This window comes from Klebsiella sp. WP4-W18-ESBL-05, assembly GCF_014169075.1.
Lineage (GTDB): Bacteria > Pseudomonadota > Gammaproteobacteria > Enterobacterales > Enterobacteriaceae > Kluyvera > Kluyvera ascorbata_B.
Genome location: NZ_AP022057.1, coordinates 1 through 57671 on the forward strand (window position 1 = coordinate 1; position 57671 = coordinate 57671).

Genomic DNA, 57671 nt, shown 5'->3' on the forward strand with positions numbered 1-57671 from the left:
CGTCACCCGCTTGCATCGGGTCTTTTCGACGTGTGCCAAAAATCACGAATTTTTAATCTTATACACAGCATCGTTCGGGCTGCATTTGCGCAGCGGCTGAATGAATCCCCGCCAGCATTCTGTTTTTCTGGTGGCAGGATCGTCAGAGGGTCGCCTACAGGCTTGCCTGAGGATGATGTGTATCGACTTTTTTCGAGTGGAGTCCGCCGTGTCACTTTCGCTTTGGCAGCAATGTCTTGCCCGATTGCAGGATGAGTTACCAGCCACAGAATTCAGCATGTGGATCCGCCCGTTGCAGGCGGAACTGAGCGATAACACGCTGGCCCTGTATGCGCCAAATCGTTTTGTGCTTGATTGGGTGAGAGATAAATACCTCAATAACATCAACGGCCTGTTGAATGATTTCTGCGGTGCGGATGCCCCGCAGCTGCGTTTTGAGGTGGGCACCAAGCCGGTAACCCAAACGCTAAGAGAAACGGCGAACGTCAGCGCCCCGGCGCAAACGGCACAGGTGCACGCCCCGCGCGTTGCGCCAGCCCCGCGCGCCGGCTGGGACAACGTTCCGGCACCCGCTGAGCCTTCTTACCGATCCAACGTCAACGTTAAACATACCTTTGACAACTTCGTCGAAGGTAAATCGAACCAGCTTGCCCGCGCAGCGGCACGCCAGGTGGCGGATAACCCAGGCGGTGCCTACAACCCGCTGTTCCTGTACGGCGGTACGGGTTTAGGTAAAACGCACCTGCTGCACGCGGTGGGTAACGGCATTATCGCCCGCAAACCGAACGCCAAAGTGGTGTATATGCACTCCGAGCGCTTTGTCCAGGACATGGTAAAAGCCCTGCAAAACAATGCGATCGAAGAGTTTAAACGCTATTACCGTTCCGTTGATGCGCTGCTGATCGATGACATCCAATTCTTTGCCAATAAAGAGCGTTCGCAGGAAGAGTTTTTCCACACCTTCAACGCCCTGCTGGAAGGTAATCAACAGATTATCCTCACCTCGGATCGCTATCCGAAAGAGATCAACGGCGTTGAAGATCGTCTGAAATCCCGCTTTGGCTGGGGTCTGACGGTCGCCATCGAGCCGCCTGAGCTTGAGACCCGCGTCGCTATCCTGATGAAAAAAGCTGACGAAAACGACATTCGTCTGCCCGGTGAGGTGGCGTTCTTTATCGCCAAGCGTCTACGCTCTAACGTGCGTGAGCTGGAAGGCGCACTGAACCGCGTTATCGCCAACGCCAACTTTACCGGCCGGGCGATCACCATCGATTTCGTGCGTGAAGCGCTGCGCGATCTGCTGGCGTTGCAGGAAAAGCTGGTCACCATCGACAATATTCAGAAGACGGTGGCGGAGTATTACAAGATTAAAGTGGCGGATCTGCTCTCCAAGCGACGCTCTCGCTCGGTAGCACGTCCGCGTCAGATGGCGATGGCGTTGGCGAAAGAGCTCACCAACCACAGTCTGCCGGAGATTGGCGATGCGTTTGGTGGCCGTGACCATACCACCGTGCTGCACGCCTGCCGTAAGATTGAGCAGCTGCGTGAAGAAAGCCACGATATCAAAGAAGATTTTTCCAATTTAATCAGAACACTGTCGTCGTGATCCTATGAAATTTACCGTAGAACGTGAACATTTATTAAAACCGTTACAACAGGTGAGTGGCCCGTTAGGCGGGCGTCCGACATTGCCGATTCTGGGTAACCTGCTGCTGCAGGTGGCGGACGGCACGCTGTCGCTGACCGGTACCGATTTGGAAATGGAAATGGTAGCGCGCGTGGCGCTGCTGCAGGCGCATGAACCGGGCGCGACTACCGTCCCGGCGCGTAAATTCTTCGACATCTGCCGTGGCCTGCCGGAAGGCGCGGAAATCGCCGTACAGCTGGAAGGTGACCGCATGCTGGTGCGCTCCGGCCGTAGCCGTTTCTCGCTGTCTACGCTGCCTGCCGCCGATTTCCCGAATCTCGACGACTGGCAGAGTGACGTCGAGTTCACGCTGCCGCAGGCGACGATGAAACGTCTGATTGAAGCCACCCAGTTCTCGATGGCGCATCAGGACGTCCGTTATTACTTAAACGGCATGCTGTTTGAAACCGAAGGTGAAGAGCTGCGTACCGTCGCGACCGACGGTCACCGCCTGGCGGTGTGCTCAATGCCGGTTGGGCAGTCGCTGCCGAGCCATTCGGTGATCGTACCGCGTAAAGGCGTGATTGAACTGATGCGTATGCTCGACGGCGGCGATACGCCGCTGCGCGTGCAGATCGGCAGTAACAATATCCGCGCACACGTTGGCGACTTTATCTTTACTTCCAAGCTGGTTGATGGTCGTTTCCCGGATTATCGCCGCGTATTGCCGAAGAACCCGGATAAACATCTGGAAGCCGGCTGCGATATTCTCAAGCAGGCGTTTGCTCGCGCGGCGATTCTCTCCAACGAGAAATTCCGCGGCGTGCGTCTGTACGTCAGCGAAAACCAGCTGAAAATTACCGCGAATAACCCGGAACAGGAAGAAGCGGAAGAGATCCTCGACGTGACCTACGGCGGTACGGAGATGGAAATCGGCTTTAACGTGAGCTATGTGCTGGATGTGCTGAACGCGCTGAAGTGCGAAAACGTCCGTATTCTGCTGACCGACTCCGTCTCCAGCGTACAAATTGAAGATGCGGCGTCTCAGAGTGCTGCCTATGTTGTTATGCCAATGAGACTGTAATGTCGCTCTCCCGTCTGTTGATCCGCGATTTTCGCAATATCGAAAACGCGGATCTTGCCTTATCCCCCGGCTTTAACTTCCTGGTTGGTGCCAACGGCAGCGGCAAAACCAGCGTGCTGGAGGCCATCTATACGCTCGGTCACGGCCGGGCGTTTCGCAGCTTGCAGATTGGGCGCGTCATTCGCCATGAGCAGGACGCTTTCGTGCTGCACGGCCGTTTACAGGGCGCCGAGCGTGAAACGTCCATCGGTTTGACCAAAGACAAACTGGGCGACAGCAAAGTGCGTATTGACGGCACCGACGGCCATAAGGTTGCCGAGCTGGCGCTGCTGATGCCGATGCAGCTGATTACGCCCGAGGGGTTTACTTTACTCAACGGCGGCCCCAAATACAGAAGAGCATTCCTTGATTGGGGATGCTTCCACAATGAAGCCGGATTCTTCACCGCCTGGAGTAATCTCAAGCGTTTGCTCAAGCAGCGCAACGCCGCGCTACGCCAGGTGAGCCGCTACGCGCAGCTGCGGCCGTGGGATCAGGAACTTATCCCGCTAGCCGAGCAAATCAGCCGCTGGCGGGCGGAATACAGTACCGGTATCGCTGAGGATATGGCTGATACCTGTAAACAATTTCTCCCGGAATTCTCTCTCACCTTCTCCTTCCAGCGCGGCTGGGAGAAAGAAACCGATTATGCAGAGGTGCTGGAGAGAAATTTCGAGCGCGACCGTATGCTGACCTACACGGCACACGGCCCGCACAAGGCGGACTTCCGCATTCGCGCCGACGGCGCGCCGGTGGAAGACACCTTATCGCGCGGGCAGCTAAAGCTGCTGATGTGCGCGTTACGCCTGGCGCAGGGTGAGTTTCTGACCCGCGAAAGCGGTAGACGCTGCCTGTACCTGATAGATGATTTTGCCTCGGAGCTTGATGACGCGCGGCGCGGCCTGCTGGCCAGTCGTTTAAAAGCCACGCAGTCACAGGTTTTCGTCAGCGCGATTAGCGCTGAACACGTTCTGGACATGTCCGATGAAAATTCGAAGATGTTTACCGTGGAAAAGGGTAAAATAACGGATTAACCCAAGATTAAATGAGCGAGAAACGTTGATGTCGAATTCTTATGACTCCTCCAGTATCAAAGTCCTGAAAGGGCTGGATGCGGTGCGTAAGCGCCCGGGTATGTATATCGGCGACACGGATGACGGCACCGGTCTGCACCACATGGTATTTGAGGTTGTGGATAACGCTATCGACGAAGCGCTCGCTGGTTACTGCAAAGATATCGTTGTCACCATCCACAGCGACAACTCCGTCTCCGTACAGGATGATGGCCGCGGCATCCCAACCGGTATTCACCCGGAAGAGGGCGTCTCTGCGGCGGAAGTTATCATGACCGTCCTGCACGCCGGCGGTAAATTCGATGATAACTCCTATAAAGTGTCCGGCGGTCTGCACGGCGTAGGCGTCTCCGTAGTTAACGCCCTGTCGCAGAAACTGGAGCTGGTTATCCAGCGCGATAACAAAATTCATCGTCAGATCTACGCTCACGGCGTGCCGCAGGCGCCGCTGGCCGTCACCGGTGATACCGACAAAACCGGGACGATGGTGCGTTTCTGGCCGAGCTATGAAACCTTCACCAACGTCACTGAATTTGAATACGACATTCTGGCAAAACGTCTGCGCGAGCTGTCATTCCTGAACTCCGGCGTCTCTATCCGCCTGAAAGACAAGCGCGACGGCAAAGAAGACCATTTCCACTACGAAGGCGGCATCAAGGCGTTTGTTGAGTATCTCAACAAGAACAAAACGCCGATCCACCCGAATATCTTCTACTTCTCCACCGAAAAAGACGGTATCGGCGTTGAAGTGGCGCTGCAGTGGAACGATGGCTTCCAGGAAAACATCTACTGCTTCACCAACAACATTCCGCAGCGCGATGGCGGTACCCACCTGGCGGGCTTCCGTGCGGCGATGACCCGTACCCTGAACGCCTACATGGACAAAGAAGGCTACAGCAAAAAAGCCAAAGTCAGTGCCACCGGTGACGATGCCCGTGAAGGTCTGATTGCTGTAGTGTCCGTGAAGGTGCCGGATCCGAAATTCTCCTCCCAGACCAAAGACAAGCTGGTCTCTTCTGAGGTGAAATCAGCGGTTGAACAGCAGATGAACGAACTGCTGGCCGAGTACCTGCTGGAAAACCCGTCCGACGCGAAAATCGTCGTCGGCAAGATTATCGACGCGGCGCGTGCGCGTGAAGCGGCACGTAAAGCCCGTGAAATGACCCGCCGTAAAGGCGCGCTGGACTTAGCAGGCCTGCCGGGCAAACTGGCCGACTGCCAGGAACGCGACCCGGCGCTGTCCGAACTGTACCTGGTGGAAGGGGACTCCGCGGGCGGCTCTGCGAAGCAGGGGCGTAACCGTAAGAACCAGGCGATTCTGCCGCTGAAGGGTAAAATCCTCAACGTTGAGAAAGCGCGCTTCGACAAGATGCTCTCTTCTCAGGAAGTCGCAACGCTGATTACCGCGCTGGGCTGCGGCATTGGTCGTGACGAGTACAACCCGGACAAATTGCGTTATCACAGCATCATCATCATGACCGATGCGGACGTCGACGGCTCGCACATCCGTACGCTGCTGTTGACCTTCTTCTACCGTCAGATGCCGGAAATCGTTGAACGTGGCCATGTCTATATTGCTCAGCCGCCGCTGTACAAAGTGAAAAAAGGCAAGCAGGAACAGTACATTAAAGACGACGAAGCGATGGACCAGTATCAGATCTCCATCGCCCTCGACGGCGCGACCCTGCACACCAACGCCAGTGCTCCGGCCCTGGCTGGCGAACCGCTGGAACGCCTGGTGGCCGAGTTCAACGGCACGCAGAAAATGATTAACCGCATGGAGCGTCGCTTCCCGAAAGCGCTGCTGAAAGAACTCATCTATCAGCCAACGCTGGTGGAAGCGGACCTGTCCGACGAGCAGAAAGTCACTCGCTGGGTGAACGCGCTGGTGACCGAGCTGAACGAAAAAGAGCAGCACGGCAGCCAGTGGAAGTTTGATATTCAGCACAATGCTGAACAACAGCATTTCGAGCCGATTATTCGCGTGCGTACCCACGGCGTGGATACCGACTATGTGCTGGACAGCGAGTTCGTTAACGGTGGCGAATACCGTCGTATCTTCACGCTGGGCGAGAAGCTGCGTGGCCTGGTGGAAGAAGACGCGTTCATCGAACGTGGCGAACGCCGTCAGCCGGTGACCAGCTTCGAGCAGGCGCTGGATTGGCTGGTGAAAGAGTCTCGTCGTGGCCTCGCGATTCAGCGTTATAAAGGTCTGGGCGAGATGAACCCGGATCAGCTGTGGGAAACCACCATGGACCCGGATAGCCGCCGCATGCTGCGCGTGACCGTGAAGGATGCGATTGCTGCCGACCAGCTGTTCACCACGCTGATGGGTGATGCCGTTGAACCGCGTCGTGCGTTTATCGAAGAGAACGCCCTGAAAGCGGCGAACATCGATATCTAATCACCTTATGTATGTTGCAAACGGGCGGACCGATCTCCGCCCGTTTTTTTTGCCTAATAAAACGTGACGCCCTGTTCTTTCATATGCTGATGCAGTTGCTTTGGTGGAATATTACCGACCGGACACTCTGTCTCCACCGCCAGTGCGGCGGCCACCCCAGCGGCTTGCCCCAGAGCAAAACAGGTAGGCATAACGCGGGCGGAAGAGAGTGCAACATGGCTTGCCGAGAGGATTCTTCCCGCGACCAGCAGCCGGTCGACGCCTTGTGGCACGAGGCAGCGATAGGGAATATCGTAACCATTGATTTTTCGTTCATCACAGACCTTTTCTCCCTGCGGGCTGTGAATATCAATCTCATAATTCGTTTGCGCCACCACGTCGGGAAAGCGGCGAGCATGCAGCAGGTCGTCCTCGGTAAGGGTGTAGCGCCCGCAAATACGGTGACTTTCGCGAACGCCGGTTTCAGCGGCAATATGGGAAAGAATATAGTTTTCGAAGCCGTTACGCTGGAGATAGTTAGCGACGGAGAAGACTTGTTTTATCCCTTCGGTTTCAGCATAGCTACTGTCGGCAATGGTGGCGCCGTTGCCCTTGATCCGGGTCATATTGACGATGAGCGTACCGTCGGGTTGGAGCTCCCACAGCAGACGTCGCCCCTGCGGTAGATCGGCAACTGTTTCATAGTGGTAGCAACCTTCTGGTAATATCTGCTGCACCGGTTGACCGGTATTTTGCATCTGAAACATCAGCGTCATGGGCTGAGTCAGACCATCGGATACTCTTCCCGTTTCATAAGGTACACCGGCAGAAATAGCCAGCTCCGCATTACCGGTGCAGTCGATAAACTGAGAACCTTGAATCACTTTCACACCTTCGCGTGTTTTGACCACGACGGCGGTCACTGCGCCATGGCTCACAATCGGCGTAATGAAATCGGTATGTAGCATGAGCTGGATATTTTCGCTTTCTACCATGCGATGAAGATGGTAACGCAGCAGCAGCGGGTTAAACTGAATTTTGAGTTTCTCCGGCTGGGTGTGTTGTGCCAGAAAATCGGGTCGTATGGCGGCGATAATCTCTTTATAGATCCCCGTCAGGTTGCCAACGGTCATAAAAATACTCACGTTGCCAAGTGTTGCCATACCGCCGAGCTGCCCTGAACGTTCAATCAGGATGACGCGCGCGTGACTGCGCGCCGCCGCAATCGCTGCAGCGACCCCGGCTGGCCCTCCCCCCACAACCACAACATCTGCTGTCGCATAAACGGGGGCCTGAAGCGCTATTTGCATCATTTCATTCATTTTTTGCTTACTCCACTGATTCAACGGCGCGATCGAAAGCGTCACGATATTCCCCAACGCGCATGCCAAAAATAATATGGTATTCATCGGGGGCGGGTTGGGTGACGCCTAAGGCATCACTAATGGTCTTCATTCCGGCGGCATCAACGTGCTGCGGTGCATTAATCTTTATTCGCAGACGTGAGATACAATTATTGATTTCTTTAATATTCGCTTTGCCACCGAGTTTGCGAAGGATTTCTGCGGCAACGTCATCCGTTGATTTATTTTGCCGCAGCAGTCTGGACGAGAGAATTTCTGCCGCTTTAGTCTCATCGTTATCGGCAGTGCCTTCCCGGCCTGGGGTCAGAACGTTAAATTTTTCGATATACCATTTAAAGGTGATGAGGTAGATAAAGAACAGGGCAATACCTAATAAAACAATCGGTATCCACGTTGATTTGTGCCCCTGTAAAATACCGTTAAATAATATTTCAATCAGCGTGCTGCCGCCGAGATAAGAGGCATGGGTTGCGTCAAGAATGGCAAACGATAGGCCCTGAAGGGTGCAATCAATTAAAAATAGCGGCGGGGCAAGAAACAGATACATAAAGGTGAACGGTTCCACCACGCCCGCAAACATCGCCGCCACGGCGGCAGAGATTAAGACTGTTTTTACGCGATCGCGGTCTTTGGCCGCCAGATAAATACCCAGCAACGCGCCGGGAATACCAAAGACTTTGCCCGGCGTATCTCCCTGGCCCAACCACAACCGCGTAATCTGGTGAATATTGTCATTAAAGTCTGGCGTTGCCAGCGCCGCCATGGTGATGGCCTTTGTACCCACATAGGTCTGCCCGCTAATTTCTAACGTACCGCCGACCTGCGTGTAATGCACCAGAGAGTACCAGACGTGCTGTAGCCCGGTTGGTAGCAGCAGTTTCTCAATAAATCCGAACATAAATGAACCGAATATACCGGCTTTTGCCAGCGCCGACGCCGCATAGTAAAGCCCGCCGCCGATCCACGGCCAGATAAAGGGAACGATTAATCCAATGGTCAGGCCGGCAAGGCCGCTAAGGATCGGCGGAAGATGCCGGCCCTGGTAAAAACCGAAAATCAGCGGTAGTTTACGGGCGCTATTACGGTTGGTGATAACGGCCGATAGCGCACCGATAATGATGCCGCCCAGTACACCGGTATCAACGGTCTGAATGCCAAGCACCACGTTCTGCATCGCCTGGCGCATCGCAAGCGTCTGGGAAATTGCCAGAACGTTGCTTTGCGCGTTAATGCCGACGTCGGGTTTCAGCAGCATGCCTGAGGCGCTCAGCATCAAACCGGAAAAGACGAGCATAAAAATGTAGGCAATAAGTGCCGACAGCGCTGCCGTTTCTTTTTTACCTTTTTCTGCCATTCCGATAGCAATCGCCAGACAAAAAATAAGCGGCATATAAGCAATAATCACCATGCCTGTTTGGGTGAGTAAATTCGCCAGAAATACGACAGGAGTGGACTGCAGTGCCGGAATGTCGTTGATGAAATGTGGGTTTTTTAGAACAGCGCCAATCGAAAGGAGTAAAGCAAAACAGCTCATCACTGCGACGGCAGGAATAAACGAGCGGCCAAGAGAAGAGAAGTAATCCTGTATTTTAGCTCTCATGAATATATCCGTTATTAAAATTATGAATATTAATTGTGGTAATTATATTTATCTCTTATGTATTCTTTTCGTGAGTTTTGCGCAGGTGCTAATATTATTAGTGGAGAATAACAGCATCGGTTTAAATACAAATGGGAACGTTCCCCTTTTTCGTTCGTGATCACAATTTATATCGAATGGTTGAACCGCCATCGAAACCGCAGTAGAGCGGTATTCCTGCGGCGTATCTATACTTCAAACAGCGTTATGATTGATTGCTATGAGGAGTGAAAAATGGGGCTTTTTGATGATGTAGTCGGCTCGCTGCTTAGCGGTGATGCGGGGAAATACCAAGCAATCCTGAGTTGGGTAAATGAGCAGGGCGGCATTCAGGCGCTACTGGAGAAGCTGCAAAGCGGCGGGCTCAGTGACATTGTGTCATCCTGGATCAGTAACCAACAAAGTAACCAATCCATTAGCAGCGACCAGGTCGTCTCGGCGCTGGGCGCACCTGCGGTGTCGGATCTGGGGGAAAAGCTCGGGACCGATGCCAGCTCCGCTTCAACGATGCTGGCGGAATATTTGCCGAAAATTGTTGATGCACTTTCACCACAGGGTGAAGTTGACCCGCAGGCGCACAGCGACCTTCTGTCGGCCGGTATGAACCTGCTGAAGGGCGGCAAACTCTTTGGTTGAGCAGCTAACAAAAGGGGAGCATGCATAACGCGTTGTATCCCCCTTTTCGGCACCCTTTAGTGCTGTTTTTTGAGCTAAACCGAGTTAGCATGAGGACAGGCTCATTTTACCTGGGGATCTCATGGCTATTAAACTGATTGCAATCGACATGGACGGAACGTTGCTGTTGCCGGACCACACTATCTCTCCTGCGGTGAAAAACGCCCTCGCGGCGGCACGCGCAAAAGGGGTTAACGTGGTGCTGACCACCGGGCGTCCCTATGCCGGCGTGCACAGCTATCTGAAAGAGCTGGGCATGAACGAGCCGGGAGATTACTGCATTACCTATAACGGCGCGCTGGTGCAGAAAGCGGGCGACGGCAGTACGGTGGCGCAAACGGCGCTGAAGTATGAAGACTACCGCTTCCTGGAAGAACTTTCTCGCAAGGTCGGCTCCCACTTCCACGCGCTGGATCGCAACACGCTTTATACCGCTAACCGTGATATCAGCTACTACACCGTGCATGAATCCTTTGTCGCCACGATTCCGCTGGTGTTCTGCGAAGCCGAGAAGATGGACCCCTCGATTGAGTTCCTGAAGGTGATGATGATCGACGAACCGGCCATCCTCGACAAAGCGATTGCCCGTATTCCGGCGGAAGTGAAAGAAAAATACACGGTGCTGAAAAGCTCACCATACTTCCTCGAAATCCTCGATAAGCGCGTTAACAAAGGCACCGGCGTGAAGTCGCTGGCCGACGTGTTGGGCATCAAGCCAGAAGAAATTATGGCCATTGGCGACCAGGAGAACGACATCGCGATGATTGAGTTCGCCGGCGTCGGCGTGGCGATGGATAACGCTATTCCGGCGGTGAAAGAAGCGGCAAACTTTATCACCAAATCCAATCTGGAAGACGGCGTCGCCTGGGCGATAGAGAAATACGTGCTTAGCTAAGACTGCCCTCTTTAGCACTTCCGCTAAAGGCTTGTGGGATAAGCCTTTAGCGTGGTAAAACCAGGCGGTATCTTTCTATCCGGACACCGCCATGAAACAAGTCACCTTTGCGCCGCACCATCATCAGTTAACCAACACCCGTACGTGGACGCCAGACAGCCAGTGGCTGGTCTACGATGTGCGCCCGTCCGGAGCCTCGTTTACTGGTGAAACCATCGAGCGCGTGAACGTCCATAGCGGCGAGGTCGAGGTGATTTATCGGGCGAGTGCAGGCGCCCATGTTGGTGTCGTGACGGTACACCCCCGCGATGAACAATACGTCTTCATCCACGGCCCGGAAAACCCGGACGCCAACTGGCAATATGACTTCCACCATCGCCGCGGCGTGGTGGCGGCGCGCGGTGATACCCACAATCTCGATGCCATGGACATTACCGCGCCCTTCACGCCCGGCGCGCTGCGCGGCGGTAGTCACGTTCACGTCTATAGCCCCTGCGGGCAGTTCGTCAGCTTTACCTATAACGACCACGTGATGCACGAATACGATCCGGTACGTGATCAGCGCAACGTCGGCGTGGCCGTACCTTACGGCCCGGTCGCACCGCGCGGCCAGCACCCGCGCGAATACGGCGGTAGCCACTGGTGCGTGCTGGTCAGCCAGACCACCGTTGATCCACGGCCCGGTAGCGATGAGATTAACCGCGCCTATGAAGAGGGCTGGGTGGGTTCGCGAGCGCTGGCGTTTATTGGTGATACCGTCTCGCAAACCGGTGACAAAGTGCCGGAACTGTTCCTGGTTGAACTGCCGCACGACGAGCGTGGCTGGAAACAGGCCGGCGACAGACCATTGCAGGGCACGGCAACCACGCTTCCCGCGCCGCCTGCGGGCGTACGCCAACGGCGTTTAACCTTTACCCATCAGCGTGCATTTCCCGGGTTGGTGAACGTGCCGCGCCACTGGGTACGCAGTAACCCACAGGGCACGCAAATTGCCTTCCTGATGCGTGATGATAAAGGCATCGTGCAGCTGTGGCTGATATCGCCGCAAGGCGGAGCACCGCTGCAGCTCACGCACAACGCTTCAGATATTCAGTCGGCCTTTAACTGGCACCCATCTGGAAACGGACTCGGTGTGGTCCTGGACGGGCGTATTGCCTGGTGTGACGCCACGAGCGGTGACATGATTTTTTTAACCACAGGACACGCGAATCCGCCGTCAGCGGATGCGGTGGTCTTTTCGCCCGATGGGCGATGGATTGCCTGGATGGAAGATACGGCTGGCTTCCGCCAGCTGTGGGTCACCGAGATCGGCGACTAAGTTATTGAGCGGGCATCGGGGCCGGTGGGATCACCGAATTGGTGGCCAGCGTCTCTTGCTCGCTTTTTTCAACCCGTGAACGGACCGAGCTGTCCTTACGGAAGAAGTCCCACGGAAGCAGCACGGTATCCATGACCGCCGTAAACGGCATATCCAGGGCAACCAGCGATTTGGTGGCCCAGCCGTTTTCACCGTCGCTCAGCATTTCTGCGCTGGCGCGCGTACCGGGATAGGTACCGTCTTTGCCGCCGGTGTGCGACATGACGCTGGAACATCCTACTGACAAGAGGATCCCCCCAACCAGCGTCGTTTTAATCAGCAGATTTTTCATCATGAGCTCTTCATTGTTATGAGCATAAAAAAGCTCGTCCTCCGGGTTATAGCCATCCGTTGCCAAAATAGAAAGCCCAGGCTCACCGCTCTGTGGCGGCTGTCGCAATTTAGCCTTTCGTGCTATCACCCAGTGTAAGCCTTATCGGGGAAAGTGCAAAAAAAGTCGGCCAGAAGGTCTTGAAAAAGATCTTTCCCCCCTCATTTTATAGGTGTAGCCGAAGAGAACATGCCTGCGGGGTGTTCTGGCTTCATGGCCTGTCCACGATGGAAGGTCGATAATTTCTCGCTGATTTCCAGGAGCTATTTGATTATGCGTAACTTTGACTTATCCCCGTTATACCGTTCTGCCATTGGTTTTGACCGTCTGTTCAACCTGTTAGAAAACAATCAAACACAAAGCAACGGTGGCTATCCTCCGTACAACGTTGAGCTGGTTGATGAAAACCATTATCGCATCGCGATTGCCGTGGCGGGTTTTGCGGAAAGCGAGCTGGAAATTACCGCGCAGGACAACATGCTGGTGGTAAAAGGCGCGCATGCTGCGGAACAGAAAGAACGTACCTATCTCTACCAGGGCATTGCCGAGCGCAACTTTGAACGCAAATTCCAGTTAGCGGAAAACATCCACGTTCGCGGCGCCAACCTGGTTAACGGCCTGCTGTATATCGAACTGGAACGCGTGATTCCGGAAGCGAATAAACCGCGCCGTATCGAAATTAATTAATTCTGCCGGGCCGTGCCTGCGGCCCCGTTAATCACCCGGCTTGCCGTCAGGGAGCCAGATGCGAATCCTCAGGATTTGCAGGTACTTACTCGCTTCTTAGAAGGAGAAACACAATGCGTAACTACGATTTATCCCCTCTGCTGCGTCAATGGATCGGCTTTGACAAACTGGCGAACGCGCTGCAAACCAGCAGTGAAGGCCAGAGCTTCCCGCCGTATAACATCGAAAAAAGTGACGATAACCACTACCGCATTACGCTGGCGCTGGCGGGGTTCCGTCAGGAAGATCTGGACGTGCAGCTGGAAGGCACCCGCCTGACCGTGAAGGGCACGCCGCAGCCGCAGGAGAAAGAGACCAAATGGCTGCACCAGGGGCTGGTGACCCAGGCCTTTAGCCTGAGCTTTACGCTGGCCGAAAATATGGAAGTCTCCGGAGCAACCTTCACTAACGGCCTGCTGCATATTGATTTAACCCGCAATGAGCCGGAAGCCATTGCCCCACAGCGTATCGCAATTAGCGAGCGCCCTGCGCTGAATAGCTAACCCGATTTGCCCAATTAGCCCCGAGTCATCGGGGCTTTTTTTTATCCCGTTTCCCCGCGGTAATCCGCCTATTATTGTGCGCAGTCCTGCATACAACCCGCCCTCCTTCGGCCATAATCCTCATTGTTATTAATGTTATTCACAGGGAATAAGACGATGAGTGATATAGCATTGACGGTCAGCGTGTTGGCGCTGGTGGCGGTAGTCGGGCTGTGGATCGGCAATATCAAGATTCGCGGCATTGGTTTTGGTATCGGCGGGGTGCTGTTCGGCGGCATTATCGTCGGTCACTTTGTCGATCAGGCAGGGATTACCCTGAGCAGCCCGATGCTGCATTTCATTCAGGAGTTTGGCCTGATCCTGTTCGTTTATACCATTGGTATTCAGGTCGGGCCGGGCTTTTTTGCTTCGCTGCGCGTTTCGGGGCTACGGCTGAACCTGTTCGCTATTCTGATCGTTATCCTCGGCGGTCTGGTGACCACGCTGCTGCATAAAATCTTTGCTATTCCGCTACCGGTGGTGCTTGGTATCTTCTCCGGTGCCGTCACTAACACCCCTGCGCTGGGTGCTGGTCAGCAAATACTGCGCGATCTCGGCGAACCGTTCAGCGTTGTGGACCAGATGGGCATGAGCTACGCGATGGCTTATCCGTTTGGGATTTGCGGCATTTTGCTGACCATGTGGCTGGTGCGCCTGTTTTTCCGTATTAACGTTGAGAAAGAGGCCCAGCGGTTTGATGAGCAGGCCGGCTCCGGCCATTCGCACCTCAAGACCATCAACATTCGCGTGGAAAACCCGAACCTGAACCGCATGGCGATTCAGGATGTCCCGGTGATTAACAGCGATAAAATTATCTGCTCGCGCCTCAAACGCGGTGACACGCTGATGGTACCGTCGCCGACCACGGTGATTGAAACCGGCGATTTGCTGCATCTGGTGGGGGAAGCCGCCGATTTGCACAATGCGCAGTTAGTGATTGGTAAAGAGGTAGAAACCTCGCTCTCCACGCGTGGGACGGACCTGAAAGTTGAAAGGGTTGTCGTCACCAATGAGAAGGTGTTAGGAAAGAAAATCCGCGATTTGCACTATAAACAGCGCTATGACGTGGTGATCTCTCGTCTTAACCGCGCGGGGGTAGAGCTGGTGGCCAGCAGCAATGCCAGCCTGCAGTTCGGCGATATTCTCAATCTGGTTGGCCGCCCGGCGGCGATTGACGCGGTGGCGTCGGACCTCGGTAACGCACAGCAAAAATTGCAGCAGGTGCAAATGCTGCCGGTCTTTATCGGTATTGGTCTGGGCGTGCTGCTGGGCTCGGTCCCGCTGTTTATCCCGGGATTCCCGGTTGCGCTGAAGCTGGGTCTGGCGGGCGGGCCGCTTATCATGGCGCTGATCCTCGGGCGTATTGGCAGCATCGGTAAGCTGTACTGGTTTATGCCGCCCAGCGCTAACCTGGCACTGCGCGAGCTGGGGATCGTGCTGTTTCTGTCGGTGGTGGGGCTGAAGTCTGGCGGTGATTTTGTCGAGACGCTGGTTAACGGCGAGGGGCTCAGCTGGATTGGCTACGGCATCTTTATTACCGGGATTCCGCTGCTGACGGTGGGGATTCTGGCGCGAATTTTCGCCGGGATGAACTATCTGACGCTGTGCGGCATGCTGGCTGGCTCTATGACCGATCCGCCAGCGTTGGCCTTTGCCAACAACCTGCATGCCACCAGCGGCGCGGCGGCGTTGTCCTACGCGACGGTTTATCCGCTGGTGATGTTCCTGCGTATTATCACGCCGCAGCTGCTGGCTGTGCTCTTCTGGGGGATGGGCTAGGATGTCTGGACGCGCCTCAGGTGATAATCCACCTGGTATTCACTGGCGTTACGGAACATCACCGAGTAGTTAAGAAATTCGCCGCTGTCGCTGTAAGACAAGGAGGTAATACGCAGCAGCGGCGTTTGTTCCGGTACGTTCATCGACTGCGCCAGCTGCTTGTCTGCCAGCACCGGCGTCAGGCTTTCATAGTTACCGCTGATGGTTATACCGCACTCTTTTTCGATGTAATCGAATTTTGACCCTTCAAGGTGGACCAGCGACAGGTTGCGAAACAGTTTGACTGGCATATAGCTGTCTTCCAGCATCAACGGCTTACCGTCGACATAGCGCACGCGCCGGGAAAAATAGATCCGCTCATTAATCTGAATACGCAGCTGGCTGGCAATCGCGGGCGGCGCTGGCATCATTTCGAAGATTAATACTTTACTGACCACCTCTTTTCCCTGCTTGCGCAGCACTTCAGCCAGGCCGGTTAGGTTGGTTGTTTCATGATGAATATCTTTGTGGGCAACGTAGGTGCCGCTGCCGTGTCGCCGCACGACCAGCCCCCATTCAACCAGCAGGTCGATGGCTTTGCGGATGGTCATCCGCGCCACGCCAAACTCATCCGCCAGCTTTTTCTCCCCGGCAGCGGGCTACCGATGTTGAAATCGGAAGAGTTGAGCCGCAGACGCAGCCTTTCTGCAATAGATTTATAGATCACAAGTAGACCTCTATCGTCCGCATCTGGATGAATATTGAACCAGCGTTTCTTATTAAAAAGTAGCTTATTACATACAGCTAACGTGAATTCAAAGCACGAGGAAAAATTACGCTGATTAAGTTGTCTATTTTTATTAAAAAAATTAGACAACATTGCGTTAATTAAAACCATGAAAGCGATCACGAATCGTCGCGGCGTTGCATGTTGTTGGGCAAGCAAATTCCTATCCTCGTATCAGGCCAGAGATCAACATGAATAAGGCCACTTACCCTACGAGTTGTTATATGAGGATTCCCAAATGCTCAGTCAAATACAACGCTTTGGCGGCGCCATGTTCACCCCGGTTTTATTGTTTCCGTTTGCGGGGATTGTGGTGGGTATCGCCATTATGCTGCGCAACCCGCTGTTTGTTGGCGAAGCGCTGACCGCACCTGATAGCCTGTTTGCGCAGATTGTTCACATTATCGAAGAAGGCGGCTGGACGGTGTTCCGCAACATGCCGCTGATTTTTGCCGTCGGTTTGCCAATCGGTTTGGCAAAACAGGCGCAGGGGCGTGCGTGCCTTGCCGTTCTGGTGAGCTTCCTGACCTGGAACTACTTTATTAACGCCATGGGCATGACCTGGGGCCACTTCTTTGGCGTTGATTTCAGCGTCGATCCCACTGCCGGCAGCGGTTTAACGATGATAGCCGGTATTAAAACGCTCGATACCAGCATTATCGGGGCGATCGTGATTTCCGGCATCGTGACCGCGCTGCATAACCGCTACTTCGATAAACCGCTGCCGGTATTCCTCGGGATTTTCCAGGGATCGTCCTTTGTGGTGATTGTCGCGTTCCTGGTCATGATCCCCTGCGCATGGCTGACGCTGCTTGGCTGGCCTAAAGTCCAGATGGGTATTGAGTCGCTACAGGCCTTCCTGCGCGGCGCCGGGGCGCTGGGAGTATGGGTTTACACCTTCCTTGAACGCATCCTGATCCCAACGGGCTTACACCACTTCGTTTACGGTCCCTTTATTTTCGGCCCTGCGGCGGTAGAAGGGGGCATTCAGGTTTACTGGGCGGAGCATCTGCAGGCGTTTAGCCAGAGCACTGAGCCGCTGAAAGCGCTGTTCCCGGAAGGAGGCTTTGCGCTGCACGGTAACTCGAAAGTGTTTGGCTCTGTCGGTATCGCGCTGGCGCTGTACTTCACCGCTTCGCCGGAGAACCGTGTAAAAGTCGCTGGCCTGCTGATCCCGGCCACGCTTACGGCGATGCTGGTGGGGATTACCGAGCCGCTGGAATTCACCTTCCTGTTTATTTCCCCGCTGCTGTTCGCCATTCATGCGGTGCTGGCGGCCACCATGGCGACCGTGATGTATATCTGTGGCGTCGTCGGGAATTTCGGTGGCGGCCTGTTGGATCAGTTCCTGCCGCAGAACTGGATACCGATGTTCCATAACCATGCCGCAATGATGTTTACCCAAATCGGCATCGGCGTTTGCTTTACCGCCCTCTATTTCGTGGTGTTTCGCACGCTGATCCTGCGTTTTAACCTCAAAACGCCGGGTCGCGAAGATAGCGAAGTCAAACTCTACAGTAAGGCCGACTATCAGGCCGCACGCGGTAAAACCTCTGCCGCAGGGGCGCCAGCCGGTCAGCAGGGCCAGGCGGTCGGTATTCTCCAGGCGTTGGGCGGTACTGCCAATATCGAGAGCATCAATAACTGTGCTACCCGATTGCGCATTGCGCTGGTCGATATGGCGAAAACACAAAGCGACGACGTCTTTAAAGCACTTGGCGCACACGGCGTCGTGCGCCGCGGAAACGGTATTCAGGTGATTGTTGGCCTGCATGTCCCGCAGGTACGCGATCAGCTGGAACGCCTGATGAAAGATTCTCTACAGACCGAACATCCCACCATGACGGAGGCAGTATCATGAAAAAATTCTCAGTTGTTATCGCAGGCGGCGGCAGTACTTTTACACCCGGCATCGTGCTGATGCTGTTGGCAAACCAGGATCGTTTCCCGCTGCGGTCGCTGAAATTTTACGATAACGACGGCGCGCGTCAGGAGACAATCGCCGAAGCCTGTAAGGTTATCCTCAAAGAGCAGGCGCCGGAGATCGCGTTCAGCTACACCACTGACCCGAAGGAAGCCTTCACCGACGTGGATTTTGTGATGGCGCATATTCGCGTGGGTAAATACCCGATGCGTGAAAAAGACGAAAAAATCCCGCTGCGTCACGGGGTTCTGGGCCAGGAAACCTGCGGGCCGGGCGGAATTGCCTACGGTATGCGTTCTATCGGCGGCGTGCTGGAACTGGTGGATTACATGGAAAAATACTCGCCTGACGCCTGGATGCTGAACTACTCCAACCCGGCGGCAATCGTGGCGGAAGCCACCCGTCGCCTGCGTCCGAACGCGAAAATTCTCAACATCTGCGATATGCCGATTGGTATCGAAGGCCGGATGGCGCAGATCGTCGGCCTGAAGGACCGCAAGCAGATGCGCGTGCGCTACTACGGCCTGAACCACTTTGGCTGGTGGACATCGATTGAAGACCTTGAAGGGAACGATCTGATGCCAAAACTGCGCGAACATGTGGCGAAATACGGCTATGTTCCCCCTTCTAACGACCCGCATACTGAAGCAAGCTGGAACGACACCTTCGCGAAGGCGAAAGATGTGCAGGCGCTGGATCCGGACACCATGCCGAACACTTACCTGAAATACTATCTGTTCCCGGACTACGTTGTGGCGCACTCTAACCCGGAACGTACCCGCGCTAACGAGGTGATGGATCACCGCGAGAAGAACGTTTTCAGCGCCTGCCGGGCGATTATTGCCGCCGGAAAATCATCGGCTGGCGACCTCGAAATTGATGAGCACGCGTCCTACATTGTCGATCTGGCGACGGCCATTGCCTTCAACACGCAGGAACGAATGCTGCTGATTGTGCCGAACAACGGCGCGATTCATAACTTCGACGCCGATGCGATGGTGGAGATTCCCTGTCTGGTGGGCCATAACGGGCCGGAGCCGCTGACGGTGGGCGATATTCCGAACTTCCAGAAAGGGATGATGAGCCAGCAGGTGGCGGTGGAAAAACTGGTGGTGGATGCCTGGGAACATCGTTCTTACCATAAACTGTGGCAGGCCATTACGCTGTCGAAAACCGTGCCAAGCGCATCGGTAGCGAAGGCGATTCTGGATGATTTAATTGCGGCGAATAAGGATTATTGGCCTGAGCTGCATTGATAAAAATGCCCGCCGACTGGACATCGGCGGGCCTCATTCAGGCTAGATTCAAGCGGGTAAACTGCTCCTCCGGTGCCTGATTTTTTATCATCCAGCGCTTAATTTCAGCCGCGAATAGGACTTCCGTTTCCGGCGCATTCAGCGGATGGAGCTGCTGATAATCCTCCTGTAAATCAAACAACAGCGTACCTTCCAGCCCCTGTGATAATTGCGGTATTTTCAGTAATGGGCAGCCTTTCGCAAACGGGAAACTTTCGGTCGGCGGCACGAATGTGGCGGTGGCCAGCAGCGCCGGCGACATGCGGTAATTCATATAGCATGGCATCAGCGTGTACTCGTTGACCGTTTGTCCATTTTTCCCGCCGTGCATATAGACATAGCGGCCGTCGGTGACGTTGACCTCTTTGCCAAAGTAGCCAAAAATCAGCGAGTTGTGAACCGGGGTATCATTATCGATGACCGGCTGTAGATCTTTACCGTCCATATCGGCAGTGGGTTCAAGATTGAAGAATTTCAGCAGCGTTGGCGCCATATCAATCATTGATGCCAACCCCTGGCGGCTCTCATTTTTATGCTGGCCGCGCGGATCCCAGATAAACAGGGGCGTATGGGCCACTTCGCAGTAGCTTGGGGGCAGGTTCTTTGCCCACCACCCGTGCTCGCCGAACATAAAGCCGTGATCGGTATTCACAATCAGCATGGTGTCATCCCATAGATTGTGTTTATCCATCACATCCAGCAGGTGATTCAGATATTTATCGCACAGTGAAAACATGGCACGCGCACGATTTTTACAGTGTTCAACCATCTCCGGGCTCTCTTCAACCTGGCGGTAGAATGGCCAGTCAAAGTGCGGCCCATCGTAGTTTTCCGGATACAGCGCCTGACATTCTGGTGAGGAGAAGTACGGCTCATGCGGGTCGAAGGCTTCCAGATGTAAAAACCAGTTATCTTCGGCGTGGTGCTTTTCTAAAAACTCTTCAGCCAGCGAGAAAACCTGCGGCGTACACATTTTTTCTTCGCTATCCATATAGGAACGGTTAATGAAATCACGCTTCTCAAGATCTTTACGCCAGCCTGACAGCGACGGGTCGTAGTTATCGGGAAAGACCGGGTCGATAATCGCCGCTTTGTACTCGTCGACCTCCTGCCCGCGAACAAACTCCGCCGAGGCGTAGCGGTTGTGGTAAGTAGCGCCACCATCCTGCCAGTAGTGGTAGTGATCGGTAATTAAATGGCTATAAATACCGTTATTTTTCAGTATTTCCGGCAGTGAATCGTCGAACGGTTCAATCGGCCCCCAGGCCCGATGCAGAAAGTTATAGCGACCGGTGTGCAGATCGCGGCGAGCGGGCATACAGGGCATTGAGCCAATCCACGATTGGTCGAAGCGCAGGCTATGTTCCGCCAGACGCTGAAAACCCGGGGTCTGCACATCGGTCGCGCCGTAGGGCGACAGCATGCGGCGGCAGAGGGAATCAAACATAACCATGATGGCTTTCATACGGTCTTACCTCCGCTCCGGTTTTTTCAGCCCTAAGCGTTCGTATTGTTCCTCCGGCGCATCGTTCTCGGCCATCAGCCGGGTGATTTCTTTTTGCAACCGGGCGACGACTTCGGGATTATGCTGAGGCGTTGACTGGCGCGGATCGTCAGTTACGTTAAACAGTACGCTCTGCCAGTTATGTTCCAGCGGTACCATGCCGAGGCCAATATCAGCGATTTTCATCAGGCGACAGCCTTTGGTGAAACTAAAGGACTCCACAAGCTCCGTTTGCTGCAACTCCTGCAGCGTGAACGGGTGACGCATATGCGTTGGCATCAGCGTGTAGTGATTCAGCGGGCGGTTCGCTTTGGTTGGGGCGTGCGTATAAACCCAGGTGCCGTCGGTGCAGCTGACCTGCGCGCCATAGACGCCAAAGAGCGCGGTTTCTCGTACCGCGACATCATTAGCGATAGTCTCTTTCAGCGCTTTCCCCTGCATGTCCTGCGGGATCGAAAGATTAAAGTAATCCAGCAGCGTGGGGGCTAAATCGATGGTCTGTACTAAATAGCTGCGCGGAATAGTAGATCACTGAAAGGGAACTCAGCCCGGATTGTGCGATCTGATCAATCGCCAAACCAACCAAAATCACCAACCGGACTGAGCGATGCCGATCATAGTACCAATACCCCGTGGCGAACGACGCCTGATGCAGAAAGCTATTCATAAAACGCGTGATAAAAATCATGCCCGCAGACTCACGGCCATGCTGATGCTTCATCGGGGTGAACGGGTCAGCGATGTTGCCAGAACTCTCTGTTGTGCCCGTTCATCCGTTGGTCGCTGGATTAACTGGTTTACGCACTCAGGTATTGAAGGCCTGAAATCCTTACCCGCAGGGCGCTCCCGACGCTGGCCTTTTGAACATATCTGCACCCTGTTACGTGAGCTGATAAAGCATTCTCCCGGCGATTTTGGTTATCAACGTTCACGCTGGAGCACCGAATTACTGGCAATAAAAATCAATGAGATAACCGGTTGCCAGTTACATGCAGGAACCGTTCGCCGCTGGTTGCCATCTGCGGGGCTTGTATGGCGCAGGGCCGCGCCAACTCTGCGTATCCGTGACCCACATAAAGATGAAAAGATGGCGGTAATCCACAAAGCGCTGGATGAATGCAGCGCAGAGCATCCGGTATTTTATGAAGATGAAGTGGATATCCACCTTAATCCTAAAATCGGTGCGGACTGGCAGTTGCGCGGACAGCAGAAACGGGTAGTGACGCCGGGGCAGAACGAAAAATACTATCTGGCCGGCGCACTGCACAGTGGCACGGGTAAAGTCAGCTACGTGGGCGGCAACAGCAAAAGTTCAGCGCTGTTTATCGCTCTGCTGAAGCACCTGAAAGCCACTTACCGGCGGGCGAAAACAATCACGCTGATCGTTGATAACTACATTATCCATAAAAGCCGCGAAACACAGCGCTGGTTGAAAGCAAATCCCAAGTTCAGGGTAATTTACCAGCCGGTTTACTCGCCGTGGGTGAATCATGTGGAACGGCTATGGCAGGCACTTCATGACACGATAACCCGTAATCATCAGTGCCGCTCAATGTGGCAGTTACTGAAAAAGGTCCGCCATTTTATGGAAACCGCCAGCCCATTCCCCGGAGGAAAACATGGTCAGGCAAAAGTGTAGCGGTATTAGGCGCAGCTATTTAGCTGTTGGCTTCGGCCCGTTTTCTTACTGCGCGGATCGTAGATAAATAACGGCGTATGCGAGACTTCTTCATAGAAATTGGCATCGTTGGCTTTGGCCCACCAGTCGTGCTCACCCAGTAAATAACCGTGATCGGTATTAATAATCAGTAAGGTGTCTTCCCACAAATTGTATTTATCCATCATGTCGAGTACGCGGCCAATACCGACGTCGCACATATTTAATAGGCCACGATATTCTTCACGAAGATTATTTTTCCACGGGCGTTCTGCATCCGTAACCTGCGCATAATGAGGCCAGTCGAATTCCGGCCCAGCGATTTTTTCTTTCTGTCGTCGATGGAAAAAGGGTTCGTGTGGATCGAATGTTTCAATTTGCAAAAACCAGTTATCCTCAGCGTGGAATTTTTCGATAAATTTCATTCCCAGATCAAATGTTTTTTCGATGGGGAATTTATCCTGTTGAAGTATTTTTTCCCTGTTTGCCTGGTCTTGCGACATCATTTGTCCAAGGTGCGGTGGAAACTCGCGTTTTTTAATATTGGGTTCCCAGTGGTCACCTTCCTGACCGCGCACGATTTCCCACGATGCATAGCGATTATGGTAAGTACAGCCACCGTCCTCCCAATAATGATAATGGTCGCTGATGAGATGACTGTGTACGCCATTATTTTTCATGATCTCAAAGCAGGAGTCATCGAAAGGTTCCAGCGGGCCCCAGCTACGGTGCAGAAAGTTGTAGCGCCCGGTATGCAGCTCGCGCCTGGCGGGCATACAGGGCAGGCTTCCTACGTAGCTTTTGTCGAAAACCATGCAGTTGTTTGCCAGACGGGTAAAATTCGGCGTGTCGCTGCGGCTGGAATTATATGGCCCGAGGTAATGTCTGTTTAATGAATCATACATAACCATAATGGCTTTCATGATATCTCCTGATGATATTGTTATTTATGTGAAACTAATCGTTGTAATGGTTATTTGTATTAGAGAACGATCACAAATAAGAGTAATCATAAATGGCTTGTGGAAAATCGTAACTCGAACGGGAAGGGAATAGGGTACTGCGTTAATTGCTAATAATGTTGGGTTTGTGAAGAGTGCTGGATTTCATTTGAAGTGAGAGATTGTGTAATATCTTTCTGAGGGACGTTTTTGTTTCGCTGGAGATATATATTTTCTGAATAATAATAATATCAAATCCATGAATGCATTAGAAATATATGGGAGTGGCTTCACAAATAAAAATAAACATAACCAGCTAATTAAAAATCATAATAACGACATCAGAAATGCTATCTCTACTATGTCACCACTTTAATTCACAACACAGGAAGTGGTATGAGCGATAACACACTCTCTTTAAAAGAAAAAATAGGTTATAGCCTTGGCGATGCGGCAAGCCATATCGTCTTTGACAACGTCATGCTATATCTCATGTTTTTTTATACCGATATCGCGGGTTTACCTGCGGCCTTTGTTGGCACCATGTTTTTAGTCACCCGCATCCTGGATGCAATCTCCGATCCGTGTATGGGGCTGCTTGCCGACCGCACACGGTCACGCTGGGGGAAATTCCGCCCCTGGATCCTCTGGGCGGCTATTCCCTTTGGCATCAGCTGCTACTTTACCTATACCGTACCAGACCTGTCTCTTGGCGGAAAAATGGTCTATGCCACAGTGACTTATATTGTACTCACGCTGCTTTATACGATAGTGAACATTCCCTATTGCGCGCTCGGTGCGGTGATTACTAACGATCCGCAGCAGCGTATTTCCATGCAGTCATGGCGCTTTGTGCTGGCTACGGCTGGCGGCATGTTGTCTACAGCGCTGATGATGAAAATGGTGGAGTGGATTGGCGGGGACGATAAAGCTTATGGTTTTCAGATGAGTATCGCCATTCTGGCCGTGCTGGCGATCGTGATGTTTTTTATCTGTTTTGCGACAACGAAGGAGCGAGTCGTTGCGCCGCCAACCAGTGATGGCTTTAAAGGGATGCTCAGCGACCTGAAAGATATCTGGCAGAACAGCCAATGGCGCGTGGTGGGCTATTTAACGGTCTTCGCGATTATTGGGACTTCGGTGCGCGGCGGCGCGATGATGTATTACGTCACGTGGATTATGGAGTCGCCTAAGCTATTTTCTCTATTTCTGACGACTTACTGCGTCGGTAATATTATCGGCAGTGCGATAGCCAAACCGCTTACCGGTCACTTCTGCAAAGTGAAGGTGTTTATTAGCTGTAACGTGGCGCTGACGTTACTGAGTTTTTGTATGTTCTTTGCCCCGATGGATACCGTCACGTTGATGTTTTGCCTGATCTTTATCATCGGTGTTCTGCACCAGGTGATGACGCCGATCAAGTGGGTAATGATGGCGGATACCGTTGACTATGGCGAAGCCTGCAATGGCAAACGTCTGACCGGAATCAGCTTTGCGGGAACCCTGTTTGTGCTGAAAATGGGGCTAGCCGTTGGCGGGGCGGTTATCGGTTGGATGCTGGCGGCCGGGGGCTATCAGGCGGGGGCCACGTCGCAGTCTGCTGCGACGCTGACCACCATCACGCTGCTGTTTACCGTGGCACCGGGTATTTGCTATTTACTGTGCGCGGTAACGGCAAAAGCGTTCTATAAACTAGACAGCGAAGCGATGGTGCGCGTTAATGCCACTCTCAAAAGCAGAGCATAATCAGCTGAGATAAAGATACAAAAGGAGCCGTCATGAAAATTTCCCGCCTCGGAGAAGCGCCTGATTACCGTTTCTCACTGGCCAACGAGCGTACGTTTCTGGCCTGGATTCGCACGTCGCTGGGCTTTCTGGCGGCGGGAGTCGGGCTCGATCAGCTGGCGCCAGACTTCGCGACCCCGGCTATCCGCGAAGCGCTGGCGCTGCTGTTGTGCCTGTTTGCCGGCGGGCTGGCTATCTACGGCTACCTGCGCTGGTTGCGTAACGAAAAGGCGATGCGGCTGAAGGAAGATTTACCCTATACCCGCAGTCTGCTGGTGATAAGCCTCATGCTTACCTTCGTGGCGGCGGTGGTGATGCTGCTGGTGCTGTATGCCGGATAGTCGCAAAGCCCGGCGTCAGGCTGACCCGGGCTTGCAGCCTGAGCGCACGTCGCTGGCATGGTTGCGCACCCTGCTCGGCTATGGCGCGCTGATGGCGTTAGCGCTTAAACACAACTGGCATCAGGCGGGTATGCTGTTCTGGGTATCGCTTGGCGTGCTGGCGATTGTCGCCGTTATCCTGTGGCAATATACCCGCAACCGTAACGTGATGGATGTAACGCAGGATGATTTTGCGCAATCGCGCGCGGTACGTGACAAATTCTTGATCTCCCTCGCGGTGTTATCCCTCGCAATATTGTTTGCTATTACCCACATTCGCCAACTTATTATTTTTCTAAGGGATTTTACATGACAGGATGTCAGGTGATGGCCAAACCGGCCAGCTCTCGCTGTAACCTCAACTGCCGCTACTGCTTTTACCTCGAAAAACCCGAACAGCCGATGATGGATGAGGCCACGCTGGAGCGCTTTGTCAGCCAACACATTGCGGCGCAGCCTGGGCCAGAAGTCACTTTTGCCTGGCAGGGCGGGGAGCCAACGCTGTGCGGGCTGGCGTTTTTCCAGCGCGCGCTGGCGCTGCAAAAGCAGTACGCTAACGGCAAACAGATCCACAATGCCTTCCAGACCAACGGTCTGCTGCTCAATGACAGCTGGTGTCGCTTCTTTAGGGAGAACGGCTGGCTGGTCGGGATCTCACTGGACGGTCCGGCCGATCTCCACGATACCTATCGTGTTAACCGCAGCGGCAAGCCGAGCCACCACAAAGTGATGAAAGCCATTGAGATGCTCTCTCAACACGGCGTCGAATTTAATCTGCTGGTGGTGGTCAATCGTCTGAATAGCCAGCAGCCTCAACGTCTCTATCGTTACCTGCGCGGTCTCGGCACCGCCTTTTTACAGTTTATTCCGCTGGTTGAGCGCGATGAGCATGGCAAGCTCAGCGCGGAGTCGGTTACCGCCGATGCGTGGGGCGCATTCCTGACGGGCGTGTTTAACCAGTGGGTCCATGAAGATATTGGCCGTGTTTATATACAGCTGTTTGATTCAACATTAGGCGTCTGGAGCGGCCATCGGTCGCAGATGTGCGCGTTCAGCGAAACCTGCGGTCACGCTTTTGCGCTGGAGGCCAACGGCGATCTCTACCAGTGCGATCACTTCGTTTACCCCGAGTTTTATCTGGGAAACATCCATCAGCAGACGTTACAGGCGCTGAATGCTACGCCGCAAGCCGCCGCCTTCAGCCAGCAAAAACAGCGTGGGCTAACAGACGCGTGCCGCCAGTGCACCGTGCTGCCGTTCTGCCAGGGCGATTGCCCAAAGCACCGAAACGCCGATGGAAAAAGCGCACTGTGTGAGGGCTATCGCCAGTTCTTTACCCACAGCGCGCCGTATATGAAAGCGATGCGCGATCTCCTGAAACAACGCCGCTCACCGGTGGAATTAATGGTGATGTTAAATCAGAGCCGATAAGCTTTCTCTGTTTGCCAGCCGCCGAAGACGAATGGCAAACAGGTCAAGGCGAACGCCGTCTGTTCTGGTATCACTAGCGTACTGAGTGATAACCCGTCAGGAGTGTCTATGTCGCTTGTGCTGCCCCGTGATACCCATTTCCGCCACCCGCAGGAGAGCGTGGTGTTCCATTTCTGGCATCCGGAGAAAAGCATCAGCCATGAACATACGCACGAATACTGCGAGCTGTTCCTGGTCGGCAGCGGAAGCGGAATTCATGTTATCAATGAAAAGCCCTACCTGTTGAGCAGCGGTACGCTGTGCTATCTGAACCGGCAGGATTATCACCTGTTTGAAGAGATGAAGGATTTGCAGCAGGTGAACCTGCTGTATCTGGGGCGCGATAGCTTCAATTTTATCAAGCACATCGATTATCTGCTGCCGCAGGAAGGGGAGAGCAACGTCTGGCAGCTGGATGTCGGCATTATGCAGCGCATATTTGACCGTCTGGCGAGTCATCGCGAAGAAGAGTTTAGCGACCCTCTGCTGGCGGAAAGCCATAAGGAGATGATTTTCCTGGAAGTGTTACATACGCTGAACCTCTGGCGCTACAAAACGCAGGCGTTTCACTCCAGCGAAGACCGCATTAGCCAGGTGCTGATTCACCTGAACGGTCGCTGGCAGCAGCCGCTCGATCTCGACGGTTTATGTCAGATGTTTGCTATTTCACGGCGTACGCTTCAGCGTGGATTTAGCGACTACACCGGCGTTTCGCCGCAGCAGTATCTGGCCCGTGTGCGGCTGCTGCAGGCACGCTACCAGCTGCGTTTTACGCAAGATACGGTCAATGAAATAGCCATACGCTGCGGATTTGGCGACGTTAGCTACTTTTCGCGCGCGTTTCGCCGTCAGTTTGGCGTTTCGCCCAATCAGTGCCGCTAGCTATCAGGCTGGCGGGTGATTCGCTGCGCCACCGGTGTCAATCATTGCACGGGATGAGCAGGCCGGATAAGCGCAGCGCCATCCGGCATTTTGGTTTTGTTGTCGCCTTATATTTTCCTTTCAATCACTTCCAACTGCGTAGCGCCGGGCCTTTCTTCGTGCGGCACATCGCGGAAAATCGGCAGAGCCTCCCAGCGTAGCCAATAGCGGCTTTGCGGGCTGTAATCACTGTTCTGCGCGGCGACCAGCTGCACTTCGGCCCGTGGCGCAACGTTCTGCCGGGGCCGCCATTGTTCGGCTGGCAGCGGCGGTGTGGGCGTGCGGTGAGCGACAACGCTAAGCGTCCGGTCATCAATAATCCACTCACCGCTTCCGGCCCCGGCGGTGCTCCAGTCCACGGCCATTTGCCCGTTACCGATCGCGCGCGGCGCGCTGAGGGTGACGTCCGGTGGAATCGAGCCGCCGCCGCTGAAATCCCAGCGGAACGCCCACTGGCTAATCTGCGCCTTTTGCCAGCTTCCCTTACCGTCCGGGCGCGCCAGATAAGCCTGCGACAGCCCCCGATCATCATAACGATGGTAAATCAGCACCGGGCGCGCCTGATTATCAAAACCGACTTCCTGCACCATATTGATAAGCCCGCCGCCGATACCGGCGTCATCGACAATTTCACCCTGATGGCGGGCAATCGGCAGGGCGAGCGGCGTACCGTCTGATTTCTCCCAGCGCTGCAGGTCGCGGCTGCGGGCGTAGGAAAGATTATTGTTGGTCTCGCAGTGCGGCGTTTCGCGCCACATCCAGATCATATGCCAGTAACCGTCTGGCCCCAACAGCGGCTGGCGGGCATAGCCGTTGCGCGCGCCTTCTCCGTTGAGTAGCGGGGTCTCTAACAGGCGCGTCCAGCGCTGGCGGTCAACGTCGTAAATGTTATACAGATCGTCACCATTGCCGCTACAACCATCGCGATAGCGGAAGATCAGCCGCCCCTGCGCATCCTTAAAAAACACCGGGTAGGTTGCACGCGCTTCGCGTTTGCCGGTCATCGCCGGTATGCATTCCAGCGTGGTGATGTCCAGCGGCTGGCGGCTGCGGAAGTAAATAAGCGGATCAACATGCATATTGCCGGAAAGATGCAGGAATCCGCCGCTATCAACCGCCATCGTCAGATAATTGTGCGAATCAAACTCGGTGATATGCGAGTAGCGTTCGCGCTCTGGCAGCCAGAGCCCCTCTGGCTGAAACGTCTGCCATGGGCCGTCGGGCAATTCACGCTGGCCCACGGTGATGCGGTGCTCGGCGTCATACCAGGCGGCGAACTGGTGGTTGTCGTGATTAATCAGACAGTAAAGTACGGTGAAATCTGCGCAGGCGTGTGCCACGGGCGCAACAACGATATCGGTCATCAGACGGTCTCCGGACGAGAAACAAACGATTTTTTACGACGCAGGAAGAAGGCGGCCAGCACCAGCGCGCCGATGGGGTGCAGGGTCGCACCGGCATAAATCGGCATCGAATAACCAAAGTGGTCGATAATAGTGCCGACAAAGCCGTTAAAGATAATGGAGGTCACGCCGCCCAGCGCGCTCATCACGCCGATAGCGGTGGCGATGGCCACGCGCGGTGCCAGCCCGCCCATCATGATGGTGGCCATACTGAGCCAGGCGGTGCACATAAAGTTAATCACCGTCATGATCGCCACCGCCGCGTAGGCGTTGCTGATGGATGGCAGCAGAAAGACCAGCGGCGCCAGGCAGGTGACGGACCAGATAATGGTTAAGCGGGCGCGGGTGGCATCCATACCGCGCGCAACGAGGCGGTCGGAGGCCCAGCAGACTGCCAGCACGCCAAAGACGGCAACCAGCGGCGGCAGCCACATCAACTTGCCGACTTCCGCCAGCGTCAGGCCGATTTTTTCCTGCATAAAGCCGACCTGCCAGTACTGATAGAAAAACCAGAACGGGTCGGTGAGTAAGCGAGCAATCAGCAGCGCCCAGATAGGTTTTGAGGTCAGTACCATCTTGTAGCGCTCAACCAGCGGCACGCTGATGGCGCTCACCTGCGCCGTGTCGTCGGCCGCAGGCGGCGTTTTACGGCTGGAGAGATACCACATCACCCCGACCACCACGCCTGCCATTGCTGGAATAAAGAACGCCCAGCGCCAGCCGGTTGATATCGTCACCCAGGCGACAAACGGTGGCGCAAGAATCAGCCCTAATGACTGAATAATATTGGTAAGCTGGAAGGCAAAGGCGCGCTGCTCGGCGCGAAACCAGGTAAAGACCGCCAGCGTTAGCGCCGGTACGATCCCGGACTCCGCCAGCCCCAGCATCACGCGCCCGACAATAAGCCCGGTCATCGAGTGCGACAGGCCGGTAATCAGCGTAGCCAGCGACATCAGTATCATTAGCGCGCACAGCACGTAGCGGCTGCCGAATCGGTCAACGATACCGCCCACAAAGAAATACATGAAGGTATAGGGGATCATAAAGGCGCTGATCAGCACCGAATAATCGCTGTTATCGAGCCCCAGCTCCTGCATCAGCGTGGTTTTCAGGATGGAAACAATTTGTCGGTCGAGCGAGAAGAAAAACAGCACGCAGCCGAGAAGCAATAGCAGCACCCAGATGAGCAGGGTGAAGCCGCCCCGGCTGATATTTTTGTCAGCCTGTTGCATTGTGTTCTCCGGTTTATCGTAGAAATACGAGGTAATCCGGAGTATATCGGTGTGTTTTTTGTGCGGGAGAGAAGGGCTGACGGAGTGTGACGTAAGACAATACGCTTTGACTTCCCGCGCCAAAATGGCGCGGGATCTGGCATGAATGTCCCGCTTCTGCGGCGTGGAGTTAGCGGCCTTTGGCCAGGTACTGCGCCATTTCGGCTTCTGGCACCATGCCGCCGCCCGTCGCCCATACCAGATGGGTGGCGTGATTGAGCTGCTCTGCGCTGAAACCATGCATCTGCTGGTAAGCCCTGGAGGCACAAACGTGCTGAGGGCCAGCCATGCCTGCCAGCGCCGACGGCTCAAGACGAATGCCTTCTTCCTGCGCCAGCCAGCCCAGCATGTCGTACATTGTCTGATCGTCCAGGGTGTACAGACCGTCGAGCAGACGCTCCATCGCCCGGCCGACAAAGCCCGAGGCGCGACCGACCGCTAGCCCATCCGCCGCCGTCAGGTTATCGATGCCGATATCCTGCACAGAAAGGGTATCGTGTAGCCCGGTGTAAATCCCCAGCAGCATGCACGGTGAATGAGTCGGTTCAGCGAAGAAGCAGTGAACATTATCGCCAAACGCCAGCTTAAGGCCAAACGCCACGCCGCCAGGGCCGCCACCGACGCCGCAAGGCAGGTAGACAAACAGAGGATGATCGGCATCCACCACGCGCCCCTGCTGGGCAAACTGCGCTTTCAGACGCTGACCGGCGACCGCATAGCCTAAGAACAGCGTGCGGGAATTTTCATCATCGATAAAGAAGCAGTTCGGATCGGACTCTGCCGCCTTACGACCTTGTTCAACCGCCACGCCATAATCTTCTTCGTACTCCACCACCGTCACGCCGTGGCTGCGCAGCTTGGCTTTTTTCCACGCGCGGGCGTCTGCAGACATATGCACCGTAACGTTAAAGCCGATGCGGGCACTCATGATACCAATCGACATGCCGAGGTTGCCGGTGGAGCCAACCGCGATGCTGTACTGACTGAAGAACTGTTTAAATTCAGGTGAAAGCAAAACGCGGTAATCGTCTTTGGTGGTCAGCAGACCGGCTTCCAGCGCCAGTTTTTCCGCATGGGTCAGTACTTCATAAATGCCACCGCGGGCTTTAATCGAGCCTGAAATAGGCAAATGACTGTCTTTCTTCAGCAGGAGTTCGCCGTTAATGTGCTGCCCGAACGCTTTTTCCAGCCGTTTTTGCATGGCCGGGATTGCGGCCAGCTCAGATTCGATAATGCCCCCGGTGGCGGCGGTTTCCGGGAAGGCCTGCGCCAGATACGGTGCGAAGCGCGTCAGACGCGCGTGGGCGTCCTCAACATCGTGTGCTGTCAGGCCAACATAGGGTAAACCTTCCGCAAGAGAGGTGGTGCCAGGGTTAAACCAGGTTGTCTCTTTCAGAGCCACCAGATCTTCCACTAAAGGATGCTGGGCGATAAGTGTTTGAATGTTTTCCATAGTCAGTCTCTTCGCGCTTAGATAATAAAGGAAAGCAGGAATGTGCACGCCAGTGCAATCACCGACGCGATAAATGTCGCAGTCGTATAGTATTTGAACGTCTCATTCAGGGTGGCGCCACAGTACTGCTTCACCAGCCAGAACAGGGAATCGGTGACGATCGTGCAGCCAATAGCGCCAGAACCGATGGCAATAGCGATGATCTCCGGGCTTACGTTAGGGTAGAGTGGCAGCATCGGTGCCACGATTGCCGTCGCGCCCATCATCGCCACCGTGGCAGAACCTACCGCCGCGTGCAGAATCAGCGCAACCAGCCAGGCCAGCAGAATCGGGTGCATATGCATGTTCGAGAGGATCAGCGCGAGGGTATCCGCCAGCCCGCTGCTCTTGAGGATAGCGTTGAATGCGCCGCCTGCGCCGATAATCAGCAAAATGTTAGCAATGGAGCCAAAACCGTTTTCGGTATGGGTCAGCAGCGCACCCATGCCGATGTGCTGGCGCAGGCCGAGAACGTAATAGGCCACGAAAACGGCGATAAACATCGCGGTGATCGGGTTACCAATAAACTCCAGCAGCGTATACACCGTGCTGCCTTTCGCCATGTTCAGTTCCGCGACGGTTTTCACCAGCATCAGGCCAATTGGCAGCAGTACGGTAAACAGCGTCGCGCCCAGCGATGGCAGCGTGCTTTCATCACGCACTTTCAGGTCGGAAAACTCAGCCGGTACTGGCTTAAACGGCAGACGATTACCGAGAAACTTCAGGTACAGCGGCCCGCCGATTAGCGATGCCATTAAGCCCACCAGTAAACCGTAGACAATCACGGTGCCAATGTCTGCGCCCAGCTTGTTGGCCACGAACAGCGCCGCCGGATGCGGTGGTACGACGCAGTGCACCGCCATCAGCGCGGTACACAGCGGGATCGCCAGCTTTAGCAGCGAAGTATTGGTCTTTTTGGCAATTGAGAATGCCAGTGGAATTAATAGCACCACGCCCACTTCAACGAACAGCGTGATCCCGCAAATCAGCCCGACCAGCACCATAATGACGTCGGCGGAAAGCCAGCGGCAGCGCTGTAGCGTCAGGCCGATGCGTTCGGCCGCGCCGGAGACTTCCATCATTTTTCCAAGGATAGTCCCAAGGCCAATAACCGCCGCGAGGAAGCCCAGCGTACTGCCGATGCCGTTCTCGATGGCATTGACCATATCCAGCGGCCCCATACCCATCATCGTCCCCACGAAGAAACTGGCTAACAGCAGCGCCAGAAACGGGTGGAATTTGAACTTCACGATGGTCAAAACGATTAACACGATGCTTATCAGCAGCGTGCTCACAACCCAGATCTGAGAGTGCATAGCTCACCTTGCCCTGTGATTAATATGGGTTTATTGGACAAAAATAAGGCACCCGCTGACAAACGATATAAATCGCCCTTCACATGAGCCAGATTGAATCAAAATGGTGATTTACGTCTTATTACCGGTAATTTATGCGACATGAATCATTCTGATTCATCTTTGTGCTGATTTTGCCGGTGATTTTTTTTACACTCCGGCGAAAAACAGGCAATACGGAGAGGAATATGGAACCCCTGCGCGAGGGCAGAAATCGTCTGCTGAACGGCTGGCAGCTATCAAAGCTGTATACCTTCGAAGTGGCGGCCCGGCATCAGTCGTTTGCGCTGGCGGCAGACGAGCTGTCATTAAGCCCCAGCGCCGTCAGCCATCGCATTAACCAGCTGGAAGAGGAGCTGGGTATTCAGCTCTTTGTCCGCTCGCATCGTAAAGTAGAGCTCACCCACGAAGGTAAACGCGTGTTCTGGGCGCTGAAATCATCGCTGGATACGCTCAACCAGGAGATTCTTGATATTAAAAATCAGGAGCTATCGGGGACGCTCACCGTCTACTCGCGGCCTTCTATCGCCCAGTGCTGGCTGGTTCCGGCGCTCGGTGACTTTACCCGCCGCTACCCGTCCATTTCACTGACCATCCTGACCGGCAACGACAACGTCAATTTACAGCGCGCCGGGGTTGATTTGGCTCTCTATTTTGACGATGCGCCTTCCGCACAGCTCGTGCATCACTTCCTGATGGATGAAGAAATTCTGCCGGTATGCAGCCCGGAATACGCCCGCCGCTACGCTCTGACCGGCTCGCTGGTAAACCTGCCACACTGTACGCTACTGCACGACAGACAGGCGTGGAGCAACGACTCAGGGACCGATGAATGGCACAGCTGGGCGCAGCAGTATGCGGTGAATTTGCCGACATCGTCGGGCATTGGTTTCGATCGTTCTGATTTAGCGGTGATTGCGGCGATGAACCACATCGGCGTGGCGATGGGGCGAAAGCGGCTGGTGCAAAAGCGCCTCGACAGCGGGGAGCTGGTGGCTCCTTTCGGTGATAAGGCGCTGAAATGTCATCAGCATTATTACGTCACCACGCTGCCCGGCAGGCAGTGGCCGAAAATTGAGGCGTTTATTGGTTGGCTTCAGGAGCAGGTTAAATAGGCGTTTTACGCCGGGTGGCGGCTCCGCCTTACCCGGCCTATTCATGCCCAATGTAGGCCGGATAAGCGAAGCGCCATCAGGCAACGGTCGGACGCGATTACACCGCCTGGCCCTGATGCGCAAAGCGCGACGCTAGCGGCAGCCAGCAGAGGAAAATCAGCAGCCCCATCAGCGTCATCAGCAGCCCGATGCTGGCCTGACCGGTTTGCGGCATCATCGCCGACAGCCAGGCCAGCACGCCGGAGCCGATATTTTGCAGGCCGCCAACCAGCGCCCCGGCGGTACCGGCGAGGAACGGGAAGGGCTCCATTGCACCAGCACGCCGGAGCTGGCTTCAAACACCGCAATACCGGCCAGGCCGCCAATCAGCATCAGCAGGTAGCAGTTAAAGCCGCTATTACCGAACAGCGTTTTGTAGTTGCTGATAAGCCGGGTTTTCGGTGCGCCGGTCGGACGCGTTTCCGGCATCCAGCGCGCCATGCTGAAGGTGACACCTGCGCAGAGCACCAGCAGGAAACCGTAGCAGGCACGCCAGTTGATCAGTGTCTCCAGCACGCCGCCAATCAGCGGCGCCAGCAGCGGGCTCACCAGAATACCCATATTTAACAGACTGTTGGCGTGGCGAAGCTGGCTGCCTTCGTACAGATCGCGCGGCAGCGTTCGCGCCATTACGCCGCCAACTCCGGTCCCCATACCCTGTAGGGCGCTGGCGGCAATCAGCACCGTCAGGCTATGGGTTGTCACGGCCACCAGCGTCGCCAGCATAAAAATCGACATCCCGGTGAGGATCACCGGGCGGCGGCCCACGCGGTCGGACAGCGGGCCGTAAAACAGCTGCGAAACGCCGTAGGTCAACAGATACGCGGCCATTACGCTCTGCACTGCGCCTTCGCGAACGTTCAGATCGCTCGCCATCTGGGCAATGGCGGGGATGTATATGGTTTGCGCCATCTGACCGACGGCCACAAGCAGCACCAGCATCACCAGGATGTTGACGTTTCTATCTCTTTTCATTTCGCTGATTACTTTATGGAAATTGAGTTTATAAGAATAAATATCCAGGCAAGACGCCAAATCGGAGAGGAATCTACCACACTGAGGTCGCAATTTAACCATGCGTCATGTAAATGAAATGTGTGATACAGGCAGGATTTATACACGTAAACGGCAACAATAGTTGCCAGTTTATCAGGACAGCCGCAGCAGGATGGCACCAGCGGCAATCCCGCAGGCGGCGACCATGCGCAGCCCGGCGACCCGCTCTTTGAGCAGCAGCCAGGCAATCAGCGCGCCGAACAAAATTGAGCTTTCACGTAGCGCGGCGACCACCGCTAGCGGGGCCTGGGTCATTGCCCACAGCGCCAGGCCGTAGGAGCCCATCGTTCCCATGCCGCCTAAAATGCCTTTTTTCCAGTGCGTTGCCAGATAGCGTGCGGCTTCACGGCGGCGGGCGATTGTTGCCCAGCACAGCAGGCTGGAACCGTTGAGGAAAAACGACCACAGCGTATAGCCCAGCGCGGTGCCGGAAAGCCGCACGCCGGTGCCGTCAATCAGGGTGTAGCTCGCAATGATACAGGCGTTGAGCAACGATAACACAATACCCGCCTGAGACCCCGAGCGGCCGTTGAAGGCCATCGCCAGAATGGCCGAACAGATGACCGCAATACCGCCCCAGGCCAACGGAGAAAGGTGGTCGCCAAGACACAGCACGCTGATGGTGGCCACCAGAAGCGGCGCGGTGCCGCGCATCAGCGGGTAGGTCTGGCTCATGTCGGCAATCTGATAGGTTCGCGCGACCAGCACGGTGTAAATCACCTGCAAAACGGTAGAGGCGATCATAAACGGCACGCTGGCCGCTGAGGGCGTTGGGGCGAAGGGTAAAAGCAGCAGCGCGATAAGCGCAGCGGAGCCGGTGACGCCGATAGCCGAATAGAGTTTATCGTTTCCCGCCTTAACGATGGCGTTCCAGCTCGCGTGCAAAAGTGCGGCAAATAGCAAAATGCAGAAAACAGAGAGCGTCATGATAATACGTGGCCTGACAAGTTTTAACCAAAACGTAACACAGCCGATGGGCAACGAACAGGGCCAGAAATAGGGAAATGCCGGGACAGATTAGAGGATTCTCCTCCGTGTGGAAGTGTGATCGCTGCTGCATTTTTGTGCGGATGAAAATATTTCCATTGTCAGCCTGAAAAAGCTGTGTTTGTATGAATTCACTAAACGAATTGAGAGAAGACCCTTAATGACCCCATCAATGCTGACTTCGACCCTACTAAAAACCGCGCTACCAGCCGCGGTGGTCGTCGTGCGTGTGGTGGTGGTCGTCGGCAATGCGCCGTAGGGTCAGGAACACACACGATTCCAAACCCCGCCGGCGCAAACCGGGCGGGGTTTTTAGTTTCTAGCCCCCTCCGGATAGTCGGCCTAGTTGAAAGGACTGGAGCATGGCAATTTCGGGCACCACATCAAAGACCACGCGTTTTACCGGCGCGCAATTAATCGTTCATTTACTGGAACGCCAGGGTATTACCATGGTCACCGGCATTCCCGGCGGCACGGTTCTGCCGCTGTATGACGCCTTGAGCCAAAGCACCCAGATCCGTCATATTCTGGCGCGACACGAGCAGGGCGCAGGCTTTATTGCCCAGGGCATGGCGCGTACCCACGGCAAACCGGCGGTATGCATGGCCTGTAGCGGGCCGGGCGCGACCAACCTGGTTACCGCCATTGCCGATGCGCGTCTCGACTCCATCCCGCTGGTGTGTATCACCGGCCAGGTGGCCTCCTCGTTAATCGGTACCGACGCGTTTCAGGAAGTCGACACCTACGGCATCTCTATCCCCATCACTAAACACAACTACTTAGTCCGCAACATCAATGAATTACCGAAGGTTATTGCTGATGCTTTCCGGATTGCACAGTCTGGCCGCCCAGGCCCGGTGTGGATAGACATTCCTAAGGACGTTCAGACCGCGGAAATCGATATCAGCGAATTGCCAGAGCCCGGCGGCCGCGCGGCAACGCCGGAATTCAGCGCAGAGAGCGTGAGCGAAGCGGCAGCGATGATCAACGCCGCACAGCGTCCGGTGCTCTATCTGGGCGGCGGCGTTATCAACGCGCCGGAACGCGTTCGCGAGCTGGCGGAAAAAGCCAACCTGCCCACCACCATGACCCTGATGGCGCTGGGCATGCTGCCAAAAGCCCACCCGCTGTCATTAGGTATGCTGGGAATGCACGGTGCGCGCAGTACTAACTTTATTCTGCAACAGTCTGATTTACTGGTTGTTTTAGGTGCGCGTTTTGATGACCGGGCGACGGGTAAAGTGGCTGAATTCTGCCCGAATGCGAAGATTATCCACGTTGATATCGACCGCGCCGAGCTGGGTAAAATCAAACAGGCGCACGTGGCGATTCAGGCCGACGTTGACGACGTACTGGCGCAGCTGCTGCCGCAAATTGACGCCCAGCCGCGCGCTGAATGGCGCGGCAAAGTGGCGGAATTGCAACAAGAGTTCCCGGGGGCGATTCCTCAAGCGGGCGACCCGCTCAGCCATTACGGCCTGATCAACGCCGTTGCCGCCTGCGTGGACGACAGCGCGATTATCACCACCGACGTGGGCCAGCATCAGATGTGGACGGCGCAGGCTTACCCGCTGAACCGTCCGCGCCAGTGGCTGACCTCCGGCGGCCTCGGCACCATGGGCTTTGGCCTGCCTGCGGCCATCGGCGCGGCGCTGGCGAACCCGGACAAAAAAGTGCTGTGCTTCTCCGGTGACGGCAGCCTGATGATGAACATTCAGGAGATGGCGACCGCGGCGGAAAATCAGCTGGATGTGAAAATCATCCTGATGAACAACCAGGCGCTGGGTCTGGTACACCAGCAGCAGAGCCTGTTCTACAAACAGGGCGTATTTGCCGCCACCTACCCAGGCATGATTAACTTTATGCAGATTGCCGCCGGTTTCGGTCTGGAAACCTGCGATTTAAACAATGAAACAGACCCGCAGGCGGCGCTGCAGGCGATTATCAATCGCCCGGGCCCGGCGTTGATTCACGTGCGAATCGATGCAGAAGAAAAGGTGTATCCGATGGTGCCGCCGGGTGCGGCAAATAGCGAAATGGTGGGGGAATAAGCCATGCAAAAACAAACTCATGACAACGTTATCCTGGAACTCACCGTGCGCAACCACCCGGGCGTAATGACTCACGTCTGCGGGCTCTTTGCTCGCCGAGCGTTCAACGTCGAAGGCATCCTATGCCTACCGATTCACGGCAGCGACCATAGCCGCATCTGGCTGTTGGTGAACGACGATCAGCGCCTTGAGCAGATGATGAGCCAGATCGACAAGCTGGAAGATGTGGTGAAAGTGGCGCGAAATCAGTCCGACCCGTCGATGTTTAACAAAATCAGCGTCTTCTTCGAGTAATCCGCTCAAGGCTTGAACAGTCACGCGCTTATCGTTAAGGTAAGCGCTTTTGCCGGATGGCGGCGTAAACGCCTTATCCGGCCTACCACGGCTCCCGCCCGTAGGCCTGATAAGCGTAGCGCCATCAGGCATTTTCAAGCACCAGGACAACATCCATGATCACCATCGCCCTTATCGACGACCACACTATCGTCCGCTCCGGCTTTGCCCAACTGCTGGGGCTCGAAGCTGATTTGCAGGTCGTCGCCGAATTCGGTTCAGGGCGCGAGGCGCTGGCTGGGTTGCCGGGGCGCGGCGTGCAGGTGTGTATCTGTGATATCTCAATGCCGGATATCTCCGGTCTTGAACTGTTAAGCCAGTTGCCAAAAGGCATGGCGATTATCATGCTCTCCGTCCACGACAGCCCGGCGCTGGTGGAACAGGCGCTTAACGCAGGCGCACGCGGCTTCCTTTCCAAACGCTGTAGTCCGGATGAACTGATTGCCGCCGTGCATACTGTAGCAACCGGCGGCTGTTATTTGACGCCGGACATCGCCGTCAAGCTGGCGGCCGGGCGTCAGGACCCGCTGACCAAACGCGAACGCCAGGTGGCGGAAAAGCTGGCGCAGGGGATGGCGGTCAAAGAGATTGCCGCCGAACTGGGCCTGTCGCCGAAAACGGTACACGTCCACCGCGCTAACCTGATGGAAAAGTTGGGCGTCAGCAACGACGTTGAGCTGGCGCGCCGCATGTTTGATGGCTGGCAATGAACGCACTTTTCTCCCGGCTGATCACCGTTGTCGCCTGCTTTTTTATTTTCTCCGCCGCCTGGTTTTGCCTGTGGAGTATCAGTCTTCACCTGGTTGAGCGCCCGGAGCTGGCGGTACTGCTGTTCCCGTTTGGTCTCAGGCTAGGGCTGATGCTGCAATGTCCGCGCGGCTACTGGCCGGTGCTGGTGGGCGCTGAGTGGCTGCTGGTCTACTGGCTGGCGCAGGAGGTGGCGCTGGCGCATCTGCCTATTTTGATGATCGGTAGCTTCCTCACGCTGCTGCCGGTGACGCTGATCTCGCGCTACCGCCATCAACGCGATTGGCGAACATTGTTGTTACAGGGCGCGGCGCTCACGGCGGCAGCGCTGCTGCAATCGCTGCCCTGGCTGGGGCAAGGGGAAACCGCATGGACCGCGCTGCTGCTGACCCTCACCGGCGGGCTGACGCTGGCCCCTATCTGCCTCGTGTTCTGGCACTACCTCACCAGCACCACCTGGCTGCCGCTTGGCCCGGCGCTGGTGTCGCAGCCGGTGAACTGGCGCGGGCGGCATCTGGTCTGGTATCTGCTGCTGTTTACCGTCAGCCTGTGGCTACAGCTCGGTTTGCCCGCAGAACTCTCGCGCTTTACCCCGTTTTGTCTCGCTTTACCGATTATCGCGCTGGCCTGGCACTACGGCTGGCAGGGGGCGCTGATCGCCACCCTGATGAACGCCATCGCCCTGATTGCCAGCCAGACCTGGCACGATCACCCCGTTGATTTATTGCTTTCGCTGCTGGCGCAAAGCCTGACCGGGCTGCTGCTCGGCGCGGGCATCCAGCGACTGCGCGAGCTAAACCAGTCGCTGCAAAACGAACTGGCGCGCAACCACCGGCTGGCGGAACGCCTGCTGGAAACCGAAGAGAGCGTGCGGCGCGACGTAGCGCGTGAGCTGCATGACGATATCGGCCAGACCATCACCGCCATTCGCACCCAGGCGGGCATCGTCCAGCGGTTGGCGCCTGAAAACGCGGGTGTGAAGCAGAGCGGGGCGCATATTGAGCAGCTGTCGCTGGGCGTTTACGACGCCGTACGCCGCCTGCTGGGTCGGCTGCGCCCGCGCCAGCTCGATGACCTCTCGCTGGAACAGGCCATTCGCTCGCTGATGCGCGAAATGGAGCTGGAAAGCCGGGGCATCGTCAGCCACCTCGACTGGCGAATTGATGAATCAACGCTGAGCGAAAGCCAGCGGGTAACGCTGTTCCGCGTCTGCCAGGAAGGGCTCAACAACATTGTGAAGCACGCGAACGCCAGCGCGGTGACGCTACAGGGCTGGCAGCAGGATGAACGGCTGATGCTGGTGATGGAAGATGACGGCAGCGGCCTGCCGCCGGGGTCGAATCAACAGGGCTTTGGCCTCACCGGCATGCGCGAACGCGTGACCGCGCTCGGCGGCTCGCTCACGATTTCCTGCATGCACGGCACGCGGGTCAGCGTCTCTTTGCCTCTGCGCTACGTGTAAGGAACGGCAATGTTTCAATTTCTCAAGGCGCCGGCTAATGCCCCGCGCATTACCGACAAGCAGGAAGTGGATGCCCAGTACCGCTATTGGCGTCGGCATATTTTGCTGACCATCTGGCTTGGCTACGCGCTGTTTTACTTCACCCGTAAAAGCTTCAACGCCGCGGTGCCGGAGATTCTCACCACCGGCGTGCTGACCCGCAGCGATATTGGCCTGCTGGCGACGCTGTTTTACATCACCTACGGGCTGTCGAAGTTTATCTCCGGCATCGTCAGCGATCGCTCCAACGCCCGCTATTTTATGGGGATCGGGCTGATTGCCACCGGGGTGGTCAATATTCTGTTCGGCTTCTCCACTTCGTTGTGGGCCTTCGCCCTGCTGTGGGCGCTGAACGCCTTCTTCCAGGGCTGGGGCGCGCCGGTCTGCGCCCGCCTGCTCACCGCCTGGTACTCGCGCAACGAGCGCGGCGGCTGGTGGGCCATCTGGAATACCGCGCACAACGTCGGCGGGGCGCTGATCCCTATCGTGATGGGCGCGGCGGCGCTGCACTACGGCTGGCGTGCGGGGATGACCATCGCGGGAACCATGGCGATTGTGGTCGGCCTGTTCCTCTGCTGGCGACTGCGCGATCGTCCGCAGGCCATTGGTCTGCCGCCGATTGGCGACTGGCGGCACGACGAACTGGAGATAGCCCAACAGCAGGAAGGGGCCGGGCTGACGCGCAAAGAGATCTTCACCCGTTACGTGCTGCTCAACCCCTACATCTGGCTGCTGTCGCTGTGCTATGTGCTGGTGTACGTGGTGCGCGCGGCGATCAACGATTGGGGCAATTTATACATGTCCGAGACGCTGGGCGTCGATTTGGTGACGGCGAATACCGCAGTGACCATGTTTGAGCTAAATAGCTGCGCCTAATACCGCTACACTTTTGCCTGACCATGTTTTCCTCCGGGGAATGGGCTGGCGGTTTCCATAAAATGGCGGACCTTTTTCAGTAACTGCCACATTGAGCGGCACTGATGATTACGGGTTATCGTGTCATGAAGTGCCTGCCATAGCCGTTCCACATGATTCACCCACGGCGAGTAAACCGGCTGGTAAATTACCCTGAACTTGGGATTTGCTTTCAACCAGCGCTGTGTTTCGCGGCTTTTATGGATAATGTAGTTATCAACGATCAGCGTGATTGTTTTCGCCCGCCGGTAAGTGGCTTTCAGGTGCTTCAGCAGAGCGATAAACAGCGCTGAACTTTTGCTGTTGCCGCCCACGTAGCTGACTTTACCCGTGCCACTGTGCAGTGCGCCGGCCAGATAGTATTTTTCGTTCTGCCCCGGCGTCACTACCCGTTTCTGCTGTCCGCGCAACTGCCAGTCCGCACCGATTTTAGGATTAAGGTGGATATCCACTTCATCTTCATAAAATACCGGATGCTCTGCGCTGCATTCATCCAGCGCTTTGTGGATTACCGCCATCTTTTCATCTTTATGTGGGTCACGGATACGCAGAGTTGGCGCGGCCCTGCGCCATACAAGCCCCGCAGATGGCAACCAGCGGCGAACGGTTCCTGCATGTAACTGGCAACCGGTTATCTCATTGATTTTTATTGCCAGTAATTCGGTGCTCCAGCGTGAACGTTGATAACCAAAATCGCCGGGAGAATGCTTTATCAGCTCACGTAACAGGGTGCAGATATGTTCAAAAGGCCAGCGTCGGGAGCGCCCTGCGGGTAAGGATTTCAGGCCTTCAATACCTGAGTGCGTAAACCAGTTAATCCAGCGACCAACGGATGAACGGGCACAACAGAGAGTTCTGGCAACATCGCTGACCCGTTCACCCCGATGAAGCATCAGCATGGCCGTGAGTCTGCGGGCATGATTTTTATCACGCGTTTTATGAATAGCTTTCTGCATCAGGCGTCGTTCGCCACGGGGTATTGGTACTATGATCGGCATCGCTCAGTCCGGTTGGTGATTTTGGTTGGTTTGGCGATTGATCAGATCGCACAATCCGGGCTGAGTTCCCTTTCAGTGATCTACTATTCCGCGCAGCTATTTAGGCGGTTTCATCGGCGCGCTGGTGGCGGGCTGGGGCTCGGACAAACTGTTTAATGGTAACCGTGGGCCGATGAACCTGATCTTCGCCGCCGGGATTTTGCTCTCGGTGGGCTCGCTGTGGCTGATGCCGTTTGCCAGCTACGTCATGCAGGCGGCGTGCTTCTTCACCACCGGCTTCTTCGTCTTCGGCCCGCAGATGCTGATCGGCATGGCGGCGGCGGAGTGCTCGCACAAAGAGGCGGCGGGCGCCGCCACCGGTTTCGTCGGGCTGTTTGCCTACCTTGGCGCGTCGCTTTCCGGCTGGCCGCTGGCGAAGGTGATGGAAGTGTGGCACTGGACGGGCTTTTTCGTGGTGATTGCCATTGCGGCGGGCATCTCCGCGCTGCTGCTGCTGCCGTTCTTAAACGCCCAGGCGCCGCGAGAAGCGTGACCCGCTTCACTTTTCTAAGACGAATGACCTAAAACTAGGAAATTTTCCCGGTTTCACCTGGACGCTGTCTCAGGCCAGCCGCGCCGCTGATTTTTACAATACCGGCTATCACGCAGGTATATAAAAATCAGGAGATACCCATGCTGGCCTTCTTAAACCAGGTGCGCAAGCCGACCCTGGATCTGCCGCTCGATGTGCGGCGCAAAATGTGGTTCAAACCGTTCATGCAGTCCTATCTGGTGGTCTTTATCGGCTACTTGACGATGTATCTGATTCGTAAGAACTTTAACATCGCGCAGAACGACATGATCTCCACCTACGGGCTGAGCATGACCCAGCTCGGTATGATTGGTCTCGGCTTCTCCATCACCTACGGCGTGGGTAAAACGCTGGTCTCCTACTATGCCGACGGTAAGAACACCAAGCAGTTCCTGCCGTTTATGCTGATTCTCTCCGCCATTTGTATGCTCGGCTTCAGCGCCAGTATGGGCGCGGGTTCGACCAGCCTGTTCCTGATGATTGCCTTCTACGCGCTGAGCGGTTTCTTCCAGAGTACCGGTGGCTCGTGTAGCTATTCGACCATCACCAAATGGACGCCGCGTCGCAAGCGCGGTTCTTACCTCGGCATGTGGAACATCTCCCACAACCTCGGCGGCGCGGGTGCGGCAGGCGTGGCGCTGTTTGGCGCCAACTACCTGTTCGACGGTCACGTCATCGGCATGTTTATCTTCCCGTCGATTATTGCGCTGGTAGTGGGCTTTATCGGCCTGCGCTACGGTAGCGACTCCCCGGAATCTTACGGCCTCGGCAAAGCGGAAGAGCTGTTCGGTGAAGAGATCAGCGAAGAGGACAAAGAGACTGAAGAAAACGAGATGACCAAATGGCAGATCTTTGTTGAGTACGTGCTGAAAAACAAAGTGATTTGGTTGTTATGTTTCTCGAACATCTTCCTGTACGTGGTGCGTATCGGTATTGACCAGTGGTCCACCGTCTACGCCTTCCAGGAGCTGAAGCTCTCCAAAGAAGTGGCGATTCAGGGCTTTACCCTGTTTGAAGTCGGCGCGCTGGTCGGCACCCTGCTGTGGGGCTGGCTCTCCGATCTGGCCAATGGGCGTCGTGCGCTGGTGGCCTGCGTGGCGCTGGCATTGATCATTGCCACGCTGGGCGTTTATCAGCACGCCAGCAATCAGTATGTCTATCTGGCGTCGCTGTTTGCCCTGGGCTTTCTGGTGTTTGGTCCGCAGCTGTTAATCGGCGTGGCGGCAGTCGGATTTGTACCGAAAAAAGCGATCGGTGCAGCCGATGGCATCAAAGGCACCTTCGCCTACCTGATTGGCGACAGCTTTGCCAAGCTGGGTCTGGGGATGATTGCCGACGGTACGCCAATCTTCGGCCTCACCGGCTGGGCGGGCACCTTCGCCGCGCTGGATACCGCCGCTATCGGCTGTATCTGCCTGATGGCCATCGTCGCGATATTTGAAGAACGTAAAATTCGCCGCGAGAAAAAGATTCAGCAGTTAAAAATGGCGTAAGTGTGTTTGGTCACTTCTTTGCCCGGTTCTGCACCGGGCTTTTTTATGCCTGCTGGCTGGTCTCATGCAGCAATTCACGCAGCCACTGCTGCGCCGGGTCGCGATGCGTACGCTCATGCCAGGCCATGCTTTTGGTAAAGCCGTGAATCGCCACCGGCGGATCCTGCAAGCAGATTGACGCGCGCGTGCTGGCAAGACGGCTCGGCACGACGGCAATCATTTCGCTGACGGCCAGCACTTCCGGTAGCACCAGGAAGCTGCTTACCGACAGCCCTATCCGGCGTTGGCGGCCGACTTTCGCCAGCGCGTCGTCGGTTACGCCCCAGAAACTCTCGCCTTCGTAAGAGACCAGAATATGTTCCAGCGCGCAGAAGCGGTCGAGGCTTAACGGCTGCTGTGCATCGGGGTGGTCGGCGCGGAGCATACAGACATAGCGTTCATCATACAGCGTACGGCTGTGCAGATCGCCCGGCGTGGTGCTGGGGGTCAGCAGCGCGAGGTCGATTTTCCCCTGCTCAAACTGTGCGGTCAGCCGCTCCGGCTCAACCGGAATGACCCGCACACGAATCCCCGGCGCGCGGACTTTCAACGCGGCGATAAATGGCACGACTACCGCTTTCAGCGCGTAATCGGTGGCGGCGAGGGTAAAGGTGAAGCTGGCGGTCAGCGGATCGAAGCGGGCTGGCTGTAACAGCGTGTCGATATCACGAAGAATTTGCTTTACCGCGGGCGCTAGCTGCTGGGCGCGCAGCGTGGGCACCATACCGTGCGGGGCGCGGATAAACAGCGGATCGTTAAAGTTATCCCGCAGCCGGGTCAACATACCGCTGACGGCGGGCTGGGTGAGCGACAGCCTTGTCGCCGCGCGGGTCACGCTGCGTTCATCCAGCAGCGCATCCAGCGTTTTCAGCAGGTTGAGGTCAAGCGTTCTGAGATCCGGTTTCATCGGCGGCTTCCTTCAGGGAGGTAACGCACATTATGGCATGTTCGAATATCGACAGGGCGTGAAATCCCATTATTATGTCGGGGTTTAGCTAAGTGAGAGCGTGCATGATCTGGTTAATTCTGGCCACCCTGGCGGTGGTATTTGTTGTCGGATTTCGGATCCTGACCTCCAGTTCACGACGGGCCATCCGCCGTCTGAGTGAGCGACTGGCGATCACGCCAGAGCCGGTCGAATCGATGATCGACCAGCTAGGGAAAGCGCAGGGCGAAGAGTTTTTACGTTATCTGGAGCGCCCGAACGAAGCCCATTTGCAGAATGCGGCGCAGATGCTGCTGATCTGGCAGGTGTGCATCGTTGACGGCAGCGAAGCCAATATGCAGGGATGGCACCGTCGGCTGCAAAAGGCCCGCCTGGCCGCGCCGATCACCGATGCCCAGATACGGCTGGCGCTGAGCTTTTTACGCGAGCTGGAGCCGGATATGAGCGAGCTGAATGCCTTCCAGTGTCGCCACAACGCCCTGTTCCACGATGAAAACGGCGTCCACTGGCTGCATTGATATCATTTGATGTGATGTTGTTTATCAATATTGATGATTATATTTATATCACTCGTGAGCGCATGATGAACCTCGTCAACACACTTACTCACGAGGTTCATCATGAAGCAGTCAATGCAGCAAAGCGCAATCGTCTGGCCGGAAGGCTACCTGCCGGGCACCACCGACAACTTCGCCTCTAACGAAATTATCGTCAGCGGCCTGAGCGCAAAAGACATTTGGGCGCAGCTCGATAACACCACCCTGTGGCCAACCTACTACAGCAACGTCGCGGATATCCATTTTTACGACAACAACGGCCCGATGCTGAGCGCCAACGCCCGTTTCCGTTTTTCCACCTTCGGCTTCCCGATTGAAGCGCAGATTACCGAATACGTGCCGCCGGTCGACGGCCAGGCCGCACGCATTGCCTGGCACGGCTGGGCGGAAGGCGATGCCACCACCCGCCTGGATGTTATTCACGCCTGGCTGTTCGAAGATTTACCGGGCAACCGCGTGCGCATTCTGACCCAGGAATCGCAGATTGGCGTCCCGGCGCAGGAGCTGGCGCGCACCGTGCCAAACCCGATGATTAACGGCCACCAGGAGTGGATCACCGGGCTGGTGAAATCCGCGCGCGGCGAGTGAGTTTTGCAGGATGGCGCAGCTGCCATCCGGCAAACCATACGGAAAATAATCATATTGGCGATGAGGGAGCGTGTTATTCCCCGGGATAAAATCGGGTTAAATGAAAAGAAATTCTATAAAGAGATGATTAAACTTGCTGATTCCGAGCACCGTAAGCACCTTAAAAAATAAGGAATGATGATGGCGACCCTTAAAGAGTTAATGGCTAAACAGAGCTCGGAAAGTCAGAAACGTATTGCTGAGAAGGTTGAAGAGATGCGTCAGACGACAGTCAGCGAAGCGTCGGCCAAACAGTTATCAAAACGTTAAATGCGTCACACTTTAAATGCTACACTGCGTGACCTTTTCGCAAAGACCCTCCGCAGGTAACAAAATGAGTGCACATATCGAAGAAAAAAACCGCGCCGACGTCGTTGCGCGGCCCAACTGGTCGGCGGTTTTTGCCGTGGCGTTTTGCGTCGCCTGCCTGATTACCGTTGAATTTTTGCCGGTCAGCCTGCTGACGCCGATGGCGCAGGATTTGGGTATTTCCGAGGGCGTTGCCGGGCAGTCGGTGACTGTGACGGCGTTTGTCGCCATGTTCTCCAGCCTGTTCATTACCCAGGCCATTGGCGCCACCAATCGCCGCTATGTGGTGATTTTGTTCTCCGTTTTGCTGACGCTCTCTTGCCTGCTGGTGTCGTTCTCCAGCTCCTTCACGCTGCTACTGCTTGGCCGCGCCTGTCTGGGGCTGGCGCTCGGCGGGTTTTGGGCGATGTCGGCATCGTTGACGATGCGGCTGGTGCCGGCGCGTACGGTGCCAAAAGCGCTGTCGGTGATCTTTGGTGCGGTGTCCATCGCGCTGGTGATTGCTGCGCCGCTGGGCAGTTTTTTGGGCGGCATTATCGGCTGGCGTAACGTTTTTAACGGCGCAGCGGTGATGGGCGTGCTGTGTACGTTTTGGGTGCTGAAAGCATTGCCTTCTCTGCCGGGTGAACCGGCGCACCACAAGCAAAACATGTTTAGCCTGCTGCAACGTCCCGGCGTGATGGCCGGGATGATTGCTATCTTTATGTCCTTTGCCGGACAGTTCGCCTTCTTCACTTATATTCGCCCGGTGTATATGAATCTGGCGGGTTTTGACGTTGACGGCCTGACGCTGGTGCTGCTGAGCTTCGGTATCGCCAGCTTTGTCGGTACCTCGTTCTCGTCGGTGATTCTCAAGCGCTCGGTCAAACTGGCGCTGGCCGGTGCGCCGCTGGTACTGGCGATCAGCGCGCTGGTGCTTACGTTATGGGGCAGTGAGAAAGTGGTCGCCGCAGGCATTGCGATTATCTGGGGGCTGGCGTTCGCGCTGGTGCCGGTAGGCTGGTCGACGTGGATCACGCGCTCATTGGCCGATCAGGCGGAAAAAGCCGGTTCCATTCAGGTGGCGGTGATTCAGCTGGCGAATACCTGTGGGGCGGCGGTGGGTGGCCTGGCGCTGGACCATTTAGGGCTGACGTCGCCGTTGATGCTTTCCGGCGTATTGATGTTGCTGACGGCCCTGCTGGTCACCGCAAAGGTCAGAATTCGCTGATGGTGTTGCCGGATGGCGGCGTAAACGCCTTATCCGGCCTACGTGCAGTGAACCTGTAGGCCGGGCAAGCGCAGCGCCCCCGGCAATGCGCCGGATGGCGGCGTAAACGCCTTATCCGGCCTACGAGCTGTGAACCTGTAGGCCGGGCAAGCGCAGCGCCCCCGGCTATGTCGTTACGGGCGTTCGCCCTTCGCCAGACGCGCGTTGATATCGGCAATTACCCCCGGCAGCTCCACCAGCGAATCCACTACATAGTGCGCCCCGGCTGCATACAGTTTGCTGGCCGCCAGTTCGCGGCGGCTGGCAATCTCTTCTGGCGACATCGCCTGATACGCCTCCCAGGTGGCACCAAATTCATTACCCGATACCGCCAGACCCACCGTCCACATCCCGGCGTTAAGCCCTTCGGTAATACCCGGCGCAGCGTCATCGACCTTCACACAGTGGGCAACGGCATCAATCCCCAGGGTAATCACGTTTTGCAGCGCCATCCACGGCCCTGGGCGCCCACCCGCCGCAAGGTCATCCGTCGCCACCCAGTGATCGGGGCGATAGCCGTGCTCGGCGGCGGCGGGGACCAGCCGCTCCATCACCGCGCGCGGGTAGCCGGAGCAGGAACCAATTTTAATCCCCTCTGCACGAAGCGCGGCGATCGTATCGATAACCCCGGCAATTGGTGCGGAAAAATCGACAACTTTGGCAATTTGTAGCGGCATAAAGGCGGCGTAAATGGCATCAATATCTGCCGCCGTCATCGCGCGGCCAAATTTCGCCTGCCAGCGCGCGTCCACCGTCGGTAATTTGCCCAGCGCTTCAATATGTTGCCACTTTCCCAGCCCCATCGGCACCCGGGCCTCAGCGAGCGTGATCTCGACATCAAACGCCTGATGAAAAGCTTCGACAAAAATCTGCGTCGGCGCGAAGGAACCGAAATCGACGGTGGTGCCCGCCCAATCGAGAATAACAGCGTTAATACGATTCATGATGGCTCCTTATTTCGTCCAGTACATGGCATTACGAATGGCGGTAAGCAGGGCAGAAATATCGGCATCGTACACCTCGCCAATGTTGCCGATACGGAAGCAGTCGCTCTGTGACACCTTGCCGGGATAGATAACAAACCCCTGATCTTTCAGTCGGCTATAAAATTCTTTAAAGCGGTACTGTGGGTTCTCGGGTGAATAGAACGCGGTGATGATCGGCGAATGCAGCGCATCGTCCAGCAGGGTGGTAAAGCCCAATTCCCGCATACCGGCAACCAGGCGGCGCTGGTTTTGCTGATAGCGCTGAAAACGCGCCGCCACGCCGCCTTCTTCCGCCAGCTCCTTCAGCGCCTGGGCGAAGGCCAGTACGGTATGGGTGGGCGAGGTAAAACGCCACTTGCCGTGGTTATCTTCCATGCAGCGCCACTGGGCGTAGAGGTCCAGCGACAGCGAGCGGGAGCGGCCTTTGCAGGCGGCAAGTTTTTCCGCGCGGGCAATCACGAAGGCAAAGCCCGGTACGCCCTGAATACATTTATTGGCGGAGCTGATCAAAAAATCGATATGCAGTTCAGCGATATCCATGGGAATGCCGCCAAAGCTGCTCATGGCATCAACGATATAGGTTTTGCCGTATTGCTGCGCCAGCGCACCCACTTCCGCAATCGGGTTGAGCATGCCGGTGGTGGTTTCGCTGTGTACCATTGCGATATGGGTGATCGCCGGGTCAGCATTGAGGATCGCGTCGATCGCCTGCGCGTCCGGGCGGGCGACTTCACCGCAGTCATAGGCATGGTGAGCGATGCCCATCAGGTTTGCCATTTCTACCATCCGCGCGCCGTACGCGCCGTTACTGACGATCAGCACCTTATCCTGCGCGCCCAGTGTGCTGCCCAGCACCGCTTCCACGGCGTAGCTGCCGCTGCCCTGCAGTAATACGGAAGTGTAGCCTTCAGACGCCGTTGCCAGCGCGGTCAGCTGTTGGCGGATCTGCTCCACCACGCCGATATTGTAGTCATCATCCCAGGTACAGCTATCGAACAGCATCGCTTCTTTCACGGTGCGTGAGGTGGTCAATGGGCCAGGAGTCAGCAGCAGATAGTTACGCGAAGTCATGTTATTTACCTTTGGTCTATACCAGATTTGTTATTATCATGACGATCTTCCTTGCGATGGGTCAAAGGAAAAATCGCGTTGCAACAAAAAATTCATCTGCTTCTGTATAATGGCGGCAACAAAATTGGAAACGAGCAAGCATGAAATCTCTCCCCGGCGATCTCCCGCAGTACCAGCTCATCAAGGCGCAGCTTCAGGCACGCATTCAGAGCGGCGCGCTGAAAAGCGGCGATAAGCTGCCGTCTGAACGTGAACTGTGCGCGATCTTTAACACCACGCGCATTACCCTTCGCGAAAGCCTGGCGCAGCTAGAGGCCAGCGGGCTTATCTGGCGCGCCGATCGCCGCGGCTGGTTCGTGACGCCCGAACGTCTGTGGCTTGATCCGACTCAGAACACCAACTTCCATAAGCTGTGCCGCGAGCAGGGGCGGGAGCCAAAAACGGCGCTGCTGAGCGGCGCGTTAACCACCGTGCCGGTAGAGGCAATGGAGCCGCTTCAGCTCCAGCCGTTCGATCAAATTTATCTGTTGACCCGCCTGCGTTCTGCTGACGGTCGTGCGGTTTGCTATTGCGAAAACCATTGCCTGCCGGCCCGGGTACCGGAGCTATTGCAGTACGATCTCAACGGCAGCCTGACCGAGGTATACGAGTCACACTACAACCTTGTCTATACCAGTATGCATCTGTCGTTCTATCCCACCGCGATGCCCGCGCAGGCCGCGCAGGCGCTGGGGGTGATGGAAGGGCGCCCGGCGCTGCTGCTGCGCCGCCTGAACTACGATCAGTACGGTCGTGTGCTCGATCTGGATATCGAATACTGGCGCCATGACAGCCTGCGCATTGAGGTCGATACGCACTAGCGCCATCCGGCATTTCACAGATTTATGCCGTCATTCATCGTTTTGTCACATTAGCCGTTTAGCGTAAAAAGCAAATCTGGTATAGGCCAGAAAAATGCAACGAACGCTATGAGGCTATTACGATGAAACTTACCCGACTTGCTTTGCTGTCTGTTTTTGCCCTCGCCAGCGCCCCATCCTGGGCGGAATCGGTGGTGACGGTTTACTCTATCGACGGCTTACACGACGGTGATAACAGCTGGTACCAGGCGCAGTTTGATGCGTTCACCAAAGCCACCGGCATTACCGTGCGTTACGTTGAAGGCGGCGGTGGTGTGGTGGTTGAGCGTCTGGCGAAAGAGCACACCAACCCGCAGGCTGATGTCCTGGTGACTGCACCGCCGTTTATTCAGCGTGCCGCTGCCGGCAAGCTACTGGCCAACTTCAAAACCGACGCCGCTGCTGCCATTCCGGGTGCCAACGACTTCTATTCACCGCTGGTGAAAAACTACCTGAGCTTTATCTACAACGCGAAGCTGCTGAAAACCGCGCCGGCCAGCTGGCAGGATCTGCTCGACGGTAAGTTCAAGAATAAGCTCCAGTACTCCACGCCGGGCCAGGCCGCAGACGGCACCGCGGTGATGCTGCAAGCCTTCCACAGCTTCGGCAGCAAAGACGCCGGTTTTGACTATCTCGGCAAGCTGCAGGCTAACAACGTTGGGCCATCCGCCTCAACCGGCAAGCTGACCGCGCTGGTCAATAAAGGTGAAATCTACGTCGCTAACGGCGACCTGCAAATGAACCTCGCGCAGAGGGAACGTAACCCGAACGTGAAGATCTTCTGGCCCGCCAATGACAAAGGCGAGCGCAGCGCGCTGGCGATTCCTTACGTCATTGGTTTAGTCCAGGGTGCGCCGCAAAGTGAAAACGGCAAAAAACTGATTAACTTCCTGCTCAGCAAAGAGGCGCAGACCAGCGTCAGCGCGTTGTCCTGGGGAATGCCGGTGCGTAGTGACGTGACGCCGAGTGATGCGCACTACAAGGCCGCCACCGCTGCGCTGGAAGGCGTACAGAGCTGGCAGCCGAACTGGGACGACGTGGCCGTCTCGCTGTCGGCGGATATTTCCCGCTGGCATAAAGTGACCGAAAGCGAGTAATCCCGATGCTGATGAAAACGACCGCTATTCCCGCCCCTGTTGCTCAAGGGGCGTCGGGGATTGTCCTCGACTCGCTGCGCGTGGCGTATCACGGCAACGTGGTGCTTAAACCGCTCTCTTTGACCATTGAACCCGGCGAAGTGCTGGCGCTGATTGGCCCTTCCGGTTCGGGAAAAACCACGGTACTGCGCGCGGTGGCAGGATTTGTCCAGCCTGCGGGCGGTCGTATTCTTATCGGTGACGCGGACGTCACGCATCTGCCGCCCTATCAGCGGGGTCTGGCGATGGTGGTACAAAACTACGCGCTGTTCCCGCATATGAAGGTAGAGGATAACGTTGCTTTCGGCCTGCGCGCGCAGAAGCAGCCGAAGGCCCTGATTAAAGAACGGGTGACCGAGGCGCTAAAAACCGTTGGTATGAGCGAGTATGCCACCCGCTATCCGCATCAGCTGTCCGGCGGCCAGCAGCAGCGCGTGGCCATTGCCCGTGCGATTGCCGTGCGCCCGCGCGTGCTGCTGCTGGACGAGCCGCTTTCAGCGCTGGATGCGCAAATTCGCCATAACATGGTGGAAGAGATTGCCCGTCTGCACCGCGAACTGCCGGAGCTGACCATTCTCTACGTGACTCACGATCAGACCGAAGCGCTAACTTTGGCCGATAAAATCGGCATCATGAAGGACGGCTCCATGATTGCCCATGGTGAAACCCGGGCGCTGTACCAGCATCCGCCGAATCGCTTTGCCGCCGAGTTTTTAGGCCGCGCGAATATTCTCAGCGCCACCTCGCTTGGTGCGGGTGAAACGCCGGGGCTGGTGGATGTGAGCTGCGGCGGCGCGATCGTTCGCGCGTTCAGCCAGGGCAGCCATCATGGGCATCATAAACTGCTGTGCATTCGCCCGCAGCACCTGAGCCTGACGCCGCGCTCGGCGTGCAGCAATCGCTTTAACGCCACGTTGCAATCGGTGCACTGGCAGGGGGATTTAACCCACCTGCTGTGCGACGTAGCCGGTGAGGCGGTGCGGATAGTCATGACGCACGTGAATCCGCTACCGCGCCCCGGCGATACGCTGGCGCTGTGGTTCGAACCGGATGATGCCGTCCTGATCGAGGTATAGCCATGTCGCTTTCATTCACGCTCGATAAACCGGCGCGTCGCCTGCGCCCGCTTCTGTGGCTGCTGCTGCCGTTGTTTGTGCTGGCAACGCTGTTCTTCTGGCCTTTGTCGCTGATAGTGGACCAGGCGCTGCGCGATACCAGCGGCCAGCTCGGCCTGGAGACATTCTGGCAGGTGGTTGACTCAAAACGCTTTGTGGGGGCGCTGCTCAATACGCTGCAAATTGCCTTTTTCGCCACCGCTGGCTGCCTGCTGCTCGGCAGCGTAATGTCTCTGATTCTGGTGTTTATTCCTTTCCCCGGTAGCGAACTGATTAGCCGGGTGGTGGATACCTTTATCGCGCTGCCTACTTTCCTCATTACCCTGGCATTCACCTTTATCTATGGCTCGGCGGGGCTGCTCAACGGCTTGCTGATGCGGCTGTTCAGTTTTGAACTGCCGCCGGTTGATTTTCTCTACTCCCTGCAAGGGGTGATTCTGGCGGAAATTACGGTGTTTACGCCGCTGGTGATGCGCCCGCTGATGGCGGCGCTGCGGCAAATCGACAAAAGCCAGCTGGAGGCTGCCAGCATTCTGGGCGCGCGTCCGCTGCGGGTTATTGCCCAGGTGATTTTCCCGGCGGCGCTGCCAGCGCTAATGGCCGGCGGCAGCCTGTGTTTGCTGCTGACCACCAATGAGTTCGGCATCGTACTGTTCATCGGCGCAAAAGGGGTGAATACCCTGCCGATGATGGTCTATAGCAAAGCGATTCTGGAGTCAGACTACGGCGTCGCTTGTACGATCGCATTAATCAACATTGTGCTGTCGCTGGGGCTGTTCTCCCTGTATCGCCTGGCGGCCTCGCGCACCGGTATAAGGAGCTAACCATGCTGATTTGGTCACGCAAAGGGCGTGCTGCGGCAGGTGCTGTCGCCACCGTGCTGTTTACCGCGTTCTTCTTGCTGCCGTTGGCGGTGATTCTGATGTCGAGCCTTAGCCAGCAGTGGAACGGCATTCTGCCGAGCGGTTTTACCCTGAATCACTTTGTGAACGCTCTGCGCGGCGCGGCGTGGGACGCGCTGCTCGCCAGCCTGACGATCGGGTTTTGTGCCAGCCTGTTTGCGCTGCTGTGCGGCGTCTGGGCAGCGCTGGCGCTGCGTCAGTACAGGGCAAAAACGCAAAAGTGGCTAAGCATGATGTTCTATCTGCCGAGCGCCATCCCATCGGTGTCCGTGGGGCTGGGGATTCTGGTGGCCTTCAGCCAGGGGCCGCTGCAGATGAACGGTACGCTGTGGATTGTGCTGACGGCGCACTTTGTTTTGATTTCTGCTTTTACCTTCAGCAACGTGTCGACGGGGCTGGCGCGGGTGTCCGCCGATATCGAAAACGTCGCCTCAAGCCTGGGCGCTTCGCCGTGGTATCGCCTGCGTCACGTCACGCTACCGCTGCTGATGCCGTGGATGGTTTCCGCGCTGGCGCTGAGCTTATCGCTGTCGATGGGGGAACTGGGCGCGACGATGATGATTTATCCGCCAGGCTGGACCACGCTTCCGGTCACCATATTTAGCCTGACCGATCGCGGTAATATTGCCGACGGTGCGGCGCTGACGATTGTGCTGGTGGTGATGACGCTGCTGTTGATGATGAAGCTGGAGCGCATCGCGAAAAGGCTGGGGCAAAAATAAAAAGGTAGGCCGGATAAGGTGCTTACGCCGCCATCCGGCAATCTGCACAGATTCCGCCGGATGGCGCTCCGCTTATCCGGCCTACAAAAAGGTTCCCTCTCCCCTAAATAGCTGCGCCTAATACCGCTACACTTTTGCCTGACCATGTTTTCCTCCGGGGAATGGGCTGGCGGTTTCCATAAAATGGCGGACCTTTTTCAGTAACTGCCACATTGAGCGGCACTGATGATTACGGGTTATCGTGTCATGAAGTGCCTGCCATAGCCGTTCCACATGATTCACCCACGGCGAGTAAACCGGCTGGTAAATTACCCTGAACTTGGGATTTGCTTTCAACCAGCGCTGTGTTTCGCGGCTTTTATGGATAATGTAGTTATCAACGATCAGCGTGATTGTTTTCGCCCGCCGGTAAGTGGCTTTCAGGTGCTTCAGCAGAGCGATAAACAGCGCTGAACTTTTGCTGTTGCCGCCCACGTAGCTGACTTTACCCGTGCCACTGTGCAGTGCGCCGGCCAGATAGTATTTTTCGTTCTGCCCCGGCGTCACTACCCGTTTCTGCTGTCCGCGCAACTGCCAGTCCGCACCGATTTTAGGATTAAGGTGGATATCCACTTCATCTTCATAAAATACCGGATGCTCTGCGCTGCATTCATCCAGCGCTTTGTGGATTACCGCCATCTTTTCATCTTTATGTGGGTCACGGATACGCAGAGTTGGCGCGGCCCTGCGCCATACAAGCCCCGCAGATGGCAACCAGCGGCGAACGGTTCCTGCATGTAACTGGCAACCGGTTATCTCATTGATTTTTATTGCCAGTAATTCGGTGCTCCAGCGTGAACGTTGATAACCAAAATCGCCGGGAGAATGCTTTATCAGCTCACGTAACAGGGTGCAGATATGTTCAAAAGGCCAGCGTCGGGAGCGCCCTGCGGGTAAGGATTTCAGGCCTTCAATACCTGAGTGCGTAAACCAGTTAATCCAGCGACCAACGGATGAACGGGCACAACAGAGAGTTCTGGCAACATCGCTGACCCGTTCACCCCGATGAAGCATCAGCATGGCCGTGAGTCTGCGGGCATGATTTTTATCACGCGTTTTATGAATAGCTTTCTGCATCAGGCGTCGTTCGCCACGGGGTATTGGTACTATGATCGGCATCGCTCAGTCCGGTTGGTGATTTTGGTTGGTTTGGCGATTGATCAGATCGCACAATCCGGGCTGAGTTCCCTTTCAGTGATCTACTATTCCGCGCAGCTATTTAGGGAGAGGGTTAGGGTGAGGGGTTAACTTAGAACCACGCCTCAAACATACCGCCCACGTTCAGCGAATCCAACTGCTCGTCTTCAGTGCCGTTCACCCTCGCCGTACGCTTGTTATCAACCTGACCGCCGGTCACGTAGAAGCGCAGCATCGGGCGGAACTCCGGGCCCATGCCGATGGCGATGTTTTGCGACAGCGTCAGCTTCCAGCCATGGTTATCCCCGCCCTGGTCGTAATCAACGCGCTGATAGCCCGCTTCCAGCCAGGTGGAGTGCACGTCGTTCCAGAAATACATCGGGCGGATAATCGCGCCGTAGTTTTTACGGTTATCGGTTTTGTCCTTGCTGTTGTCGTAGTCGTGGAAGGCCA

Annotated in this window: 50 protein-coding genes, 6 pseudogenes and 1 other annotated feature (1 of these 57 running past the window's edge); of the genes and pseudogenes, 36 read left to right on the forward strand and 20 right to left on the reverse strand. The window is 55.9% G+C overall.

Going from position 1 to position 57671, the window contains the following annotated elements:
• Positions 1-208 precede the first annotated feature (208 nt).
• Genes dnaA through gyrB form a run of 4 tightly spaced genes read left to right on the forward strand, consistent with a single transcriptional unit; the run spans position 209 to position 6227 of the window.
• Positions 209-1606, forward strand: a complete 1398-nt coding sequence (gene dnaA, locus H7R58_RS00005) for a chromosomal replication initiator protein DnaA (RefSeq protein ID WP_163447642.1) — start codon at positions 209-211, stop codon at positions 1604-1606.
• Between the two features lie 4 nt (positions 1607-1610).
• Complete coding sequence (dnaN, locus tag H7R58_RS00010) at positions 1611-2711, forward strand: DNA polymerase III subunit beta (RefSeq protein WP_106930165.1); 1101 nt, start codon at positions 1611-1613, stop codon at positions 2709-2711.
• On the forward strand, positions 2711-3784 hold the full coding sequence (recF, locus tag H7R58_RS00015; RefSeq protein ID WP_106930167.1) for a DNA replication/repair protein RecF: 1074 nt from the start codon (positions 2711-2713) through the stop codon (positions 3782-3784). Before dnaN ends, recF begins: the two co-directional genes overlap by 1 nt.
• A gap of 28 nt (positions 3785-3812) precedes the next feature.
• Complete coding sequence (gene gyrB / locus H7R58_RS00020; protein WP_106930169.1) at positions 3813-6227, forward strand: DNA topoisomerase (ATP-hydrolyzing) subunit B; 2415 nt, start codon at positions 3813-3815, stop codon at positions 6225-6227.
• Between the two features lie 53 nt (positions 6228-6280).
• On the opposite strand, the gene H7R58_RS00025 is transcribed toward gyrB, so the two are convergent.
• Both H7R58_RS00025 and H7R58_RS00030 read right to left on the reverse strand, forming a co-directional pair.
• Positions 6281-7573, reverse strand: a complete 1293-nt coding sequence (locus tag H7R58_RS00025; protein ID WP_223878964.1) for an FAD-dependent oxidoreductase — start codon at positions 7571-7573, stop codon at positions 6281-6283.
• A complete protein-coding gene (locus H7R58_RS00030) occupies positions 7536-9170 on the reverse strand; it encodes a PTS transporter subunit EIIC (RefSeq protein WP_182929752.1) in 1635 nt (544 codons plus the stop codon). Before H7R58_RS00030 ends, H7R58_RS00025 begins: the two co-directional genes overlap by 38 nt.
• 273 nt (positions 9171-9443) lie before the next feature.
• Here H7R58_RS00030 and H7R58_RS00035 point away from each other — a divergent pair, with 273 nt between their 5' ends.
• The 3 genes from H7R58_RS00035 (at position 9444) to H7R58_RS00045 (ending at position 12097) form a co-directional block, all read left to right on the forward strand.
• Positions 9444-9845, forward strand: a complete 402-nt coding sequence (locus H7R58_RS00035) for a YidB family protein (RefSeq protein ID WP_106930175.1) — start codon at positions 9444-9446, stop codon at positions 9843-9845.
• Between the two features lie 121 nt (positions 9846-9966).
• Positions 9967-10779, forward strand: a complete 813-nt coding sequence (gene yidA / locus H7R58_RS00040) for a sugar-phosphatase (RefSeq protein ID WP_106930177.1) — start codon at positions 9967-9969, stop codon at positions 10777-10779.
• A gap of 91 nt (positions 10780-10870) precedes the next feature.
• Positions 10871-12097, forward strand: coding sequence for a DUF3748 domain-containing protein (locus H7R58_RS00045; protein ID WP_182929753.1), 1227 nt, complete (start codon positions 10871-10873; stop codon positions 12095-12097).
• A 1-nt stretch (position 12098) separates the two neighbouring features.
• On the opposite strand, the gene H7R58_RS00050 is transcribed toward H7R58_RS00045, so the two are convergent.
• Positions 12099-12431, reverse strand: a complete 333-nt coding sequence (locus tag H7R58_RS00050) for a YceK/YidQ family lipoprotein (protein ID WP_181358042.1) — start codon at positions 12429-12431, stop codon at positions 12099-12101.
• A gap of 240 nt (positions 12432-12671) precedes the next feature.
• Positions 12672-12747, forward strand: a sequence feature (ROSE (Repression Of Heat Shock gene Expression) occurs in the 5'-region of heat shock genes and acts as an RNA thermometer to modulate expression.).
• Between H7R58_RS00050 and ibpA the strand changes: the two genes are divergently transcribed.
• The 3 genes from ibpA (at position 12741) to H7R58_RS00065 (ending at position 15514) form a co-directional block, all read left to right on the forward strand.
• Positions 12741-13154 (forward strand): small heat shock chaperone IbpA, encoded by a 414-nt coding sequence (gene ibpA / locus H7R58_RS00055; RefSeq protein WP_015343937.1) that lies wholly within the window; start codon positions 12741-12743, stop codon positions 13152-13154. (Overlaps the previous feature by 7 nt.)
• Positions 13155-13267: 113 nt before the next feature.
• Entirely contained in the window at positions 13268-13696 is a 429-nt protein-coding gene (ibpB, locus tag H7R58_RS00060; protein WP_106930181.1) for a small heat shock chaperone IbpB, read from the forward strand.
• 156 nt (positions 13697-13852) lie between these two features.
• On the forward strand, positions 13853-15514 hold the full coding sequence (locus H7R58_RS00065; RefSeq protein WP_106930183.1) for a putative transporter: 1662 nt from the start codon (positions 13853-13855) through the stop codon (positions 15512-15514).
• Positions 15515-15519: 5 nt separating this feature from the next.
• Here the strand turns inward: H7R58_RS00065 and H7R58_RS00070 are convergent.
• Positions 15520-16220, reverse strand: a pseudogene (locus H7R58_RS00070) (GntR family transcriptional regulator); the annotation flags it as partial.
• Positions 16221-16518: 298 nt separating this feature from the next.
• On the opposite strand from H7R58_RS00070, the gene H7R58_RS00075 reads away from it, so the two are divergent.
• Together H7R58_RS00075 and H7R58_RS00080 are read left to right on the forward strand one after the other, a co-directional pair.
• Positions 16519-18141 carry an alpha-glucoside-specific PTS transporter subunit IIBC gene (locus H7R58_RS00075; protein WP_106930189.1) on the forward strand — a complete coding sequence of 541 codons (1623 nt, stop codon included), beginning with the start codon at positions 16519-16521 and terminating at the stop codon, positions 18139-18141.
• The gene (locus H7R58_RS00080) at positions 18138-19460 is read left to right on the forward strand and encodes a 6-phospho-alpha-glucosidase (protein ID WP_182929754.1); all 1323 of its coding nucleotides are present in this window, start codon (positions 18138-18140) and stop codon (positions 19458-19460) included. Before H7R58_RS00075 ends, H7R58_RS00080 begins: the two co-directional genes overlap by 4 nt.
• A gap of 37 nt (positions 19461-19497) precedes the next feature.
• On the opposite strand, the gene H7R58_RS00085 is transcribed toward H7R58_RS00080, so the two are convergent.
• Both H7R58_RS00085 and H7R58_RS00090 read right to left on the reverse strand, forming a co-directional pair.
• Positions 19498-20964, reverse strand: a complete 1467-nt coding sequence (locus H7R58_RS00085; protein WP_182929755.1) for a sulfatase — start codon at positions 20962-20964, stop codon at positions 19498-19500.
• Between the two features lie 6 nt (positions 20965-20970).
• A complete protein-coding gene (locus H7R58_RS00090; protein ID WP_182934546.1) occupies positions 20971-21444 on the reverse strand; it encodes a hypothetical protein in 474 nt (157 codons plus the stop codon).
• Between the two features lie 166 nt (positions 21445-21610).
• Here H7R58_RS00090 and H7R58_RS00095 point away from each other — a divergent pair, with 166 nt between their 5' ends.
• Positions 21611-22642 (forward strand): IS630-like element ISEc33 family transposase, encoded by a 1032-nt coding sequence (locus H7R58_RS00095; protein ID WP_001395480.1) that lies wholly within the window; start codon positions 21611-21613, stop codon positions 22640-22642.
• Between the two features lie 5 nt (positions 22643-22647).
• On the opposite strand, the gene H7R58_RS00100 is transcribed toward H7R58_RS00095, so the two are convergent.
• A complete protein-coding gene (locus H7R58_RS00100) occupies positions 22648-23583 on the reverse strand; it encodes a sulfatase (RefSeq protein WP_106924815.1) in 936 nt (311 codons plus the stop codon).
• A gap of 414 nt (positions 23584-23997) precedes the next feature.
• On the opposite strand from H7R58_RS00100, the gene H7R58_RS00105 reads away from it, so the two are divergent.
• The 5 genes from H7R58_RS00105 (at position 23998) to H7R58_RS00125 (ending at position 28118) form a co-directional block, all read left to right on the forward strand.
• Positions 23998-25347 carry a glycoside-pentoside-hexuronide (GPH):cation symporter gene (locus H7R58_RS00105; RefSeq protein WP_106924816.1) on the forward strand — a complete coding sequence of 450 codons (1350 nt, stop codon included), beginning with the start codon at positions 23998-24000 and terminating at the stop codon, positions 25345-25347.
• 32 nt (positions 25348-25379) lie between these two features.
• Entirely contained in the window at positions 25380-25727 is a 348-nt protein-coding gene (locus H7R58_RS00110; RefSeq protein ID WP_106924817.1) for a YidH family protein, read from the forward strand.
• Positions 25717-26079, forward strand: a complete 363-nt coding sequence (locus H7R58_RS00115; RefSeq protein WP_106924818.1) for a DUF202 domain-containing protein — start codon at positions 25717-25719, stop codon at positions 26077-26079. The genes H7R58_RS00110 and H7R58_RS00115 overlap by 11 nt, the downstream gene beginning before the upstream one ends.
• Positions 26076-27197 carry an anaerobic sulfatase maturase gene (locus H7R58_RS00120; protein ID WP_181357966.1) on the forward strand — a complete coding sequence of 374 codons (1122 nt, stop codon included), beginning with the start codon at positions 26076-26078 and terminating at the stop codon, positions 27195-27197. Before H7R58_RS00115 ends, H7R58_RS00120 begins: the two co-directional genes overlap by 4 nt.
• 108 nt (positions 27198-27305) lie before the next feature.
• Complete coding sequence (locus H7R58_RS00125) at positions 27306-28118, forward strand: helix-turn-helix domain-containing protein (protein ID WP_106924820.1); 813 nt, start codon at positions 27306-27308, stop codon at positions 28116-28118.
• A gap of 107 nt (positions 28119-28225) precedes the next feature.
• On the opposite strand, the gene H7R58_RS00130 is transcribed toward H7R58_RS00125, so the two are convergent.
• The 4 genes from H7R58_RS00130 to dsdX form a co-directional block, all read right to left on the reverse strand.
• Positions 28226-29521 (reverse strand): BNR repeat-containing protein, encoded by a 1296-nt coding sequence (locus tag H7R58_RS00130; protein WP_182929757.1) that lies wholly within the window; start codon positions 29519-29521, stop codon positions 28226-28228.
• Entirely contained in the window at positions 29521-30792 is a 1272-nt protein-coding gene (locus tag H7R58_RS00135) for an MFS transporter (RefSeq protein WP_182929758.1), read from the reverse strand. Before H7R58_RS00135 ends, H7R58_RS00130 begins: the two co-directional genes overlap by 1 nt.
• Positions 30793-30961: 169 nt before the next feature.
• Positions 30962-32284 carry a D-serine ammonia-lyase gene (gene dsdA, locus H7R58_RS00140; protein ID WP_182929759.1) on the reverse strand — a complete coding sequence of 441 codons (1323 nt, stop codon included), beginning with the start codon at positions 32282-32284 and terminating at the stop codon, positions 30962-30964.
• A 17-nt stretch (positions 32285-32301) separates the two neighbouring features.
• Positions 32302-33639, reverse strand: a complete 1338-nt coding sequence (gene dsdX / locus H7R58_RS00145; protein ID WP_182929760.1) for a D-serine transporter DsdX — start codon at positions 33637-33639, stop codon at positions 32302-32304.
• Positions 33640-33866: 227 nt separating this feature from the next.
• Here dsdX and dsdC point away from each other — a divergent pair, with 227 nt between their 5' ends.
• Positions 33867-34793 carry a DNA-binding transcriptional regulator DsdC gene (dsdC, locus tag H7R58_RS00150; protein WP_182929761.1) on the forward strand — a complete coding sequence of 309 codons (927 nt, stop codon included), beginning with the start codon at positions 33867-33869 and terminating at the stop codon, positions 34791-34793.
• 97 nt (positions 34794-34890) lie between these two features.
• Here the strand turns inward: dsdC and H7R58_RS00155 are convergent.
• Both H7R58_RS00155 and H7R58_RS00160 read right to left on the reverse strand, forming a co-directional pair.
• A pseudogene (locus H7R58_RS00155) lies at positions 34891-35807 on the reverse strand (MFS transporter).
• A 174-nt stretch (positions 35808-35981) separates the two neighbouring features.
• Entirely contained in the window at positions 35982-36815 is an 834-nt protein-coding gene (locus tag H7R58_RS00160) for a DMT family transporter (RefSeq protein ID WP_182929762.1), read from the reverse strand.
• Between the two features lie 220 nt (positions 36816-37035).
• Here H7R58_RS00160 and ivbL point away from each other — a divergent pair, with 220 nt between their 5' ends.
• From ivbL to ilvN, 3 genes are all read left to right on the forward strand, one after another.
• A complete protein-coding gene (ivbL, locus tag H7R58_RS00165; RefSeq protein ID WP_072011409.1) occupies positions 37036-37134 on the forward strand; it encodes an ilvB operon leader peptide IvbL in 99 nt (32 codons plus the stop codon).
• A 103-nt stretch (positions 37135-37237) separates the two neighbouring features.
• Positions 37238-38926: an acetolactate synthase large subunit gene (gene ilvB, locus H7R58_RS00170; RefSeq protein ID WP_106924826.1), complete on the forward strand. Its 1689-nt coding sequence runs from the start codon at positions 37238-37240 to the stop codon at positions 38924-38926.
• Positions 38927-38929: 3 nt separating this feature from the next.
• Entirely contained in the window at positions 38930-39220 is a 291-nt protein-coding gene (gene ilvN / locus H7R58_RS00175; protein ID WP_065357373.1) for an acetolactate synthase small subunit, read from the forward strand.
• Positions 39221-39256: 36 nt separating this feature from the next.
• On the opposite strand, the pseudogene H7R58_RS25575 reads toward ilvN, so the two are convergent.
• Positions 39257-39352, reverse strand: a pseudogene (locus H7R58_RS25575) (hypothetical protein); the annotation flags it as partial.
• Positions 39353-39375: 23 nt separating this feature from the next.
• On the opposite strand from H7R58_RS25575, the gene uhpA reads away from it, so the two are divergent.
• The 3 genes and pseudogenes from uhpA to H7R58_RS00190 all read left to right on the forward strand — a co-directional run.
• Positions 39376-39969 (forward strand): transcriptional regulator UhpA, encoded by a 594-nt coding sequence (gene uhpA, locus H7R58_RS00180; RefSeq protein ID WP_106924827.1) that lies wholly within the window; start codon positions 39376-39378, stop codon positions 39967-39969.
• Positions 39966-41468, forward strand: coding sequence for a signal transduction histidine-protein kinase/phosphatase UhpB (uhpB, locus tag H7R58_RS00185; RefSeq protein ID WP_182929763.1), 1503 nt, complete (start codon positions 39966-39968; stop codon positions 41466-41468). The genes uhpA and uhpB overlap by 4 nt, the downstream gene beginning before the upstream one ends.
• Before the next feature lie 9 nt (positions 41469-41477).
• Positions 41478-42368 (forward strand): annotated as a pseudogene (locus H7R58_RS00190) (MFS transporter); the annotation flags it as partial.
• A 20-nt stretch (positions 42369-42388) separates the two neighbouring features.
• On the opposite strand, the gene H7R58_RS00195 reads toward H7R58_RS00190, so the two are convergent.
• Positions 42389-43420 (reverse strand): IS630-like element ISEc33 family transposase, encoded by a 1032-nt coding sequence (locus H7R58_RS00195; protein ID WP_001395480.1) that lies wholly within the window; start codon positions 43418-43420, stop codon positions 42389-42391.
• A gap of 100 nt (positions 43421-43520) precedes the next feature.
• Here H7R58_RS00195 and H7R58_RS00200 point away from each other — a divergent pair.
• Both H7R58_RS00200 and uhpT read left to right on the forward strand, forming a co-directional pair.
• Positions 43521-43952, forward strand: a pseudogene (locus H7R58_RS00200) (MFS transporter family glucose-6-phosphate receptor UhpC); the annotation flags it as partial.
• Positions 43953-44092: 140 nt separating this feature from the next.
• Positions 44093-45484, forward strand: coding sequence for a hexose-6-phosphate:phosphate antiporter (uhpT, locus tag H7R58_RS00205; RefSeq protein ID WP_106924830.1), 1392 nt, complete (start codon positions 44093-44095; stop codon positions 45482-45484).
• 43 nt (positions 45485-45527) lie between these two features.
• On the opposite strand, the gene H7R58_RS00210 is transcribed toward uhpT, so the two are convergent.
• On the reverse strand, positions 45528-46430 hold the full coding sequence (locus H7R58_RS00210; RefSeq protein WP_182934547.1) for a LysR family transcriptional regulator: 903 nt from the start codon (positions 46428-46430) through the stop codon (positions 45528-45530).
• Positions 46431-46534: 104 nt separating this feature from the next.
• Here H7R58_RS00210 and H7R58_RS00215 point away from each other — a divergent pair, with 104 nt between their 5' ends.
• The 4 genes and pseudogenes from H7R58_RS00215 (at position 46535) to nepI (ending at position 49172) form a co-directional block, all read left to right on the forward strand.
• Positions 46535-46987, forward strand: coding sequence for a DUF1198 family protein (locus H7R58_RS00215; RefSeq protein ID WP_182934548.1), 453 nt, complete (start codon positions 46535-46537; stop codon positions 46985-46987).
• A gap of 114 nt (positions 46988-47101) precedes the next feature.
• On the forward strand, positions 47102-47614 hold the full coding sequence (locus H7R58_RS00220; RefSeq protein WP_182930575.1) for an SRPBCC family protein: 513 nt from the start codon (positions 47102-47104) through the stop codon (positions 47612-47614).
• An 84-nt stretch (positions 47615-47698) separates the two neighbouring features.
• A pseudogene (locus H7R58_RS25220) lies at positions 47699-47785 on the forward strand (type II toxin-antitoxin system RelE/ParE family toxin); the annotation flags it as partial.
• A gap of 202 nt (positions 47786-47987) precedes the next feature.
• Positions 47988-49172, forward strand: coding sequence for a purine ribonucleoside efflux pump NepI (nepI, locus tag H7R58_RS00230; protein ID WP_106924834.1), 1185 nt, complete (start codon positions 47988-47990; stop codon positions 49170-49172).
• A 173-nt stretch (positions 49173-49345) separates the two neighbouring features.
• Here the strand turns inward: nepI and phnX are convergent, their stop codons facing one another.
• Together phnX and phnW are read right to left on the reverse strand one after the other, a co-directional pair.
• Complete coding sequence (gene phnX, locus H7R58_RS00235) at positions 49346-50155, reverse strand: phosphonoacetaldehyde hydrolase (protein WP_106924835.1); 810 nt, start codon at positions 50153-50155, stop codon at positions 49346-49348.
• Between the two features lie 9 nt (positions 50156-50164).
• Entirely contained in the window at positions 50165-51268 is a 1104-nt protein-coding gene (gene phnW / locus H7R58_RS00240) for a 2-aminoethylphosphonate--pyruvate transaminase (protein ID WP_182928444.1), read from the reverse strand.
• Between the two features lie 140 nt (positions 51269-51408).
• Here phnW and phnR point away from each other — a divergent pair, with 140 nt between their 5' ends.
• From phnR to phnV, 5 genes are all read left to right on the forward strand, one after another.
• The gene (gene phnR, locus H7R58_RS00245; RefSeq protein WP_106924837.1) at positions 51409-52128 is read left to right on the forward strand and encodes a phosphonate utilization transcriptional regulator PhnR; all 720 of its coding nucleotides are present in this window, start codon (positions 51409-51411) and stop codon (positions 52126-52128) included.
• Between the two features lie 122 nt (positions 52129-52250).
• Positions 52251-53264 carry a 2-aminoethylphosphonate ABC transporter substrate-binding protein gene (phnS, locus tag H7R58_RS00250; RefSeq protein ID WP_182929767.1) on the forward strand — a complete coding sequence of 338 codons (1014 nt, stop codon included), beginning with the start codon at positions 52251-52253 and terminating at the stop codon, positions 53262-53264.
• A 5-nt stretch (positions 53265-53269) separates the two neighbouring features.
• The gene (gene phnT, locus H7R58_RS00255; RefSeq protein WP_106924839.1) at positions 53270-54379 is read left to right on the forward strand and encodes a 2-aminoethylphosphonate ABC transport system ATP-binding subunit PhnT; all 1110 of its coding nucleotides are present in this window, start codon (positions 53270-53272) and stop codon (positions 54377-54379) included.
• A 2-nt stretch (positions 54380-54381) separates the two neighbouring features.
• Entirely contained in the window at positions 54382-55242 is an 861-nt protein-coding gene (gene phnU / locus H7R58_RS00260; RefSeq protein ID WP_106924840.1) for a 2-aminoethylphosphonate ABC transporter permease subunit, read from the forward strand.
• 2 nt (positions 55243-55244) lie between these two features.
• On the forward strand, positions 55245-56042 hold the full coding sequence (gene phnV, locus H7R58_RS00265; protein WP_182929768.1) for a 2-aminoethylphosphonate ABC transport system, membrane component PhnV: 798 nt from the start codon (positions 55245-55247) through the stop codon (positions 56040-56042).
• 126 nt (positions 56043-56168) lie between these two features.
• On the opposite strand, the gene H7R58_RS00270 is transcribed toward phnV, so the two are convergent.
• Positions 56169-57200 carry an IS630-like element ISEc33 family transposase gene (locus tag H7R58_RS00270; RefSeq protein WP_001395480.1) on the reverse strand — a complete coding sequence of 344 codons (1032 nt, stop codon included), beginning with the start codon at positions 57198-57200 and terminating at the stop codon, positions 56169-56171.
• A gap of 130 nt (positions 57201-57330) precedes the next feature.
• Positions 57331-57671, reverse strand: the final stretch of a protein-coding gene (locus tag H7R58_RS00275; protein ID WP_106924842.1) for a carbohydrate porin. The gene runs 1048 nt beyond the window's last position; the window shows 341 of its 1389 coding nt (coding positions 1049-1389); its start codon lies off the right edge, out of view; the stop codon is at positions 57331-57333.

Coding starts and splice junctions, on each gene's coding strand:
- dnaN (WP_106930165.1), top strand. CDS start 1,611: ATGAAATTTACCGTAGAACGTGAACATTTATTAAAACCGTTACAACAG.
- recF (WP_106930167.1), top strand. CDS start 2,711: ATGTCGCTCTCCCGTCTGTTGATCCGCGATTTTCGCAATATCGAAAAC.
- gyrB (WP_106930169.1), top strand. CDS start 3,813: ATGTCGAATTCTTATGACTCCTCCAGTATCAAAGTCCTGAAAGGGCTG.
- H7R58_RS00030 (WP_182929752.1), bottom strand. CDS start 9,170: ATGAGAGCTAAAATACAGGATTACTTCTCTTCTCTTGGCCGCTCGTTT.
- H7R58_RS00035 (WP_106930175.1), top strand. CDS start 9,444: ATGGGGCTTTTTGATGATGTAGTCGGCTCGCTGCTTAGCGGTGATGCG.
- yidA (WP_106930177.1), top strand. CDS start 9,967: ATGGCTATTAAACTGATTGCAATCGACATGGACGGAACGTTGCTGTTG.
- H7R58_RS00045 (WP_182929753.1), top strand. CDS start 10,871: ATGAAACAAGTCACCTTTGCGCCGCACCATCATCAGTTAACCAACACC.
- H7R58_RS00050 (WP_181358042.1), bottom strand. CDS start 12,431: ATGATGAAAAATCTGCTGATTAAAACGACGCTGGTTGGGGGGATCCTC.
- ibpA (WP_015343937.1), top strand. CDS start 12,741: ATGCGTAACTTTGACTTATCCCCGTTATACCGTTCTGCCATTGGTTTT.
- ibpB (WP_106930181.1), top strand. CDS start 13,268: ATGCGTAACTACGATTTATCCCCTCTGCTGCGTCAATGGATCGGCTTT.
- H7R58_RS00065 (WP_106930183.1), top strand. CDS start 13,853: ATGAGTGATATAGCATTGACGGTCAGCGTGTTGGCGCTGGTGGCGGTA.
- H7R58_RS00075 (WP_106930189.1), top strand. CDS start 16,519: ATGCTCAGTCAAATACAACGCTTTGGCGGCGCCATGTTCACCCCGGTT.
- H7R58_RS00080 (WP_182929754.1), top strand. CDS start 18,138: ATGAAAAAATTCTCAGTTGTTATCGCAGGCGGCGGCAGTACTTTTACA.
- H7R58_RS00085 (WP_182929755.1), bottom strand. CDS start 20,964: ATGAAAGCCATCATGGTTATGTTTGATTCCCTCTGCCGCCGCATGCTG.
- H7R58_RS00090 (WP_182934546.1), bottom strand. CDS start 21,444: ATGCAGGGGAAAGCGCTGAAAGAGACTATCGCTAATGATGTCGCGGTA.
- H7R58_RS00095 (WP_001395480.1), top strand. CDS start 21,611: ATGCCGATCATAGTACCAATACCCCGTGGCGAACGACGCCTGATGCAG.
- H7R58_RS00100 (WP_106924815.1), bottom strand. CDS start 23,583: ATGAAAGCCATTATGGTTATGTATGATTCATTAAACAGACATTACCTC.
- H7R58_RS00105 (WP_106924816.1), top strand. CDS start 23,998: ATGAGCGATAACACACTCTCTTTAAAAGAAAAAATAGGTTATAGCCTT.
- H7R58_RS00110 (WP_106924817.1), top strand. CDS start 25,380: ATGAAAATTTCCCGCCTCGGAGAAGCGCCTGATTACCGTTTCTCACTG.
- H7R58_RS00115 (WP_106924818.1), top strand. CDS start 25,717: ATGCCGGATAGTCGCAAAGCCCGGCGTCAGGCTGACCCGGGCTTGCAG.
- H7R58_RS00120 (WP_181357966.1), top strand. CDS start 26,076: ATGACAGGATGTCAGGTGATGGCCAAACCGGCCAGCTCTCGCTGTAAC.
- H7R58_RS00125 (WP_106924820.1), top strand. CDS start 27,306: ATGTCGCTTGTGCTGCCCCGTGATACCCATTTCCGCCACCCGCAGGAG.
- H7R58_RS00130 (WP_182929757.1), bottom strand. CDS start 29,521: ATGACCGATATCGTTGTTGCGCCCGTGGCACACGCCTGCGCAGATTTC.
- H7R58_RS00135 (WP_182929758.1), bottom strand. CDS start 30,792: ATGCAACAGGCTGACAAAAATATCAGCCGGGGCGGCTTCACCCTGCTC.
- dsdA (WP_182929759.1), bottom strand. CDS start 32,284: ATGGAAAACATTCAAACACTTATCGCCCAGCATCCTTTAGTGGAAGAT.
- dsdX (WP_182929760.1), bottom strand. CDS start 33,639: ATGCACTCTCAGATCTGGGTTGTGAGCACGCTGCTGATAAGCATCGTG.
- dsdC (WP_182929761.1), top strand. CDS start 33,867: ATGGAACCCCTGCGCGAGGGCAGAAATCGTCTGCTGAACGGCTGGCAG.
- H7R58_RS00160 (WP_182929762.1), bottom strand. CDS start 36,815: ATGACGCTCTCTGTTTTCTGCATTTTGCTATTTGCCGCACTTTTGCAC.
- ivbL (WP_072011409.1), top strand. CDS start 37,036: ATGACCCCATCAATGCTGACTTCGACCCTACTAAAAACCGCGCTACCA.
- ilvB (WP_106924826.1), top strand. CDS start 37,238: ATGGCAATTTCGGGCACCACATCAAAGACCACGCGTTTTACCGGCGCG.
- ilvN (WP_065357373.1), top strand. CDS start 38,930: ATGCAAAAACAAACTCATGACAACGTTATCCTGGAACTCACCGTGCGC.
- uhpA (WP_106924827.1), top strand. CDS start 39,376: ATGATCACCATCGCCCTTATCGACGACCACACTATCGTCCGCTCCGGC.
- uhpB (WP_182929763.1), top strand. CDS start 39,966: ATGAACGCACTTTTCTCCCGGCTGATCACCGTTGTCGCCTGCTTTTTT.
- H7R58_RS00195 (WP_001395480.1), bottom strand. CDS start 43,420: ATGCCGATCATAGTACCAATACCCCGTGGCGAACGACGCCTGATGCAG.
- uhpT (WP_106924830.1), top strand. CDS start 44,093: ATGCTGGCCTTCTTAAACCAGGTGCGCAAGCCGACCCTGGATCTGCCG.
- H7R58_RS00210 (WP_182934547.1), bottom strand. CDS start 46,430: ATGAAACCGGATCTCAGAACGCTTGACCTCAACCTGCTGAAAACGCTG.
- H7R58_RS00215 (WP_182934548.1), top strand. CDS start 46,535: ATGATCTGGTTAATTCTGGCCACCCTGGCGGTGGTATTTGTTGTCGGA.
- H7R58_RS00220 (WP_182930575.1), top strand. CDS start 47,102: ATGCAGCAAAGCGCAATCGTCTGGCCGGAAGGCTACCTGCCGGGCACC.
- nepI (WP_106924834.1), top strand. CDS start 47,988: ATGAGTGCACATATCGAAGAAAAAAACCGCGCCGACGTCGTTGCGCGG.
- phnX (WP_106924835.1), bottom strand. CDS start 50,155: ATGAATCGTATTAACGCTGTTATTCTCGATTGGGCGGGCACCACCGTC.
- phnW (WP_182928444.1), bottom strand. CDS start 51,268: ATGACTTCGCGTAACTATCTGCTGCTGACTCCTGGCCCATTGACCACC.
- phnR (WP_106924837.1), top strand. CDS start 51,409: ATGAAATCTCTCCCCGGCGATCTCCCGCAGTACCAGCTCATCAAGGCG.
- phnS (WP_182929767.1), top strand. CDS start 52,251: ATGAAACTTACCCGACTTGCTTTGCTGTCTGTTTTTGCCCTCGCCAGC.
- phnT (WP_106924839.1), top strand. CDS start 53,270: ATGCTGATGAAAACGACCGCTATTCCCGCCCCTGTTGCTCAAGGGGCG.
- phnU (WP_106924840.1), top strand. CDS start 54,382: ATGTCGCTTTCATTCACGCTCGATAAACCGGCGCGTCGCCTGCGCCCG.
- phnV (WP_182929768.1), top strand. CDS start 55,245: ATGCTGATTTGGTCACGCAAAGGGCGTGCTGCGGCAGGTGCTGTCGCC.
- H7R58_RS00270 (WP_001395480.1), bottom strand. CDS start 57,200: ATGCCGATCATAGTACCAATACCCCGTGGCGAACGACGCCTGATGCAG.